Annotated in this window: 55 protein-coding genes and 1 tRNA gene (1 of these 56 running past the window's edge); 32 read left to right on the plus strand and 24 right to left on the minus strand. The window is 55.7% G+C overall.

What is annotated here, in order from left to right:
- Nucleotides 1-95: 95 nt before the first annotated feature.
- Nucleotides 96-536: an REP-associated tyrosine transposase gene (locus AC27HQ_RS14575; RefSeq protein ID WP_487156923.1), complete on the minus strand. Its 441-nt coding sequence runs from the start codon at nt 534-536 to the stop codon at nt 96-98.
- Nucleotides 537-1,079: 543 nt separating this feature from the next.
- Here AC27HQ_RS14575 and rfbB point away from each other — a divergent pair.
- The 27 genes from rfbB to AC27HQ_RS14710 all read left to right on the plus strand — a co-directional run bounded on the left by rfbB (nt 1,080) and on the right by AC27HQ_RS14710 (nt 28,749).
- Nucleotides 1,080-2,153 carry a dTDP-glucose 4,6-dehydratase gene (gene rfbB / locus AC27HQ_RS14580; protein ID WP_487156924.1) on the plus strand — a complete coding sequence of 358 codons (1,074 nt, stop codon included), beginning with the start codon at nt 1,080-1,082 and terminating at the stop codon, nt 2,151-2,153.
- A gap of 55 nt (nt 2,154-2,208) precedes the next feature.
- Nucleotides 2,209-2,877, plus strand: a complete 669-nt coding sequence (locus AC27HQ_RS14585; protein ID WP_487156925.1) for an acetyltransferase — start codon at nt 2,209-2,211, stop codon at nt 2,875-2,877.
- A gap of 9 nt (nt 2,878-2,886) precedes the next feature.
- Nucleotides 2,887-3,741 (plus strand): beta-keto acid cleavage family enzyme, encoded by an 855-nt coding sequence (locus tag AC27HQ_RS14590; RefSeq protein ID WP_487156926.1) that lies wholly within the window; start codon nt 2,887-2,889, stop codon nt 3,739-3,741.
- Entirely contained in the window at nt 3,738-4,610 is an 873-nt protein-coding gene (rfbA, locus tag AC27HQ_RS14595) for a glucose-1-phosphate thymidylyltransferase RfbA (protein ID WP_487156927.1), read from the plus strand. Before AC27HQ_RS14590 ends, rfbA begins: the two co-directional genes overlap by 4 nt.
- A 186-nt stretch (nt 4,611-4,796) precedes the next feature.
- Entirely contained in the window at nt 4,797-5,888 is a 1,092-nt protein-coding gene (locus AC27HQ_RS14600; RefSeq protein ID WP_487156928.1) for a DegT/DnrJ/EryC1/StrS family aminotransferase, read from the plus strand.
- The gene (locus AC27HQ_RS14605) at nt 5,885-6,925 is read left to right on the plus strand and encodes a sulfotransferase (protein WP_487156929.1); all 1,041 of its coding nucleotides are present in this window, start codon (nt 5,885-5,887) and stop codon (nt 6,923-6,925) included. Before AC27HQ_RS14600 ends, AC27HQ_RS14605 begins: the two co-directional genes overlap by 4 nt.
- Nucleotides 6,922-7,947, plus strand: coding sequence for an ATP-grasp domain-containing protein (locus tag AC27HQ_RS14610; RefSeq protein ID WP_487156930.1), 1,026 nt, complete (start codon nt 6,922-6,924; stop codon nt 7,945-7,947). The genes AC27HQ_RS14605 and AC27HQ_RS14610 overlap by 4 nt, the downstream gene beginning before the upstream one ends.
- Before the next feature lie 42 nt (nt 7,948-7,989).
- Nucleotides 7,990-8,670 (plus strand): sulfotransferase, encoded by a 681-nt coding sequence (locus AC27HQ_RS14615; protein WP_487156931.1) that lies wholly within the window; start codon nt 7,990-7,992, stop codon nt 8,668-8,670.
- A gap of 22 nt (nt 8,671-8,692) precedes the next feature.
- A complete protein-coding gene (locus AC27HQ_RS14620) occupies nt 8,693-9,736 on the plus strand; it encodes a glycosyltransferase family 2 protein (RefSeq protein ID WP_487156932.1) in 1,044 nt (347 codons plus the stop codon).
- A 300-nt stretch (nt 9,737-10,036) separates the two neighbouring features.
- Entirely contained in the window at nt 10,037-10,540 is a 504-nt protein-coding gene (rfaH, locus tag AC27HQ_RS14625; protein WP_487156933.1) for a transcription/translation regulatory transformer protein RfaH, read from the plus strand.
- Between the two features lie 111 nt (nt 10,541-10,651).
- Entirely contained in the window at nt 10,652-11,929 is a 1,278-nt protein-coding gene (tviB, locus tag AC27HQ_RS14630; RefSeq protein WP_487156934.1) for a Vi polysaccharide biosynthesis UDP-N-acetylglucosamine C-6 dehydrogenase TviB, read from the plus strand.
- A 277-nt stretch (nt 11,930-12,206) separates the two neighbouring features.
- Nucleotides 12,207-13,235: an NAD-dependent epimerase/dehydratase family protein gene (locus AC27HQ_RS14635; protein WP_487156935.1), complete on the plus strand. Its 1,029-nt coding sequence runs from the start codon at nt 12,207-12,209 to the stop codon at nt 13,233-13,235.
- Nucleotides 13,236-13,274: 39 nt separating this feature from the next.
- A complete protein-coding gene (locus tag AC27HQ_RS14640) occupies nt 13,275-14,561 on the plus strand; it encodes a lipopolysaccharide biosynthesis protein (protein WP_487156936.1) in 1,287 nt (428 codons plus the stop codon).
- 41 nt (nt 14,562-14,602) lie between these two features.
- Nucleotides 14,603-15,865 (plus strand): O-antigen polymerase, encoded by a 1,263-nt coding sequence (locus AC27HQ_RS14645; RefSeq protein ID WP_487157002.1) that lies wholly within the window; start codon nt 14,603-14,605, stop codon nt 15,863-15,865.
- Nucleotide 15,866: 1 nt separating this feature from the next.
- Complete coding sequence (locus tag AC27HQ_RS14650) at nt 15,867-17,021, plus strand: glycosyltransferase (RefSeq protein ID WP_487156937.1); 1,155 nt, start codon at nt 15,867-15,869, stop codon at nt 17,019-17,021.
- Complete coding sequence (locus AC27HQ_RS14655) at nt 17,003-17,845, plus strand: hypothetical protein (RefSeq protein ID WP_487156938.1); 843 nt, start codon at nt 17,003-17,005, stop codon at nt 17,843-17,845. The genes AC27HQ_RS14650 and AC27HQ_RS14655 overlap by 19 nt, the downstream gene beginning before the upstream one ends.
- Complete coding sequence (locus tag AC27HQ_RS14660; protein ID WP_487156939.1) at nt 17,832-18,440, plus strand: CatB-related O-acetyltransferase; 609 nt, start codon at nt 17,832-17,834, stop codon at nt 18,438-18,440. The genes AC27HQ_RS14655 and AC27HQ_RS14660 overlap by 14 nt, the downstream gene beginning before the upstream one ends.
- A 97-nt stretch (nt 18,441-18,537) precedes the next feature.
- Nucleotides 18,538-19,656 carry a glycosyltransferase family 4 protein gene (locus tag AC27HQ_RS14665; RefSeq protein WP_487157003.1) on the plus strand — a complete coding sequence of 373 codons (1,119 nt, stop codon included), beginning with the start codon at nt 18,538-18,540 and terminating at the stop codon, nt 19,654-19,656.
- Nucleotides 19,653-20,261: a sugar transferase gene (locus tag AC27HQ_RS14670; RefSeq protein ID WP_487156940.1), complete on the plus strand. Its 609-nt coding sequence runs from the start codon at nt 19,653-19,655 to the stop codon at nt 20,259-20,261. Before AC27HQ_RS14665 ends, AC27HQ_RS14670 begins: the two co-directional genes overlap by 4 nt.
- Entirely contained in the window at nt 20,254-20,907 is a 654-nt protein-coding gene (locus AC27HQ_RS14675; protein WP_487156941.1) for an acetyltransferase, read from the plus strand. The genes AC27HQ_RS14670 and AC27HQ_RS14675 overlap by 8 nt, the downstream gene beginning before the upstream one ends.
- A 53-nt stretch (nt 20,908-20,960) precedes the next feature.
- Nucleotides 20,961-22,175, plus strand: coding sequence for a DegT/DnrJ/EryC1/StrS family aminotransferase (locus AC27HQ_RS14680; protein ID WP_487156942.1), 1,215 nt, complete (start codon nt 20,961-20,963; stop codon nt 22,173-22,175).
- Nucleotides 22,176-22,571: 396 nt separating this feature from the next.
- A complete protein-coding gene (locus tag AC27HQ_RS14685) occupies nt 22,572-23,255 on the plus strand; it encodes a PglD-related sugar-binding protein (protein WP_487156943.1) in 684 nt (227 codons plus the stop codon).
- Between the two features lie 99 nt (nt 23,256-23,354).
- Nucleotides 23,355-24,035 carry an acetyltransferase gene (locus tag AC27HQ_RS14690; RefSeq protein ID WP_487156944.1) on the plus strand — a complete coding sequence of 227 codons (681 nt, stop codon included), beginning with the start codon at nt 23,355-23,357 and terminating at the stop codon, nt 24,033-24,035.
- Between the two features lie 154 nt (nt 24,036-24,189).
- Complete coding sequence (locus AC27HQ_RS14695) at nt 24,190-24,858, plus strand: NeuD/PglB/VioB family sugar acetyltransferase (RefSeq protein ID WP_487156946.1); 669 nt, start codon at nt 24,190-24,192, stop codon at nt 24,856-24,858.
- Nucleotides 24,859-24,980: 122 nt separating this feature from the next.
- Nucleotides 24,981-25,649: an acetyltransferase gene (locus AC27HQ_RS14700; RefSeq protein ID WP_487156947.1), complete on the plus strand. Its 669-nt coding sequence runs from the start codon at nt 24,981-24,983 to the stop codon at nt 25,647-25,649.
- A 397-nt stretch (nt 25,650-26,046) separates the two neighbouring features.
- On the plus strand, nt 26,047-26,700 hold the full coding sequence (locus AC27HQ_RS14705) for an acetyltransferase (RefSeq protein ID WP_487156948.1): 654 nt from the start codon (nt 26,047-26,049) through the stop codon (nt 26,698-26,700).
- Nucleotides 26,701-26,976: 276 nt separating this feature from the next.
- Nucleotides 26,977-28,749, plus strand: coding sequence for an SLC13 family permease (locus AC27HQ_RS14710; protein ID WP_487156949.1), 1,773 nt, complete (start codon nt 26,977-26,979; stop codon nt 28,747-28,749).
- A 474-nt stretch (nt 28,750-29,223) separates the two neighbouring features.
- Here AC27HQ_RS14710 and glpK read toward each other — a convergent pair whose 3' ends face one another.
- From glpK to AC27HQ_RS14735, 5 genes are all read right to left on the minus strand, one after another.
- The gene (gene glpK / locus AC27HQ_RS14715) at nt 29,224-30,708 is read right to left on the minus strand and encodes a glycerol kinase GlpK (protein ID WP_487156950.1); all 1,485 of its coding nucleotides are present in this window, start codon (nt 30,706-30,708) and stop codon (nt 29,224-29,226) included.
- 34 nt (nt 30,709-30,742) lie between these two features.
- The gene (ybaK, locus tag AC27HQ_RS14720; RefSeq protein ID WP_487156951.1) at nt 30,743-31,216 is read right to left on the minus strand and encodes a Cys-tRNA(Pro) deacylase; all 474 of its coding nucleotides are present in this window, start codon (nt 31,214-31,216) and stop codon (nt 30,743-30,745) included.
- A gap of 421 nt (nt 31,217-31,637) precedes the next feature.
- Nucleotides 31,638-33,470 (minus strand): bifunctional diguanylate cyclase/phosphodiesterase, encoded by a 1,833-nt coding sequence (locus AC27HQ_RS14725; RefSeq protein ID WP_487156952.1) that lies wholly within the window; start codon nt 33,468-33,470, stop codon nt 31,638-31,640.
- A 434-nt stretch (nt 33,471-33,904) separates the two neighbouring features.
- The gene (locus tag AC27HQ_RS14730; RefSeq protein WP_487156953.1) at nt 33,905-34,942 is read right to left on the minus strand and encodes an NADP-dependent oxidoreductase; all 1,038 of its coding nucleotides are present in this window, start codon (nt 34,940-34,942) and stop codon (nt 33,905-33,907) included.
- A gap of 100 nt (nt 34,943-35,042) precedes the next feature.
- Nucleotides 35,043-35,612 carry a hypothetical protein gene (locus AC27HQ_RS14735; protein ID WP_487156954.1) on the minus strand — a complete coding sequence of 190 codons (570 nt, stop codon included), beginning with the start codon at nt 35,610-35,612 and terminating at the stop codon, nt 35,043-35,045.
- A gap of 158 nt (nt 35,613-35,770) precedes the next feature.
- Between AC27HQ_RS14735 and AC27HQ_RS14740 the strand changes: the two genes are divergently transcribed.
- A complete protein-coding gene (locus AC27HQ_RS14740; protein WP_487156955.1) occupies nt 35,771-37,588 on the plus strand; it encodes a hybrid sensor histidine kinase/response regulator in 1,818 nt (605 codons plus the stop codon).
- On the opposite strand, the gene AC27HQ_RS14745 is transcribed toward AC27HQ_RS14740, so the two are convergent.
- The 14 genes from AC27HQ_RS14745 to ccoN form a co-directional block, all read right to left on the minus strand.
- The gene (locus tag AC27HQ_RS14745; protein WP_487156956.1) at nt 37,578-38,222 is read right to left on the minus strand and encodes a response regulator; all 645 of its coding nucleotides are present in this window, start codon (nt 38,220-38,222) and stop codon (nt 37,578-37,580) included. The two genes, AC27HQ_RS14740 and AC27HQ_RS14745, sit on opposite strands and share 11 nt — an antisense overlap.
- Before the next feature lie 220 nt (nt 38,223-38,442).
- Nucleotides 38,443-39,636 (minus strand): MFS transporter, encoded by a 1,194-nt coding sequence (locus tag AC27HQ_RS14750; RefSeq protein WP_487156957.1) that lies wholly within the window; start codon nt 39,634-39,636, stop codon nt 38,443-38,445.
- On the minus strand, nt 39,626-40,504 hold the full coding sequence (locus AC27HQ_RS14755) for an ion transporter (RefSeq protein WP_487156958.1): 879 nt from the start codon (nt 40,502-40,504) through the stop codon (nt 39,626-39,628). Before AC27HQ_RS14755 ends, AC27HQ_RS14750 begins: the two co-directional genes overlap by 11 nt.
- Nucleotides 40,505-40,575: 71 nt before the next feature.
- The gene (locus AC27HQ_RS14760) at nt 40,576-41,121 is read right to left on the minus strand and encodes an adenine phosphoribosyltransferase (protein ID WP_487156959.1); all 546 of its coding nucleotides are present in this window, start codon (nt 41,119-41,121) and stop codon (nt 40,576-40,578) included.
- Nucleotides 41,122-41,143: 22 nt separating this feature from the next.
- Nucleotides 41,144-41,875: a fumarate/nitrate reduction transcriptional regulator Fnr gene (gene fnr / locus AC27HQ_RS14765; protein WP_487156960.1), complete on the minus strand. Its 732-nt coding sequence runs from the start codon at nt 41,873-41,875 to the stop codon at nt 41,144-41,146.
- A gap of 113 nt (nt 41,876-41,988) precedes the next feature.
- Nucleotides 41,989-42,708, minus strand: coding sequence for a sulfite exporter TauE/SafE family protein (locus AC27HQ_RS14770; protein WP_487156961.1), 720 nt, complete (start codon nt 42,706-42,708; stop codon nt 41,989-41,991).
- On the minus strand, nt 42,705-42,956 hold the full coding sequence (ccoS, locus tag AC27HQ_RS14775; RefSeq protein WP_487156962.1) for a cbb3-type cytochrome oxidase assembly protein CcoS: 252 nt from the start codon (nt 42,954-42,956) through the stop codon (nt 42,705-42,707). Before ccoS ends, AC27HQ_RS14770 begins: the two co-directional genes overlap by 4 nt.
- Entirely contained in the window at nt 42,953-45,412 is a 2,460-nt protein-coding gene (locus AC27HQ_RS14780) for a heavy metal translocating P-type ATPase (RefSeq protein WP_487156963.1), read from the minus strand. Before AC27HQ_RS14780 ends, ccoS begins: the two co-directional genes overlap by 4 nt.
- 3 nt (nt 45,413-45,415) lie before the next feature.
- A complete protein-coding gene (locus AC27HQ_RS14785) occupies nt 45,416-45,928 on the minus strand; it encodes a FixH family protein (protein ID WP_487156964.1) in 513 nt (170 codons plus the stop codon).
- A 4-nt stretch (nt 45,929-45,932) separates the two neighbouring features.
- Nucleotides 45,933-47,330, minus strand: coding sequence for a cytochrome c oxidase accessory protein CcoG (ccoG, locus tag AC27HQ_RS14790; RefSeq protein WP_487156965.1), 1,398 nt, complete (start codon nt 47,328-47,330; stop codon nt 45,933-45,935).
- A 125-nt stretch (nt 47,331-47,455) separates the two neighbouring features.
- Nucleotides 47,456-48,352, minus strand: a complete 897-nt coding sequence (gene ccoP / locus AC27HQ_RS14795) for a cytochrome-c oxidase, cbb3-type subunit III (RefSeq protein WP_487156966.1) — start codon at nt 48,350-48,352, stop codon at nt 47,456-47,458.
- Nucleotides 48,349-48,540 (minus strand): cbb3-type cytochrome oxidase subunit 3, encoded by a 192-nt coding sequence (locus AC27HQ_RS14800; protein ID WP_487156967.1) that lies wholly within the window; start codon nt 48,538-48,540, stop codon nt 48,349-48,351. Before AC27HQ_RS14800 ends, ccoP begins: the two co-directional genes overlap by 4 nt.
- Before the next feature lie 6 nt (nt 48,541-48,546).
- Entirely contained in the window at nt 48,547-49,158 is a 612-nt protein-coding gene (ccoO, locus tag AC27HQ_RS14805; RefSeq protein ID WP_487156968.1) for a cytochrome-c oxidase, cbb3-type subunit II, read from the minus strand.
- Nucleotides 49,159-49,169: 11 nt separating this feature from the next.
- On the minus strand, nt 49,170-50,597 hold the full coding sequence (gene ccoN, locus AC27HQ_RS14810; protein WP_487156969.1) for a cytochrome-c oxidase, cbb3-type subunit I: 1,428 nt from the start codon (nt 50,595-50,597) through the stop codon (nt 49,170-49,172).
- 363 nt (nt 50,598-50,960) lie between these two features.
- On the opposite strand from ccoN, the gene AC27HQ_RS14815 reads away from it, so the two are divergent.
- Nucleotides 50,961-51,596: an alpha/beta fold hydrolase gene (locus AC27HQ_RS14815; RefSeq protein WP_487156970.1), complete on the plus strand. Its 636-nt coding sequence runs from the start codon at nt 50,961-50,963 to the stop codon at nt 51,594-51,596.
- Here the strand turns inward: AC27HQ_RS14815 and AC27HQ_RS14820 are convergent, their stop codons facing one another.
- Both AC27HQ_RS14820 and AC27HQ_RS14825 read right to left on the minus strand, forming a co-directional pair.
- Nucleotides 51,597-53,303 carry a methyl-accepting chemotaxis protein gene (locus AC27HQ_RS14820; RefSeq protein ID WP_487156971.1) on the minus strand — a complete coding sequence of 569 codons (1,707 nt, stop codon included), beginning with the start codon at nt 53,301-53,303 and terminating at the stop codon, nt 51,597-51,599.
- Nucleotides 53,304-53,505: 202 nt separating this feature from the next.
- Nucleotides 53,506-53,600: transfer RNA gene (locus AC27HQ_RS14825), tRNA-Sec, on the minus strand.
- A 176-nt stretch (nt 53,601-53,776) separates the two neighbouring features.
- On the opposite strand from AC27HQ_RS14825, the gene apbC reads away from it, so the two are divergent.
- The 3 genes from apbC (at nt 53,777) to AC27HQ_RS14840 (ending at nt 55,853) form a co-directional block, all read left to right on the plus strand.
- Nucleotides 53,777-54,871, plus strand: a complete 1,095-nt coding sequence (gene apbC, locus AC27HQ_RS14830) for an iron-sulfur cluster carrier protein ApbC (RefSeq protein ID WP_487156972.1) — start codon at nt 53,777-53,779, stop codon at nt 54,869-54,871.
- An 86-nt stretch (nt 54,872-54,957) separates the two neighbouring features.
- A complete protein-coding gene (gene dcd / locus AC27HQ_RS14835) occupies nt 54,958-55,524 on the plus strand; it encodes a dCTP deaminase (protein ID WP_487156973.1) in 567 nt (188 codons plus the stop codon).
- A 113-nt stretch (nt 55,525-55,637) separates the two neighbouring features.
- Nucleotides 55,638-55,853, plus strand: coding sequence for a hypothetical protein (locus tag AC27HQ_RS14840; protein ID WP_487156974.1), 216 nt, complete (start codon nt 55,638-55,640; stop codon nt 55,851-55,853).
- A 97-nt stretch (nt 55,854-55,950) separates the two neighbouring features.
- On the opposite strand, the gene AC27HQ_RS14845 is transcribed toward AC27HQ_RS14840, so the two are convergent.
- Both AC27HQ_RS14845 and AC27HQ_RS14850 read right to left on the minus strand, forming a co-directional pair.
- Entirely contained in the window at nt 55,951-56,661 is a 711-nt protein-coding gene (locus AC27HQ_RS14845; protein WP_487156975.1) for a TorF family putative porin, read from the minus strand.
- Nucleotides 56,662-56,895: 234 nt separating this feature from the next.
- Nucleotides 56,896-57,188, minus strand: the 3' portion of a protein-coding gene (locus tag AC27HQ_RS14850; protein WP_487156976.1) for a GNAT family N-acetyltransferase. Its footprint extends 154 nt past the window's final position; only the last 293 of its 447 coding nucleotides appear in the window; the start codon falls outside the window, past its right edge; its stop codon occupies nt 56,896-56,898.

Below are 57,188 nucleotides of genomic sequence, written 5' to 3' on the forward strand. Positions count from 1 at the left end.
AATAGCCTCTGTAGGAGCGCGCTTGAGCGCGAATAAGGCGGTTACAAGCGGCGTTAGATGTCATCCAAGGTGACCGCGCAGTCTTGTAAGTCTGCCTATAACCAGACTGCATCCCAATGCGGATAATCCCCGACCGATTCAACCAGCCCAGCCCGTAATGGATTGGCGATGATATAACGCGCAGCCTTGCGCAGATCATCGTCACGACGCATGGCGCGGTCGTGGAAACCGCGTTGCCAGTGCAGGGCTGGGATACGCGCTGCGGAAAGAGTTTTGATCCGAGCCACTACCCTGGAAAGGTGTTCATCCTTTAGCTGAACCAGCCAGTGCAAATGATCCGGCATGACCACATAGGCGATGCTCTCTACCCGCTTCAGCGTCACCTGCTCCTGCAACACTTGAATCAAGGTTCGGGCCGCTCTCAGGTCCCGAAAAACCGGTGCCCTGTCTCGCGTCACACTGGTGATCAGATAGGTCCTGCCGGGCTCCGAATGTCGCCCGTGCCTCAAACGGCTTCCTTTAGCCTTATTATTCATGGCATGCCTCCTTGCTGTCCTGAACCATTTTAGACTACTGGGTCAGACCCCCTTCGCGCTCAAGCGCGCTCCTACAGGGCTGTGGACGTCGGGTTTTGTGTAGGAGCGCGCTTGAGCGCGAACAGGGCGGGTTGCAGGCGGGTTGAGATTAAACCATTCGCGGTCAAGGCCTGGCCGGCCGCCCCGGTCCTACCAATTGGGGGTGGGGTTGTAGGAGCGCGCTTGAGCGCGAACAGGGCGGATTGCAGGCGGGTTGAGATTACACCATTCGCGGTCAAGGCCTGGCCGGCCGCCCCGGTCCTACCAATTGGGGGTGGGGTTGTACGAGCGCGCTTGAACGCGATCAGCAGCTGACAGCTGCATCACAAGAGCCAACAGACTGCTTTATCTCAACGGATTCGGACAGTACCCTATGTATCTAAGCAATTTCGACGCGCACAGGATTAAACCGAGTCCTCAGTATGCTTGTTTCAATCAGGCCAGGGAACGGCAAAAGACGGGTTTCTCCCCAAGACATCTCTTGAACAAGGTCATCTACTGGCAATGAAAATCCTCGTTACCGGCGGCGCAGGCTTTATTGGCTCCGCGCTGATTCGTTACCTGATCAACAACACCGATGACAGCGTGGTGAACCTCGATAAGCTCACCTACGCTGGCAACCTGGAGAGCCTCAGCGAGATCAGCGGGTCAGACCGTTACCAGTTTGAACAGGTGGACATTTGCGATGCTGCGGCCGTGCAGCAGGTGTTTATCCGGCATCAACCGGATTGGGTCATGCATCTTGCGGCTGAAAGCCATGTCGACCGCTCGATTGACGGCCCGGCCGTGTTTATTCAGACCAATATCCTCGGGACCTATACCCTGCTGGAAGCTGCCCGGCATTATTGGCAAGGGCTGGAGCCAGTACGCAAGGCGCAGTTTCGCTTTCATCATGTGTCTACCGACGAGGTTTTCGGTGATCTGCCGCATCCCGCGCAAAGTCCAACAGTGGCCAGCCAACGCTTCAACGAGACCAGTGCTTACGCCCCCAGCTCGCCCTACGCGGCCAGCAAGGCCAGTGCCGATCATCTGGCTCGGGCCTGGCTGCGTACCTATGGCTTACCGGTACTGATCAGCAACTGTTCAAACAACTATGGCCCCTATCATTTTCCGGAAAAGCTGATTCCGCTGGTTATTCTGAATGCGCTGGACGGCAAGTCATTGCCGGTCTACGGCACAGGCCAGCAGATCCGTGACTGGCTCTATGTGGAGGACCATGCGCGCGCGCTCTATGCAGTGGTAACACGGGGCCAGGTCGGAGAGACCTACACTGTCGGTGGCCACAATGAGAAGCAGAATATTGAGGTGGTACTGGCCATCTGTGACACCCTGCAGGCGTTGCGTCCGAGTGAAACCCTCTATCGTGACTTGATCACTCATGTTGAGGATCGCCCCGGGCACGACCAACGCTACGCCATAGATGCAAGCAAAATTCAGCGCGAACTGGGTTGGGCGCCGCAAGAGTCCTTCGAGACCGGCATGCGCAAAACCGTCGAGTGGTATCTTAATAACCTCGACTGGTGCCAGCGGGTGCAGGATGGCAGTTATCATCGCCAGCGACTGGGTACAGCTCTATAATACCGGCTGAAAAAACACCTTTTACCCCGAAATTTGAATGTGCAAAGAGGCAGGGATGACCGATTTTAATAACAAGAATGTTGTGGTTTTTGGTGCGCAGTCGTTTTCAGCGCTTGCCAGTTACCTGCTCAGCGAGCAACGACGCGTTGTCGCGCATGTGGTCGATGACAGCTACCTTAAGGGGGATAGTCTTAACGGTATCCCCGTGATTGGCCTCAGCCGTTTGCTGGCGAGCTTCCCCCCTGAGCAGCATGACATTATCGTACCCCTGGGATTCAACAGCATAAACGGCGTGCGTCAGCAGAGATGCGATCAGCTCGAAGCCATGGGTTATACCCTGGCCAGCTTTGTTCATGCATCGAGCCAGTGCTGGGCTGATCTGGAGGTCAAGGCTAATACCTTGATCTTCGAAGGCGTTACGGTGCAGCCGTTTGTCACGCTTGGGCGCAACGTCATTCTTCGAGCGGGCAGCAATCTAGGTCACCATAGCCGTGTTGGTGATCACTGCTTTATCGCCTCGGGTGTTACCACTGGCGGTAATGTCAGCATTGGTGATCGCTGCTTTATTGGTTTAGGTGCGGTATTGCGTGATGGTGTGCGGATTGCCGATCGCTGCTTTATCGGGGCAGGCGCCGTGGTCGTAAGCGATACCGAGGAAGATGGCGTATATGTAGGCAACCCGGCGAAAAAAATGGCCAAGACGTCGACTGAGGTGACCCGTTGAGGGCAAGCTATGACCAATAAATCCTATATCATCAGTCTGGCGCCTACCGGCATCATTCCCACGAAATCGCAGACCCCGCACGTGCCGGTATCCCATGATGAGATCATCGACACGGTTGCCGAATGTCTCGAGCTGGGTGTGCAGATGTTCCATCTGCATACCAGAACGCCAGAACAGACCCACAGTAATGATCCACTGCAATATGGCCGGCTGATTGAGGCTATCCGCAAGTTGCCCGGTGGCCAGCAGGCGATTCTCTGCGTGACGGCCAGCGGTCGACAGAGTCCGGACTTTGAAAGCCGAGCGCGGGTGCTGGAGCTGGACGGTGACATGAAACCGGACATGGCCAGCCTGACCCTGTCTTCCCTGAACTTTCAGCGCAGCGCCAGCATCAATGAACCGGATGTTATTCGTCAGTTAGCGGCGCGCATGCAGGCGCGTGGCATCAAGCCGGAGCTGGAAGTATTCGACTTCGGCATGCTCAACATGGTGCGTGTGCTCATGAATGAAGGTCTGGTGCAAGGGCATGCTTATGCCAATCTGTTGTTTGGCAACATCAGCAGCGCCCAGTGCACAGCATTGCAGATGTCCACATTACTTCAGGATGTGCCTGACAACCTGACCTGCTGCCTGGCTGGACTGGGGCGCTTTCAGTTGCAGGCCAACCTGTTCGGTCTGATGTTTGCCGATGGCGTACGCGTTGGCTTGGAAGACAATATCTGGTTCGACCAGCAGCGCAGCCAACTGGCTACCAACGTCAGTTTGGTCAAGCGCATCAAGCAACTGGCCGAACAGCTTGAACTCCCTCTGATGCCCGCCCAGGCCTTGCGCGAGCAGCTACTATCGAGCTCAAGCACACTATGAAAGGTATTATCCTTGCCGGCGGTTCCGGCACGCGCCTCTATCCCATTACCCTGGGCACCTCGAAACAACTGTTGCCGGTGTACGACAAGCCGATGATCTATTACCCGCTGTCAGTCCTGATGCTGGCGGGTATCCGCGATATTCTGATCATCACCACCCCCGAGGACGAATGCGCCTTCAAACGGGCGCTGGGTAATGGTGAACAGTTCGGTATCCATCTCAGCTTTGCAGCCCAGCCCAGCCCGGACGGCCTGGCCCAGGCCTTCATCATTGGCGAGGATTTTATCGGCAGCGATAGCGTCTGCCTGGTCCTGGGCGACAACGTCTTCTACGGTCAGGGCTTCACGCCCAAGCTCAAACAGGCCGCCGCCCGACCAGAGGGCGCAACTGTGTTCGGCTATCAGGTCAAGGATCCTGAGCGCTTTGGTGTGGTCGAGTTTGATGAGCAGCAACGCGCCATTTCGATTGAAGAAAAGCCCGCCAATCCCAAGTCCCACTTTGCCGTTACCGGACTGTATTTTTACGACAACAAGGTTATCGATATTGCCAAACAGGTCAGGCCCAGTCAGCGCGGTGAGCTGGAGATCACCAGTATCAACCAGGCCTATCTGGAGCGGGGCGAGCTCAACGTTGAGCTGCTGGGTCGCGGCTTTGCCTGGCTGGATACAGGTACCCATGAAAGCCTGCTGGAAGCCGCCCAGTTTGTTGAGACCATCGAGAAACGCCAGGGCTACAAGATTGCCTGCCTGGAAGAGATCGCCTTCAATCAGGGCTGGTTGAGCCCTGAGCAGCTGCTGGCGCAGGCCAAACAACTAAGCAAGAACGCTTATGGCGACTACTTGTTTGCCCTGGCCACGGGCAAAGCGTGATATCACTCAGGTACAACCGATGATTGGGGCCATAATGCAACCTCGCTGCCTGCCTTACCGAGGCTACTACGACCTGTTTCACCAGGGCGATCACGCAGTGCGGATTTCAGACCGGGACGACTTTGCCTGTGAAGGTAAGCCAACCCAGTCGTCATTGACGCCTGACCCTATCGAGCAGCTTCCAGCATGATCACCGTTGCCAAACCCTGGCTGCCCAATCGCGACGCCTTGAACCGTTATCTGGATGGCATCTATGAGCGCGGCTGGCTGACCAACAACGGTCCATTGGTTCAGGAGTTGACTCGCCGCCTGCAAGCCTGGCTGGGGGTTGAACACCTGTTGCTGGTGGGTAACGGCACGCTGGCGTTGCAGGTTGCTTACCGCGCCCTGGGCGTAGATTTACCGCTGCATGGCAAACCGGCTGAGGCTGTTACCAGCCCTTTCAGCTTCATTGCCACTGCCAGCTCGCTCAAGTGGCAGGGCATAGAGCCGGTGTTTGTCGATATCGACCCGCACAGCTGGTGTCTGGATGCCCGACACATTGAAGCGGCGATTACCCCGCAGACCCGCGCCATCGTGCCGGTGATGGTGTTCGGCAATGCCTGTGACGTCGAGCAGATTGACGCCGTGGCGCAACAGCACAATCTCAAGGTGATCTATGACGCGGCCCATGGCTTTGGCGTCAACTACAAGGGCCAAAGCCTGCTGAACTGGGGTGACGCAGCAACCCTGAGCTTTCATGCCACCAAGCTGTTCCATACTGTCGAGGGCGGCGCCATCGTATTCAAACGCGCTGAAGACCTGCAGCGTGCAGAGAAAATCATCAACTTCGGCCAGAGCAGCCCCGGTTGCATCGACGAGCTGGGCATCAACGCCAAGATGAATGAATTCCAGGCCGCCATGGGCCTGTGTGTGCTCGACGAGTTGCAGGCCAATCTGGCAGGCCGGCAACGGGTTTGGCAGGCCTATCATCAAGCGCTGCATCAATCCTTTACCTTGCAGCGTTGGCGGCCTGATGCCAGCCAGAATCATGCCTATTTTCCCCTGCTGCTGGACAGCCAGCAGCACCTGCTCAAGGTCATGCAGCGCTTGGCGGAGCAGGGTGTTCAGGCGCGTCGCTACTTTTATCCATCACTTGATAGCATCGCCAGTCTTGGCAGTCACCCCGCGCAGCCTGTCTCCAATGACATAGCCTCGCGCATCCTCTGCCTGCCGGTCTATGCCGATCTTGAATCAGAGGAGGTCCAGCGTATTGCTGCGCTGGTAAACACCCCATGAAGGGATCGACCGAATCCTTGGTGATCAAACACCAGCAGGAAAGAACCGAGGTCTTTCAGCCCAACCAGCGTCTCGATCAGTTGATTGAACGTCTGCAACACTTGCTGGTGCCCGTCCAGCAAAGTGTGAATGCGCAGGCAGCTAGCCCGCGTATGCCGGTGCTTGTGCTGGTGGGGTGTCCGCGTGCCGGGATCACCTTTGTCAGCCAATTGCTGGCCGCCACCCAGGCGGTTGCCTATCCAAGCAATCTGCTGTCGCGTTTTGCCTATGCCCCGCATATCGGAGCACTGATCCAGCAATTATTATTCAACCCTGACTATGATCTGGGTAACGAGTTCAGCGACCTGCGCGCCGAGTGCGGCTTTGACTCCACCCTGGGCAAAACCCGTGGCGCACTGGGGATCAGTGAGTTCTTCCATTTCTGGCGGCGTTTCATGCCCAACCACGAGCCGGAACACCTGAGCCCGGAGATGCTCGCCAAGGTAGATATCAAGGCACTGCGTGCCGAGTTGGCCAGCATCGAGTCGGTGTTTCAAAAGCCTTTTATGTCAAAGTCCAAGATGCTGCAGTTCAACCTTGGGTTCTTTGCCCGGGCCATGCCTGAGCTGCGTATCATTCATGTGCAGCGAGACCCGCTGTATGTGATGCAGTCGATTCTCCAGGCGCGGCGCACCTACTACAACACGGATCAGATCTGGTGGTCTGTCAAACCCAGTCAATATCCGCTGCTGAAAGATCTTGAACCCACGGCGCAAATCGCTGGTCAGGTCTATCACACCGATCAGGCGATTCATCGGCAACTGGCCGATTTGCCAGCTGCGCAGTGGCTGAGTGTTGGCTATGAATCTGTATGCAGTGATCCTCAGGCTTTTTTGCAACGGCTGGCCGGGCATTTTGACCTGCCTGAGCTGACTGCCGATCTGAGCCAAATTCAGACCACCTATCCCTGTGGCAACAGCCTCCGCCTTGATCAGGCAACGCTCGACAGACTGCGCGGCCATTACCAGGCACTGTGCGATCAGGACCCACTCCCATGAATATCCTGTTAACCAGCGTAGGGCGCCGGGCCTATCTGGTGGACTACTTCAAGCAGGCATTGCAAGGGCAAGGTCAGGTGATCGCCGCGAACATGTTTGCCGCTGCACCGGGTATGTATGCCGCCGATATAGCCGTGGTAACCCCGCCAGCCAACAGCCCGGAATACCTGCCAAGCATCCTTGAGCTGTGCCAGCGCTACCAGGTCAACCTGCTTTGTGCACTCCACGACCTGGATGTCTATGTGCTCAGCCAACACCAGCATCTGCTCGACGCCGCCGGTGTTACCACCACTTTGCCGAGCCAGGACTGGGGACGCATTTGCCTGGATAAATATGAGTGCGGCACGGTGCTTGAGCGCGCCGGTATTGCCGTGCCACGCTCGGTCCTGACCCTGGAGGCCGCACTTCAGGCTGTACAGCATGAGCGCATGCACTACCCCCTGGTGGTCAAAGCCAGACTGGGCTTTGGCTCGCTGGCCCTGGCCCATTGCAGCTCCGAAACAGCGCTGCGCGTGGCCTATCAGGCGGCGCAACAGCACATTCTCGATAGCGGATTGCAGGCTTACTGTGCGGTTGGCGATGACCAGTTGGTCCTGATCGAACAAGCGCTTGGCGGCCGAGAGCTGTGTCTGGCTGTGGTAAACGACCTCCAGGGGCAGTATTGCGCTCACTTTGTCTGTGAGGTGCAGAGCATGCGGGCAGGGGAGAGCGACACCGCCGTGAGTCTGGCACGCCAGCCCTATGAAGCGCTGGCGCGTCAACTCAGCGCGCTGACCGGGCACAATGGCATCTGGGGCTTTGATTGCATAGAAGAACAGGGAGAGGTGCGGGTTATCGACATCAATCCGCGTTTCTCCGGCGATTACCCCTTCCATCACCTGTGTGGCGCCAACATACCCGCTGCACTCATCGCCTGGCAGGCTGGCGAACAGCCTGATCCGCTTTGCTTTGGCAGTAACCCGGGGCAGGCCTGCTACAAGGAACTAGTGCCCCGGCGGGTTGAGCTGGGCAAACAGGCATAAGTGCGTTCACCCTCATCGTCGGCATGTCAAAAGGAGGTCAAGGTGTCATTGAAACGGTCGCTGCAAAAACGCTGGAAGGCCCTGAGAACCCGCTGGCGGGCGACGGGCAAGAGCAAATACTTTTGTATAGGCAAAAACAAGACCGGTACCACCTCGCTGGCCAAGGTATTCAAGGACCTCGGCTACCCGGTCGGTAATCAGACCCAGGCCGAGCTGCTGGCGGTTGATCACTATCTGGCAGGCCGCTTTCAGCCGATCATTGATTACTGTAAAAGCGCCCAGGTGTTTCAGGATGCGCCGTTCAGTTACCCAGAGACATACAAACATCTGGATCAGGCTTACCCAGGCAGCAAGTTCATCCTGACCGTGCGCGATGATGCCGAGCAGTGGTATAGCTCGTTGACACGCTTTCACAGCAAAAAGTTTGGCAAAAACGGCCAGTTACCCACCGCCAGCGACCTCAAGGCGGCGACCTATGTCAGGCCAGGGCGCATGTACCAGTTCCTTCAGATCAACGGTACCCCCGAAGATGACCCCTATAACAAGTCGATCCTGATCGCCAACTACCACAAGTACAACGCCGAGGTAATCGAGTACTTCAAGGACCGTCCCGGTGACCTGCTGGTGATCAACGTCAGCCAGTCAGCGGACTTTCAGCGCCTGATGCACTTTCTTGGTGAACGCAGTGATGCCACTGACTTCCCCTGGCAGAACCGCACATGACAGCAACGCAACAGGAGTCAATTTGAACAGCCCATCCAGCCTGCTCAAAGCCTTCAGAGAGGCGAGCGTGCCGAGCCAGGCCGAGGTTATGGCCCACTGGCAAACTGATCCTGACAAACCGCTTGTCAGCGTGTTCTGCGCTGCCTTCAATCATCAGCACTACATTGAAGACGCGTTAAAAGGCTTTTTATTACAGCAGACACCCTTTGCCTTTGAAGTGCTGGTGCAGGACGACGCATCCAGTGACGGAACCGCGGACATCATCAGCGCCTGGGCCGAGCGCTATCCGGCCATCATCAAACCCTTGCTGCAGCAAGAAAATCAGTATAGCCGGGGCAAAAGGCCCTCGGCCGCCCTGCATCCGCGTTCGACTGGCGCCTTCATTGCGCTGTGTGAAGGCGATGACTACTGGATAGATCCTCACAAGCTGGCCCGTCAGGCCGCACTTTTGCAGAGCGACCCCGGCATTGGCATGGTGGTGCACAACGCACTGGTGAGCAAAGGCGACCAGCTCAAGCCCTTTGCCGATTACCAGCAGCCCTGGGCATTTACCGAGCGTGACATTCTGAAAACGGATCGGCAGTTCGCCCCGACCGCCTCTTACCTCGTTCGCCGCGCACTCTATGAGATATTGCCGCCCTGGTTCGACACCGCGCCCGTGGGTGATTTGTATATTGAACTGTATAGCCAGAAGTTCGGGCGCGGCCATTACATGCCCGAGATGATGTCGGTGTACCGCCGTGGTACGCCCGGCTCCTGGAGCGGCAGTTTTGCTCAGGACCGACTGAAAAAAGCCCGTTTTCTGCGCGCCAACATGGTCTGTTTGAGCCAATTGAAAGCCGACTTCCCAGAGGCTACTCAGGCCATTGAGGCCAAGATCAGGCGCAGCCAGCATCGGTTGCTGAGCAACCTCATCGAGCTAGGGGATATCACAGGGCTGCGCGAAGCCATCGCGCAGCTGAACATGCCCCGCCAGCAACTGCACCTCTGGTTGCTCGATGTGATCGGCCTGCCGGCCTTGCGTCTGTGTCTGGCGGCTGAACGGCGCATCGCCAAACAGCGCTGAGGCGGGCCTGCAGCGCCTGCCCAGCGACCTGTCAGTTTGATGCCAAATAAATGTCAATTTGGCTACTGTTACCCTGCACTTGGCTCATTGTCTGACGCAGCCATCACCGTGACCTAGCGTGCCGTATGCGATTTGCGCATAAAGTTGTGTCAAGACTTGTTCTTTGTCATTTGCGTCGTAAGATGGCCAAGTAAGGTTGTCAGTGAGGTGGTACAAAAAGACATATTGCCCCACCAGAACAAGGATCGTAGCCGGCTCATCCCGGCAGGCAGTCATGCCATGTTCATGCGAGGTGACAGGATGTCGAACCCGGAACAAGCTCAGTGGTACCTGGTGCAATCCAAGCCCCGGCAGGACGCCAGAGCCGAGGCGCAACTGCGCAATCAGGGGTTTGAGTGTTACCGCCCGGTTATCAGAGTAGAGCGCCTGCGTGACGGCAAGCGGGTTGAACAACAGGAATCCTTGTTCCCCGGTTACCTGTTTATCCGTTTATGCAGCTATACCGATAACTGGTACAGCGTACGTTCGACCCGAGGTGTATCAAGACTGGTGAGTTTTGCCGATATGCCACTGCCGGTACCCGAGCAGATGATTGACTGCATTCGTCAACGCACCAGCCAGCTGATTGAGTTGCCGGCTTTTCAGCAGGGCAGTCGGGTCAGCTTGACGGATGGGCCGTTCAAGGATCTGCAAGCCGTGTTTGCCCGACTGGAAGGGCACGACCGCGCTGTGATCCTGTTAACAGTCCTGCAACGTGTACAGGCAATACGGGTACCGGTTGCGGCACTAAAGGCCTTGGCCTGAGTCACAACGGCAGGCAGTGACCTTTTTGACCAGCATCTACCGGCTGGTCACCCATAATGACTTCAGGTTGCCCCATGGCATACCTCACACAGCATCGGTAGACGGTAACGCATGCGGACATTGGAACACATCACACTGGCAATCATCGGGCTTGGCTATGTTGGTCTGCCCCTGGCGGTTGAGTTTGGCCGCAAACGCAACGTCATAGGTTTTGACATCAATCAGTCGCGCATTCTGGCCCTGCAGGCAGGCCATGACAGCACCCTTGAAGTCAGCAGCGCAGAACTGGCCGAATCCAGCGGCTTGAGCTACTCCGCAAACCCAGCAGACCTGGCGCAGGCGAATGTATTCATCGTTACCGTGCCTACGCCCATAGACGAGCATAAACGGCCTGACCTGACGCCCCTTATCAAAGCCAGCGAGACCATCGGCAAGGTGCTCAAGCCCGGCGATATCGTTATTTACGAATCCACCGTTTACCCCGGCGCCACAGAAGAAGACTGCGTACCGGTTCTCGAGCGGGTTTCTGGCTTGCGTTTCAACGTGGACTTCTTTGCAGGCTACAGTCCGGAACGCATCAACCCTGGCGACAAACTGCATCGCGTCACCACCATCAAGAAAGTCACCTCAGGCTCAACCCCTGAAGTCGCTGATCTGGTCGATGCGCTGTACAACCAGATCATCGTCGCCGGTACCCACAAAGCCAGCAGCATCCGTGTGGCAGAGGCGGCCAAGGTGATAGAGAACACCCAGCGTGACCTGAATATCGCGCTGATCAATGAGCTGGCCGTAATCTTCAATAAAATGGACATTGATACCGAAGCCGTGCTGCAGGCGGCAGGGACCAAATGGAATTTCCTGCCATTCCGGCCCGGACTGGTAGGCGGGCACTGCATTGGTGTCGATCCCTATTACCTGACCCACAAAGCCCAGGAGATTGGTTACCACCCCGAGATCATTCTGGCTGGCCGCCGCCTGAACGACAGTATGGGCGCCTATGTGGCCTCACAACTGGTCAAGGCCATGCTGAAAAAACGTCTGCAGGTGGATGGTGCGCGTGTTCTGGTCATGGGCCTGGCCTTCAAGGAAAACTGCCCGGACCTGCGCAATACCAAGGTCATAGACGTTATTCGCGAACTCAGCGAATACAACGTACAGGTCGATGTCTACGACCCCTGGGTCAATGGCGAGGAAGCCCAGCACGAATACGGCATTACTCCCGTCACTGAACCCGCCATAAACGCCTACGACGGGATCATTCTTGCGGTAGGCCATAGCCAGTTTGTCGAGCTGGGCGCCGATACTATTCGCCGTTTTGGCAAAGCCAACCACGTACTCTATGACCTGAAGTATCTGCTCAGCGCAGACCAGTCCGACCTGCGGCTATGACAGTTGCCGGACGCCTCTCCCCGGGAATGGCCGAGTTCCACCTCGGCCAAAGGGCCCTAAGTCACTCAGTTGTTCCAATTCGGAGTACGACTCCTGCAGCATCCGGTAGGAGCGGCGGCCTCGCCGCGAAGGGCTTAAACCACCCCCTGGGAATGGCCGAGTTCCACCTCGGCCAACAATCCCCCAGTCCCCACAGAACAAATGGCCAAACCCAGCTACCCTTAAATCCAGGCCATATCCTGACGACTAACCAGCATAAAAAAGAACCCGAGCACCCATGACCCGCTACGAAGAATTACTCCAAAGCCTGCCCCAACAGCCAAAAACATGGCTGATAACCGGCGCAGCAGGCTTCATAGGCTCCAATCTGCTTGAGACCCTGCTCAAACTCGATCAGCAGGTCGTTGGCCTGGATAACTTCGCAACAGGCCACCAGCACAACCTGGATGAAGTACAAAGCCTGGTCACCCCGGAGCAATGGGCACGTTTCACTTTTATAAAAGGTGACATACGTAACCTGGACGATTGCCGTAAAGCCTGTGAAGGCGTGAACTACGTACTGCACCAAGCCGCACTGGGTTCAGTACCGCGCAGCATCGACGATCCAATCAACACCAACGCCACCAACATAGATGGCTTTCTCAATATGCTGGTAGCCGCCCGCGATGCCAAGGTAGACAGCTTTACTTACGCAGCCAGCAGTTCAACCTATGGCGACCATCCAGGCTTGCCAAAGGTGGAGGACACCATAGGCAAACCACTGTCACCTTATGCCGTCACCAAGTACGTCAACGAGCTTTATGCAGATGTGTTTGCCCGCTCATACGGCTTCAACTGCATTGGGCTGCGTTACTTCAACGTCTTCGGCAAACGTCAGGATCCTGAGGGTGCCTACGCCGCCGTCATTCCCAAATGGACGGCGGCAATGATCAAAGGCGAGCCCGTGTATATCAACGGCGATGGCGAAACCAGTCGAGATTTCTGTTACGTGGATAATGCGGTTCAGGCAAATTTGTTGGCGGCAACTACAAGCGACCCTGCTGCAGTGAATCAGGTATATAACGTTGCAGTGGGAGAAAGAACAAGTTTAAAAGTTCTGTTTAATATTTTGCTGTCATACATTGGAGGTGCAGGATCAAAATCATCTATGAGGCCGATACACCTACCGTTCAGAGATGGAGACGTTCGGCACTCACAAGCAGATATAGAAAAAATAAAGAGTTATATCAAGTATGTGCCTGCGTATGAAATTGAAGATGCAATTAGCATTGTTGTTAAATGGTACAAAGAAAGATTGAATGGTTGAAACATTTATATCTTAAGTTGTGTGGAGGGTAGACAATTTGTGAGCTATTTTTCCAAATACAAGCTACATGATTTAATAAAATATGGTGCAGTATTTTTTTTTAGAGTGGTAGCTAGTCTTGGTAGTGTTGCGCTTATATATTGCGCGGCAAGGCTGGGCTCGGAAGGAGTGGTTGCAGAAGTTTCAATGCTAATGGCAGTTAGCATAGGGATTTCAGTCTTTTCAAGATTTGGCTTGGATTTGGCGGGGGTAAAGATATTTCCTGAAAAATTTGCGAATGAAAAATTGCAAGAGCTAAAAAGTTATCTTGTGTACTTTTTAAAAAGAACAATAGTAATCCAAGTCTGCTTAATAACGATTTTTGGTTTGGCGTATAGATCAAATGTTCATGTAGATTTAGCATCATTAACAATGTGTTCTTTTTCATATTCAGCTTTGGCATTGTTCTCAGTGGTCACAAAGTCATCTTTTAGGCCGGTTATGTCGGCATTATATGAGGTGGGGTATTGTTTTATTTTAGGTGCGATTGGGATATACGTATATTTATTTTTTTCTAATCTTGGTTCTATAGAAGTCCAAAGGCTTATAGCAGTATGTTCATTAAGTTATATGCTTTTACTTGGTTTGATTTTCTATGTGCATACGAGGGATATATGGGCAATTGAAAATTTCAAGAGCGATATAGACAAAAGAAGGTTGAATAGAGATTGTTTGGACTTCTCAATAATTAATGCTTCAGGATATTTTTATAGCTACGGATACGTATGGGTTGCAGGAACGGTATTGTTGTCAGCGGATGTAGCAGTGATAGGTGTGCTTTCGAGAGTAGTGTTTGCTATTGGGATTGCCTTGATGGTCGCTAATACGATATACAATCCAAAGTTCTCAGTAGATATAGCAGCAGGTGATATTGAGTCCTTAGAGAAAAATGCGGTTCAGTCGTTGAAGATGATGATGCTCATAGCGCTTCCCGCCTTTACATTTTTTATACTCAGCCCAAGCAAGGTTTTTGAGTTTTTCTCTATTGATCCTACAGCCATAGAAATTACTGCGCTGATTGTTATGTCTTGTGCACAGATTGTCAATGTGGCAACCGGCAATGCTGCAGCAATTTTGAACTTATCAGGTTATCAGCATTTGGTTAGAAAGAATGCTGTTGCCCACTTAGTTTTAGGGCTGGGTTTTTCTTTTGCATTAGGACTTTACTTTGGCCTAATAGGTCTCGCGTGTGCTATATCCGCTACACTAATGTCACAAAACATAATTTTAGTTTTGGTGTTAAAAAAAGTTGTGGGTGTAAACTTATATAAGAGTCTATTAACCTAATGCTATACATCATAAGTGGTTGTCTTTTGTGTCTATTCTTTATGGTTTTTTGGGGGATAGATAGTCGGCGAAAGCTTATTCTAACGCCTTTTATGCTGTTTTCTGCGTACTATATATTGAGAGTTGTTCCTGGATTTTATTACGGGATTCATTTTTATAAGATGGAATCCATTTACGTTGTAATCCTTCCTTGCCTTTATCTTTTCTTTTGTATTGGTTATTTCATTTTTTATCCGGATAAAAATGATTGCAATGATTGCGTTGAGGGTGAGAATGTTCTGAGAAGTTATCCAGGTGCTTATTACGAAAAATCAATATTCTTTTTTATGTGCATTACCTTGATTGCGGGAATGCTTTTATATAAGGGCATACCTCCTGCAATTGTATCGCTGATGGGGGTTACAAGTAATTACAGCGATGCGAACGAAGTTGCATCATTTGTGTCGGAGGCAAGGCGTGAGATATCAAAAGGCCATGTTTTTGGTGGCGACTACAAAGGGCATGGTATATATCGAGAGATATTATTTGTTTCATCTATAATGCTTATGTCTTTAAGTGCAGTTTATTTTTTTGGTAAAAAAAATCTGAGATCTCTTGTTGTGTTGTCACTTGCTTTTATAGTGTCATACGTTTTTGTTTCAGGTGACGGTACAAGAGGTAGATTTTTGGTCGCTGTAACAGTATTGTTTGTGGCTTACAGCATTATTAAGAAGGTCACTATAGCTAATATAATTGTTGTAATGACGATAATGATTTTTTTGTCAGTATTATTAGGTTTATATACTAATAAAATGGCTATTCTATTTGAGCAGGGCGATTGGCTTCAGATTTTCCTGCAAATCATTGAAAGAATCTTTGTTGGCAACTCAATTAATGACATCGTTGCAGTAAGAGCATTTGAGTCAGGCTTTTTGAGTTATGGTTGGGGTTACTGGTTGCTTAGAGATGTAATGGCTTTTGTTCCTGGGCTTAGCTTAGATAAGCCTTTAGCCTATTATATTTATTTATATGAAATTGGTGGGGATTCAACAACGTACCTTACTGGAACTTCGGTTTCACGGGGTTATGCCGATGGAGGTGTGATAGGTGCTTGCCTATATTTCTTTATTTTAGGTGCTGTGTCTAAGTTTCTGCTGCAAATAAAGTCATTTTTTAAGTCTAGCGCGCCATACTACGTTTCTGTTATTGCTTCATTTTGGGTGGTAGTGGGGCAGGCCTACGTATCTGGCATCGCCGGGGTTGTTTTTTTAAGCGTAATGCTGACTGTGTTGTTGGTTGCTCATAAGACTTTGATTAGGGTGTAGTATGCGTAAAATAATCTATTCATCAAATGTTGATATTACACTCGGGAAAGGCCCATCAGTTAATGAGCTGGAGTTTATTGATTCTTTACTACGATGCGATAACGTTGAACCAATTGTTCTCATACCTAAGCTTAAGTTTCCGCTTAGACCAAATTTAGAAGGTAGAGTAAGAGTCGTGACAAGATTCTATGTTAGCAGTAAGTCAAAAGTTAGTTTGATTGCATGGGAGGTGATTTCGTTTTTTAATATTTTAAAGTATGCGACTGATAAGGGCTCTAGGTTTATATTTAGGATTTCTGTTTTTCCGTTAAGTCTGTTTTTTGCTTGTAGATTAATTTCTGGTCGTTATCATATAAAAACTATCGGCGATGGTGCTTTTAGATATTTAAAAAAATTCCCACTTGGTGATTATCTGATTCGTATAAATCAGTTAATGTATAAAGTAATAGTTAACAATGCATGCTCTGTTGATATGGTTACCGAGATGCATAAGGTGGAGTTCTCAAGGTTGATTGGGTACAAAAGAAAATGCCATGTTATTGATAATAAAGTAAACAATGAGGTCTTTTATAGTTCGCAAGAAAGGTCTCATGTAAGATCGGCTATTGGTATGTGTCAATATGATTACCTTGTCGGTTATATAGGTAACGATCCCTTAAATCGTGGTGGGCTTGAGATTATTAAAGCGATTGAAATACTCCGTCAGAAATTTTTAATTAATGTGGGTGGGATTATTGTTGGTGAAATATCCAAATCGGATTTGATGGAAGTTAGATCTAATTTCAATATAAATAATATTAAATTTGTTGGGCATGTTCAGTACTCAGAAATCCCCTTTTGGATGTCAGCATTGGATGTTGGAGTTTCTTTTTTGCCCAAATGGCATAGAGGTGCTTCAGAGCAGAAGGTACGTCAGTATCTTGCTTGTGGTGTTCCTGCTGTAGTTACTCCTGGTGGGAGTGAATTTGTTGCTAAAGCTGGAGTAGGTTTTGTTGTTGAAAATGACGATTTGGATGATGTTTCTTATGTTATTTATCATGCAATTTTGAATTCAAAATCACTATCGGCAAAGTGTAGGTTGTATTCTGAAATGGAATTGTCTCATACGAGATTGGCTGAGGAGAGGTTGAGCCTATTATGCAAAGGCCTACATTGATCTATATCGCTGGCTATGGGCGTAGTGGCTCAACAATATTGGATACAATTTTGTCAAACTGTGCTGGTGTTTCAGGTATCGGTGAGGCTTCAAATTTATTTGAATCATTAGGTTCAAACGAGCTATGCAGTTGCGGTTCTCGTATTGATAAGTGTCCATTTTGGAGTAACCACGTTGAAGGTGTTGATGCTAAAGCCTTAAACAGCCAACAACGTGGCGCTGAATCAATATTTAGGCTTAAGAAATTAAATAAATTTCCCATGTATATATCATTTTGGGAAAAATTTTGTCTTTCAATGGAAAAAGAAAACCTTGTTTTGGTTGACTCATCTAAAATAAGCAGGGTGACGTTTTACCGAGTTTTTAATCTAGAAAGGCTTGGTTTTAAAGTGAGGTTCGTTTATCTGTTTCGTGACTCAGAAAGTCTGCTCTCGTCATTAGTTAATGGGTCTAATAAAGCGCTGGCTGAAGGTAAATATGGATCGAGTAATTTTTTTTTATTGCGTAGTTTCTTTGGAGCCTTTGTTTCTAACGCTTTATCCTTAATTGCTTCAAGATTTTTTAAGGACCGTTATTTTGTTCGATACTCAGATTTGATGTCAGATCCTGTTAAAGTTTTAAATTTAATTGGTATTATTCCAGGGGCATATTTTAATCCATATGAGCTTTCAGCGGGTCACGGAGTCTCTGGGAATAGACTTAGGGCGCCAGGTCAGAAAATAACATTTAGATTCAGCTCAAATAATTGTGTAAGGAGTGGTTTAAAGCTACCTTTTTTTTATAAAAGGCTTTATAGGATTTTGGATATTTATGATAAAAGATAAAGCTAAAAAAATGCTCAATTTCATGCGAAAAATATGGAGGTCTCCTTCGGGATTTAAATTAAGACCTGTTCGTTTCGGGCCAAAAGTAAGTCTATCAAAGTCGTCTACTATCGAGATTGGTGATTATACATTTATTGGTGCAAGGTCAATAATTGGCCCTGCTAATGTTTCGATTGGGAAGTTCTGTTCAATAGGACCTGAAGTCATGATTGGTGTTAATTCTCATCCTGTCGACTTCCCTTCTACGTCTGCTTTTTTTTACTCTCCTGAGTGGGGTAGAAAAGTGGATATGAGAACAAAATTTAATTTAGGGTGCGTTGAAATTGGTTGTGATGTGTGGATTGGAACGCGTTCAATAATTTTGCCTGGAGTCAAAGTCGGGCATGGTGCCATAATTGCTGCAGGCTCCGTTGTTACGAAAGATGTAGATCCTTATTCAATTGTAGCTGGCGTTCCTGCAAAATTTATTCGAAGTCGTTTTCCTCAAGGTTTGGTTGAAAAAATTCTTGATAAGCCTTGGTGGGATTGTAGAGTTGATGATATTTGCTATGAATCTTTTCTTAGCCCTTACACTGGTGGGAGCTTATTCAAGTGAAAATTTTTACCTGTAACGCTTTCTTCACTATTCCGCTGTTAATGCTTTTGGGTGTTTAGGGATCCCTAATATGCGGTCAGTTTTGTTAATTGCCAGCATGCCAGGCTCGATTCTAAATTTTAGAGGTAGGCTGTTGGACTGTTTTCTTCTTCATGGATATGAGGTCCATGTTGCTGCGCCAGGTATATCGCTAGATATTGCTACTTCAAGAGCGCTGAGAGAGATGAAAGTCGTATATCATGATTTGCAATTAACTCGCACCGGACTTAATCCGTTTGGCGATATTAAATCATTTTTTCATATGCGTAAGTTGGTAAGGCTTATCAATCCAGATATTGTGATGGCATACACTATTAAGCCAGTTGTTTACGGAATGCTGGCTTGCCACTTTACTTTGGTTCGTCAACGAGTGGCATTAATAACAGGGTTAGGTTATGCATTCACAGGTAAAACAAGTGGAAAGCGTGCTTTTGTGCAGTGCCTTGCTCGCAAGCTTTATCAACAAGCATTGAAGTCAGCCACGCTGGTCTTTTTTCAAAACCCCGATGATCAGCAGGTTTTCAAAACGCTGGGCTTGTTATCAAAAGATAGTGCTTCGATGGTCGTCAATGGATCGGGAATTGACCTGGATGCTTTTTCTCTTGTGCCTCCAGTAACGGATAAGCCTGTTTTCCTGCTTATCGCGAGATTACTCGGTGACAAGGGTGTGCGCGAGTATGTGCAAGCGGCAAAACGCCTTCGTGCATTGAATCCAGAAAGTCGTTTTCTGTTGGTTGGCGGCTTGGACACAAATCCCGATGGGATTTCGCAGACAGAGCTGGACGAATGGGTCAGTGGCAACCTGATTGAGTATTTGGGACATATGAATGATGTTAAGCCAGCGATTGCTCAAGCATCTGTCTACGTGCTGCCCAGCTATCGTGAAGGTACCCCTCGCAGTGTTTTGGAGGCTATGGCCATGGGTAGACCCATCATCACCACTGACGCACCGGGGTGTAGAGAAACGGTTATTGATGGTGAAAACGGCTTTCTGGTACCGGTTAAATCTGTGGATGCATTGGTGACTGCAATGCAACGTTTTATTGATCAGCCTGATCTGATTGAACCCATGGGTAAACGGTCACGGCAAATAGCCGAGGACAAATACGACGTGCATAAGGTTAACGCAGTGATGCTCAAGGCGATGGGAATTACTGGTGATGGAGCAGCAGCTTGAAACGGCTCTTCGACATTGTCTTGTCTTTTATTGCGCTGCTTTTACTGTCTCCGCTAATAGCCCTGTTGGCTTGGCAGATCAGTCGCAAGATGGGCTCACCGGTATTGTTCCGTCAAGAACGCCCGGGTCTCAACGGTAAACCCTTTGAAATGATCAAGTTTCGCACCATGCGTGATGCACTGGATGCGCAAGGTAATCCCTTGCCCGATGCCGAGCGCATGACGCCCTTTGGGCAGTTCTTGCGGGCCTCCAGTCTGGATGAGTTGCCTGAGCTGTGGAATGTACTCAAGGGTGATATGAGTCTGGTGGGTCCTCGTCCGTTGTTGATGGAGTATCTGCCTTTGTACTCGCCGGAACAGGCCCGACGCCATGCGGTGCGGCCGGGTGTGACCGGTTGGGCGCAGATCAATGGTCGCAATGCGCTGAGCTGGGAAGACAAGTTCAGGCTGGATGTGTGGTATGTCGATAATCAGTCGCTATGGTTGGATATCAAGATTCTGTTTTTGACTGTGAAAAAGGTTTTGGTTCGAGACGGTATAAGTGCGGAGGGTGAGGTAACGATGTCCCGCTTCCTTGGTAACGAAAAAGGGGCAAGAGATGACTGAAGTGCTAATTGGTGTTTATGGTGCCAGTGGTTTTGGGCGTGAGGTAATGCCGCTCGTCAGGGCTCAAGCCCAAGCGAAAATGCCTGCTGCGTTGTTTGTGTTTATAGACGATGATCCGAGCCTGAAACTATTAAATGGCCATCAGGTATTAAGCTATAGCGATTTTATCGCCTGTAGTGCCGCTACAAAGCACGTTGTCATCGCCATTGCTGACAGCCATATACGGCAAAGATTGTCTGAGCGTTGCTCTGCTGATGGCTTATCTCAGATCAGTGTTGCAGCAGAAAATGTGGTTCAACTCGATAACGTCAATATTGGTGAAGGCTCAATCCTGTGTCATTTTGTTCAGATCACATCGAATGTGCGTATCGGTAAGCAGTTTCACGCCAATATCTATAGTTACGTTGCGCATGACGCTGTTATCGGGGATTACGTGACGTTGGCACCTAAGGTCTGTGTTAACGGTAATGTCCATATTCACGATCATGCTTACATTGGCACAGGTGCCATTCTCAAACAGGGCAGACCTGACAAGCCTCTGGTGATTGGCGCTGGTGCTGTGGTGGGTATGGGCGCGGTTGTCACCAAGGATGTGCCGCCCGGTGTGACGGTGGTGGGTAACCCGGCCAAGCCTTTGCAGCGATAACCCTCTGTTGTGATCGATTTTTGCTTTCAGAGCTCTTAGCCAGGAACGTATTAATGCTGAATACCCCCTTTTCACCTTGGCCAAGTTTTACCGAAGAAGAGGCCCGTGCCGTCTCTGCTGTGCTGCTGTCGAACAAGGTCAATTACTGGACCGGGCAAGCCTGCCGTGAGTTTGAGCGTGAATTTGCCGCCTGGGCTGGCTGTAACCATGCGGTAGCGCTGGCCAACGGCACGTTGGCCCTGGATGTGGCGCTCAAGGCCCTGGGGATTGGGCCGGGGGATGAGGTGGTGGTTACCCCGCGTACCTTTTTGGCCTCGGTGTCCAGTATTGTCAATGCCGGCGCTGTGCCGGTGTTTGCCGACGTAGACCGTGACTCGCAAAATATCACCGCCGGGACTATTGAGGCGGTATTGTCTTCGCGCACCCGCGCCATTATCTGCGTGCATCTGGCGGGCTGGCCCTGTGATATGGACCCGATCATGCAATTGGCACGCGCCCATGATCTGCACGTGATTGAAGACTGTGCCCAGGCCCACGGAGCTCATTACAAGGGGCGTCCGGTGGGCAGTATGGGTGATGTGGGTGCCTGGTCGTTCTGTCAGGACAAGATCATGAGTACCGGCGGTGAGGGCGGTATGGTGACGACCAGCGATCCCGATCTGTGGCGCCGTATGTGGGCTTACAAGGATCACGGCAAGAGCTGGGAATCAGTGTATGAGCGTGAGCATCCACCGGGCTTTCGCTGGTTGCATGACAGTTTTGGTACCAACTGGCGTATGACCGAGATGCAGGCTGTGATCGGGCGTATTCAGCTCAAACGTATGGCTGACTGGCATGCTGCGCGCGCTGCGAATGCGGAGCGCATCTGGGCGACCTGTCGCGGCATCTCTGCGTTGAGAGTCCCCGGCTTTGCCTGCAATACCAGCTGTGTCGCGGATTGTGCCTGTACCAGTGAGTGCGTGCATGCGCAGTATAAGTGTTATGTGCAGGTGCGGCCTGAGCGATTGGCGGCGGGTTGGAACCGTGACCGTATTGTCGAGAGCATTGTTGCGCGTGGGGTGCCGTGTTTTCAGGGGTCCTGTTCCGAGGTGTATCTGGAAAAGGCCTTTGATAATACCGGCTGGCGTCCCGCTGAGCGGCTGCCTGTGGCCCGCGAGCTAGGCGAAACCAGCCTGATGTTTTTGGTGCATCCAACGCTGACGGCGGCTGAGATAGACAAGACCTGTCATGTGATTGCCGAGGTGATGGGGTTGGCCAGTGCTGAGTAAGGGTTCTTGATGTTGTGGGGTGAGGGGGTTTGATCCTTTTTTTTTGGGGGGGGTAAACCCTTCGCGCTCAAGGCCTCGCCGGCCGCCCCGGTCCTACCAAACCTTCTCCACTGGTAGGAGCGCGCTTGAGCGCGAACAGGTTATGTGCAGGCTGGCCCAGACAAAACCCCTTCGCGGTCAAGCCCGCTCCTACCCAGGATGTGCAGTAAGGTTTGTTTTTTGTAGGGCTGGGGCGGCCGGACTGGCCTTGAGCGCGAACAGGTTATGTGCAGGCTGGCCCAGATAAAACCCCTTCGCGGTCAAGACTTGCCCGGCTGCGCTGGGCTTACCCGTTTTTACCTGGTTATGCGGGTAGCGAATGACTCCGTACTTTGAACTTACACAGGGCTGACGGACATGCACACTTCTTTGCCTCCAGACCATGCCGTACCGCTGATTCTCTTTGGTGCGGGCAGTCATGCCAGGTCAGTTATCAGTACCCTGGTAGATATCCCTGGCTGGCAGCTAGTCGGTTTGATCAATACCAGTCCCGAGGTGCCCTTGACCCAGGTCCTCGGATTTCCAGTACTGGGCGACGAGTCAGTGCTGCCGGGGTTGTTGGCCAGTGGTGTGCGGCATATCCATGTGTGTTTAGACGATAACCGCCAGCGCGCTGAGGCCTCGCAGCGCCTTCAAGAGCAAGGCTTTACGCTGGCAACTCTTTATCACCCCCGTGCCATGCGCTCACCGGGTAGTGCGGTAGGTCAGGGTTCTCTGGTACAGGCAGGTGTGTTGTTGAGTTCTGAGTTCCAGGCGGGAGCGGGGTGTATCTTTGATGCTTTTATCAGTCTCGGCCACGGCACCCGTATGGGCGATTATGTGCAGTTGGAGGGCGGTGTGATTACTGGCGGTGATTGTGTGATTGGCTCCTATACTCACATTGGTATGGGCGCTACCCTTTTGCCGCGCTTGCGCATTGGTCAGCATGTTGTGATTGGAGCAAAGGCGGTGGTGCGCGAAGACGTGCCGGATTATGCCGTGGTTGAGGGTAACCCGGGGCGGGTAGTTGCCCTGCGCGAGGTCAATCAAGGGCTTGTCTGAGTGCTTGCTGCAACAGACAATGCCGGCGTCTGTGACTATTACTGCTCTGGTTAGATCGGGGCTGCCTAAGTTGAGCCTTTTCAGGATGTCAGCGCCACCATGCACACCCCGTTAACATCAGATAGCCCCACGCCCTTGATTCTTTATGGTGCGGGCGGCCATGCCAAGTCGGTCATCAGTGTTTTGGTTGAAACCCCTGGTTGGCAGATTGAAGGCGTCATCAATATTCATCCTGAAGCACGACCAACCACGATATTGGGCTTTCCGGTGCTGGGCGACGACACGGCGTTGCCTGCGCTGCTGGCTGGCGGTGTACGGCATATCCATCTGTGCATGGGTGATAACCGGGCCCGTGCCGAGGCTGCGCTTAAGCTGCAGGCAATGGGTTTTGAGCTGGCTACAGTGCAACATCCGAGCGTCAAGTTATGTCCCTTTGTGCAGGTCGGGACGGGTAATTTTTTACATATGAATGTGCTGTTGGGTGCCGAGATCACAACGGGTCAGGGCTGCATTATTCAACCCTTCAGCGATATTGGTCATGGTTCCCGTATCGGTGATTTCGTGCAGTTGACCCCCGGGGTTAAAACAGGCGGCGATTGTGAGTTTGGTGATTATGCCTTTGTCGGGTTGGGTGCGGCGATTTTACCGCGCATACGCATTGGTCGACATGCGATCATTGGTGCCAACGCGGTAGTGCGTGAAGATGTGCCGGATAACGCTGTAGTGGTTGGGAACCCTGGTCGAATAATACGGATCAATGCGGACGCAGCCATTGCATAAGGGCAAGCCCGCTATCTAAACAGGGGTGTTTGGGTCTCAAGCGCGTTTGACACATTGGGTCAAAAGACAATGCAGGGCAATGGTCAGTGGCCGTGTTATTTCATGTTGGTGGGTAGCAACGTTTTTATCCAACAACCCTGCAGGAGTAATGGCTATGCCTCTTTCCGAGTTGTCAGACAACGCAATACCATTGATTCTCTTCGGTGCGGGAAGCCATGCCAAACTGGTGATCAGCACCCTGGTAGATAGCCCTGGCTGGCATCTTGCTGGTCTGATCAGTACCGATGCGAGGGTGCCGTTGCAGCAGGTACTGGGTTATCCGGTATTGGGTGACGAGTCGGTGCTGCCAGGGTTGCTGGCCAGCGGCCTACGGCATATCCATGTATGCCTTGACGATAATCAGGCTCGGGCCAGGGCCAGTCAGCGGCTCGCGGCCATGGGTTTTGAACTGACCAGTATTCGGCACCCCGAGTCGCGTATTCTTCTGGCCGGCCGTCTCGGTGCTGGCAGCCTGATGTGCATCTATTCAGTGCTGGATGCCGATACCGAGGTGGGTCAGGGGTGCATTATTCAGTCCTATACCAATGTTGGTCATAACACACGCCTTGGCGACTTTGTGCAGTTGGCAAACAGCGTACACACCGGGGGCGCCTGCGTGTTGGGTGATGGGGTCTACGTTGGTTTCGGCGCCGCTATTCTGCCGCAAGTACATGTTGGCCGCGGCGCCGTTATTGGTGCCAATGCGGTGGTGCGTGAAGACGTGCCCGAGTATGCCGTGGTCGAAGGCAATCCTGGGCGCGTCGTTGCGATCCGAACGCCCTGATTGCACCTTGGCTGGACCTGTATTACAAGACAACCGACAATGCCGAGGGCTGCGGGCATGTGTATGTCATGGCAGGGATAGCATTGTGTGCGGCGTTAAGGCCGGTTTTCAGGGAGAACAGCATGTCGTTTCAAGTGATACCCAACCCGTCAACACCCCTTGTTCTCTATGCCGCCGGTGGTCACGCCAAGTCAGTGATCAGTACCCTGGTAGAGACGCCGGGCTGGGAGATAGCGGGCTTGATCAATGTGCATCCGGTCGCGCGACCTGAGTCGCTGCTGGGTTTTCCGGTATTGGGTGATGATGCCGTGTTACCTGATCTGCTGGCCAGGGGCATTCGCCATGTGCACCTTTGTATGGGCGATAACCACGAGCGGGCAGAGGCCGGTCAGAGTTTGCGTGCGATGGGGTTCGAGCTGGCTACGATTCAACACCCCACCGCCAAGATCTGCCCCTTCAGCTCAATAGGAGCGGGCACCTTCATGCACATGTATTCGGTGTTGGGCGCTGACTCTGTGGCGGGAGAGGGCTGTATCATTCAGCCCTTCGTCGTAGTTGGTCATGGTTCACGCGTGGGGGACTACGTACAGATGACCCCTGGCGTTAATACCGGGGGTAATTGCGTAATTGAGGACCGCGTCTTTATCGGTCTGGGAGCGGCCATCATGCCCGGTATTCGTATTGGCCGTAACGCCGTTATTGGTGCCAATGCGGTGGTGCGCGAGGATGTGCCAGATAATGCTGTTGTGGTAGGTAATCCGGGGCGGGTGATCAAGATGCGATCGGTCTGATTCGGCAGCCCCAACGGTCCGGGGGGCTTGTTTTCTGTAGGAGCGCGCTTGAGCGCGAATAAGGCAGCGTGCAGGCTGGTTCAGATAAAACCCTTCGCGGTCAAGCCCGCTCCTACCCGGTCCTAAGGGTCCTAATGGGGTTGGGTTTTTTGTAGGAGCGCGCTTGAGCGCGAACAAGGCAGCGTGCAGGCTGGTTCAGATAAAACCCTTCGCGGTGAAGCCCGCTCCTACCCGGCCCTAAGGGTCCAAATGGGTTTGGGTTTTGTGTAGGAGCGCGCTTGAGCGCGAACAGGGCGATGTGCCGTGTAATCCGGGTAGGTTAATAAATAACAGGTCTGTCTGAACGCTGCGGCCAACGCCGCAGGCGTCAAGGAAGACGTTAGCGGAGGTGTTTGGGATGGAATCAGAAAGATCGGCTTTGCTGGTGTATGGCGCGGGTGGCCACGGTGTGACAGTTGTTAATGTACTACTGGATGATCAACCGGCGTTATTGGCAGGCGTTCTTGACGATAATGCGTCACAGTTGCCCAGTCATGTGCTGGGTGTGCCTTTGCTGGGTGGTTATGAAGTGCTACCGGAGCTGATGCAGCAGGGTGTTCAACGCGTGCATGTGGCCATTGGCGATAATCGGGAGCGCGAGGAACGGGCAGCGCAACTGACGGCGATGGGGCTGGACCTGGCCAGTGTGATCAGCAGTCGCAGTTACATTGGTCATTCTACCTCTGTGGGTGAGGGCAGCTTTGTGCATGCCTTTGCTCAGATTGGCGCTGAGTGCCGGATTGGCCGAGGCTGCATTATCCAGGGGCATATCACGGTAGCGCACGGCAGTGTGTTGGGGGATTTTGTGCAGGTAGCGTCCGGTGCCCGGGTGGCAGGCAATTGCCACATTGACGATGGCGTGTTTATTGGCCTTGGTGCGGTGGTATTGCCACGTGTGCGTATTGGCCGCAATGCCGTGATTGGAGCCAATGCGGTAGTACGCAAGGACGTACCTGAGAATGCCGTTGTAGTGGGTAATCCGGGGCGGGTGATAAAGATTCGATCGCAGTGAATCGGCAGCGCCAACCGGTATGGAATGGTTTTGTAGGACCGTGGCGGCCGGCGAGGCCTTGAGCGCGAACAAGGGCGGCGTGCAGGCTGGCCAAGATAAGACCCCTTCGCGGTCAAGCCCGCTCCTACCGCGGTCAAGGCCTGGCCGGCCGCCCCGGTCCTACCGTAAGGTTTGGATTTTTTGTAGGACCGTGGCGGCCGTACGAATGAGGTTATCCTGGGATTGGCCGAGTTCCACCTCGGCCGAGTTTCTATTATTTGGGTTTAAGGCGGTTGAATGGGTGTCGATGCGGTTCTGACGTTGGCCACATTGGGGGTGGTGCTGGCCTTGCTGGCTTCTTCGCGTATTGCCGCGGATCTGGTGCTCATGGGTGCGCTGGTATTTCTGCTGATTTGCGGGGTGCTGACGCCCGTTTCGGCGTTGTCCGGCTTCGCCAATCCGGGGGTGATTACCATTGCCACACTGTATGTGGTGGCCGCAGGGCTGAAGGAGACGGGGGCGGTGCAGTGGATAGCACGGCTGCTGCTCGGCCATCCAAAAACGGTACGCGGGGCCCAGGGGCGTCTGTTGTTGCCCACCGGTGTGATGAGCGCCCTGATGAACAATACGGCCGTGGTCGCGATGTTTATTCCGGCGGTGCAGGAATGGGCCAGGCGCTTGCAGATTCCCGCATCCAAGCTGCTGCTGCCGTTGAGCTATATGGCCATTCTCGGCGGTACCTGCACGCTGATCGGTACCAGTACCAACCTGGTGATAGACGGCATGCTGCAGACCCGCGAGGGCATCCATCTGGGCTTGTTCGAGGTGGCCTGGGTCGGGGTGCCGCTGTTGCTGGTGGGGGGCGGTTTCTTATGGCTGTTTGCCAATCGCCTGTTGCCGGATCGTGGCAGCATGGAGGACGAGCTCGATCAGGTGCGCGAGTACGGCGTAGAGGTCGAGATCGAGGCCAATGGCCCGCTGGTGGGCATGACCGTGGCGCAGGCCGGCTTGCGCAACTTGACCTATGGCTATCTGGCGGAAATCGACCGGCAGGGTCGGCTTATTACTGCAGTAGAGCCGGACCGCATGTTGCAGCCCGGCGACAAGCTGTATTTTATCGGCGCGCCTGAGTGTGCCAGCGAGCTAAGACGGATTCAGGGCCTGATGCCCGCGAGCGGCAATGTGCACAAACTGGAAATTGCCAATCATCAGCGTTGTCTGGTTGAGGTGGTACTGGGGCCGGAGTTTCCCGCGCTGGGTGCGAGCATTCGCGATTCGCGTTTTCGTACCCGTTTCAATGCGGTGATTCTGTCGGTATCCCGTGAGGGTCGGCGGGTGCCGGGCAAGCTGGGTGATATTCGTTTTCGCTTGGGCGATACCCTGTTACTGGAGGCCAGTCACCAGTTCGTTGAGCAATACCGCTTTCGCCGCGACTTTCTGCTGGTCAGTGCCCTGAACGATTCCACGCCGCCGGACTTCAGCAAGGCGCCGTTGGCCCTGGGGGTGTTGGCCTTGATGGTGCTGATCAGCGCCACGGGCTTGCTGAAGATCATGGAGGCAGCCTTTCTGGCGGCGGGTGTGATGATCGCTACCGGCTGTGTCACCGCCAGCCGCGCCCGGCGCAGTGTTGACCTGCCGGTGCTGGTGGTCATTGCCTCTTCCTTTGCGTTGGGCAACGCCATGTATGAGAGTGGCGCGGCACAATGGATTGCCAGCAGTGTGCTGGAAGCCGGTGTGGCATCGCCCTGGCTGGCGCTGGTGTTGGTGTATCTGCTGACCGTGGCCTTTACCGAGGTGATTACCAACAACGCGGCGGCTGTGCTGATGTTCCCGATAGCCGTGTCACTGGCCGAAAGCCTGGGGGTGAGTCTGCTGCCCTTTGTGCTGGCGGTAATGTTTGCGGCGTCGGCCAGCTTTATGACGCCGCTGGGCTACCAGACCAACCTGATGGTCTACGGTCCGGGGCGCTACCGGTTTACCGATTACCTGCGCATTGGTATGCCCCTGAGTCTGGTGGTAGGCACCACCGCCGTGCTGCTGATCCCGCTGATCTGGCCTTTTGCTGGCTGATAGACCCTTCGCGATCAAAGCCTACCCAGTCTGTGCAGTAAGGTTTGGATTTTGTGTAGGACCTTGGCGGCCGGCGAGGCCTTGAGCGCGAACAGGCGGCGGGCTAGGCAGGCACAGATCAACCCCTTCGCGGTCAAGCCCGCTCCTACCCGGTCCTGGCCAGTCTGGGCAGTAAGGTTTGGATTTTGTGTAGGACCGTGGCGGCCGGCGAGGCCTTGAGCGCGAACAGGCGGCGCACAGGCCGCTCCAGATCCAACCCCTTCGCGGTCAAGCCCGCTCCTACCCGGCCCTACCTAGTCTGTGCAGTAAGGTTTGGATTTTTCTGTAGGAGCGCGCTTGAGCGCGAACAAGGCGGCGGGCTAGGCAGGCACAGATCAACCCCCTTCGCGGTCAAGCCCGCTCCTACTCGGTCCTACCTAGTCTGTGCAGTAAGGTTTGGATTTTGTGTAGGAGCGCGCTTGAGCGCGAACAGGGTTAAATGTCCCTTACCCGCCGTATGGCATCCAGCCAGCCCTTGTAGAGCTCGTCGCGTTTGGCGCTGGGCATGGCGGGTATGAAGGCGCGTTCGCATTGCCAGTGTTCGGCGATGGCCTCCAGGCTATCAAACAGGCCAGTTTGCAGGCCGGCCAGATAGGCTACGCCCAGGGCGGTGGTTTCGGTGACCTTGGGCCGGTCTACCGGTACGCCGAGGATGTTCGACAGCGCCTGCACCACCCAGTTATTCACCACCATGCCGCCGTCTACGCGCAGGGCAGCGGTGCTGCTGGCGCCGTCAGCGGTCATGGCATCGAGCAGATCGCGGGTTTGAAAACACACCGACTGCAGCCCGGCGGTGACAATCTCGGCAATACCGGTATCACGGGTCAGACCAAAGATTGCGCCGCGGGCCTTGGGGTCCCAGTAGGGGGCACCCAGGCCGGTAAAGGCCGGAACCAGATAGACACCGCATTGATCGCCGGTTTGCTCGGCCATGGCTTCGGTTTCACCGGCACTGTGGATCAGCTTGAGACCGTCGCGCAGCCATTGGATGGTCGCCCCGGCAATAAAGATGCTGCCCTCAATGGCGTAGGTGGTTTCGCCCTTCAGGCGGTAAGCCACGGTGGTCAGCAGACGATTGCTGGAACTGACCGGTGTGGTCCCGGTATTCATGACCATAAAGCAGCCGGTGCCGTAGGTGCTCTTGACCATGCCAGGCTGAAAGCAGGCCTGGCCAATCAGGGCTGCCTGCTGGTCGCCAGCCATGCCGGCAACCGGGATGCTGGCGCCAAACAGACCCGGGTCGGTGTTGCCAAAATCAGCAGCGCTGTCCATCACCTCGGGTAACAGGCTGGCGGGGATGTCCAGCAACTCAAGCAGGGTCTGATCCCATTGTTGGCTATGGATATTGAACAGCAGGGTGCGCGAGGCGTTGGTGGCGTCGGTACGGTGCACCTGGCCGCCGGTCAGGCGCCAGAGCAGAAAGCTGTCGACGGTGCCAAAGCGCAGTTTGCCCTGTTCGGCCTGTTGCCGTGCACCGGGCACGTTATCCAGCAGCCAGCGCAATTTGGTTCCGGAGAAATAGGGGTCGATCAGCAGACCAGTGCGTTCAGTCACCTGAACTTCGTGTCCGGCGTCCTTGAGTTGCTGGCAGAAGTCGGCGGTGCGGCGGTCCTGCCAGACAATCGCCGGGTGCAGCAGTTTGCCGCTGTCAGCGTCCCAGAGCAGGGTGGTTTCACGTTGGTTGGTGATGCCAATGGCGCGGATATCCGTGGCGTTCAGGCCGGACTTGGCCAGCACCTGTTGGCAGACTGCGAGGGTGCTGGACCAGATTTCTTCGCCGTCGTGTTCAACCCAGCCGTCCTGCGGGAAGTACTGTTTGAATTCTGCTTGCGCGCTGTGCAGTGGCTGACCGTGGGCGTCAAACAGGATGGCGCGTGAGCTGGTGGTGCCTTGATCAATGGCAAGAATGTGCTGGGCCATGGTCTGTCCTGTTGTTTTTCTGATGGGGTGCAGACTATTCGATCCGGCCGATATCGGCAAACTGCGCGCGGGTCTGAGTGGCCAGATCATCAGCGGCCAGCTCGATTTCCAGTCCGCGTCGGCCACCGCTGACAAAGACCGTTTCCCAGCGGCGGGCGCGGTTGTCGATAAAGGTGCGCAGGGCTTTCTTCTGGCCCAGTGGGCTGATGCCGCCGAGCAGGTAGCCGGTGCTGCGCTGGGCAGCTTGCGGGTCGGCCATGGCCAGTTTTTTGACCCCGGCGGCGGTGGCCAGGGCCTTGAGGTCAAGCAGGCCGCTGACCGGCACCACTGCGACCAACAGTTCGCCCGTGTCGGTGCTGGTGAGCAGGGTCTTGAATACCCGCGCCGGATCCAGGTCGAGCTTGTCAGCGGCCTCGTTGCCATAGGATTCGGCTTTGGGGTCGTGCTGATAACGGTGCAGCTGGTAAGCCACACGGGCCTTGTCCAGCAGTTTGGTTGCGGGGGTCATGCTGTGCTCCTGGTTCGCCAGGGCACAGGGTAATCAGGCTGGGGGCTGCCGCCAAGGTTTTTTGCGCGGCCGCGCCGGTCCTACAGAGGTGTTTTTAAAGGGGTAGGAGCGGGCTTGACCGCGAAGAAAGGCGGATGCAGATGGGTTCAGGTCAGCCCCTTTCGCGCTCAAGCGCGCTCCTACAGGGTGAGGGTGCAGAGGGGTAGGGCCTGGCCGGCCGCCCCGGTCCCACAGGTCGAGTTTTTGGGGCGCTTTGTAGGAGCGGGCTTGACCGCGAACAGGGGTGTGCGGTCTGGTTCGGTTCAAACCCTTTCGCGCTCAAGCGCGCTCCTACAGGGGTGAGGGTAAAGCATGTAGGACCGGGGCGGCCGGCCAGGCCTTGACCGCGAAAAAGAGCTTCTCCACACCTGACCCTCCAGGGTTACAACGGCAGGCTGTTGGCTGCGGGGATGCTGACGCTTGTTGTGGCGCCAACGCCCGCTATTGTTTTGGCTTCCTGCATGCCAGTAAGCAGCCTGCAGACCACACTGAACCCTTGCACTTTCTTGGCTTCATGTTTGGCATGCGAGGCCATTTCCGCCAGTTGGCCGGGGTCGACAATGTTGTGGCCCTGGGCGGGCAATTGCACCACACCAACGGACAGTTGCAGCAGACTGTGGTGTCGCCACTGGCCGTGACGGTCCGGTGCCGATACGCCGCCGGCGGCAATATGCTCGGGCCGGTAGAAGCCCATGCACATCTGCTGGAAACGTTGATCCAGCAGCTGCAGCCTTTCGTACCAGTCCGGGCTGCGCAGCACCAGCATGAAGTCATCACCACCGATGTGCCCGACAAAATCGCAGCGCGGATCGCACAGGCTGCGCAGCAGTTGCGCCAGTCCGAGCAGCACCTCATCGCCCTTGCCATAGCCATAGATGTCGTTGAAGGGCTTGAAGGAGTCCAGGTCGATATAGCACAGCTGGGCGGATTGACCGTTGGCCAGCAGGCGGGCCAGACACTCCTGAATCGGGATGTTGCCGGGTAGCAGGGTCAGTGGGTTAGCATGCCTTGCCTGGCGAATCTTCATTTCGGTAATGTGCCGCAGAACGTCGATTACCCGCCCGAGGCCGGCATATTTACCGTCGCGCAGGATGATGAAGTCCTCTTCCATGCGCTGCCGGGCGCGGCTGGTCAGCAGTCGGCTGACCCGCTCCAGGCTCTGTTGAATGTCCACCACCAGATAATCACGATCCATCAGTTTGGAAATCGGTTTGCGGCCATGCAGCTCGCTGGCGAAGGGTTTGAGCATGGTCTGACTGAGGCTGTGGCAATGCACGGTGCCGACCGGTTCCATGTCGTCATTGAGTACCGCCAGGCTGTTCAGGCTGGCCTGCTGGTGAAAGCGCGCCAGTACCTGGTTGACGCTTTCATTCTGGTTGACCCCCGGTACCGGCATCAGCAGGGAATCCAGTGCCTGCTCTTTCTCCAGGGTCTGCTCTGGATTGCGAGTTGCAAGGTGAGCCTGCATGCTGGCCTGGCAGCTTTGCGGATCACTCTCCGGGCGGGCCAGCCAGTAACCCTGGACCCAATCCACGCCCATGTCTTCAAGCACCTTGAGTTCTTCGACCTGCTCGATGCCTTCGGCAATGATGTGTGATTGTGAGGCCTTGGCCATGCTCAGAATCGAGCCAACAAACTCGCGCTTGACCGGATCCAGGTGGATGCCGTCGATAAAATGCCGGTCTATCTTGACGAAGTCCGGGCGCAGCTCAGACCACAGGCGCAGGCTGGCATAGCCTGCGCCGAGATCGTCCAGTGCGATGCGAAAGCCCATGTCGCGGTAGTGGAACAGGGCGCTGTGCAAGAGACCAAAGTTGTCGATCGGAGCTTGTTCGGTCAGTTCAATCACCACCTGTTCGGGGCTGACACCAGTAGCCTTGAGCATGGCCAGGGTACGGCCTGGAAAATGCTGTTTTTCCAGCAGGCTCTCCGGCGACACGTTGAGGAACAGCTGGCCGGGCAGTTGCAGACGGCTGAAGCCTTCCAGTGCCTTGCGCCGGCAGAGCATTTCCAGATCGGTCAGTAACCCGGCCTGGCGGGCAGCGGCAAAGAGCGTCAGCGGCGAGTGCAGAACGCTGTTGGAGGGGCCGCGGCTGAGGGCTTCATAACCGACGATGCGTTGCTGCACCATGGAAACAATCGGCTGGAACAGGACGCTTACCGATTCCTGATTCAGAATCGCGCGTAGTGTCTGATGTTGTTCATTCAGTGTCATGGAGAAACCATCGGATAAAGGCCTAGGTGTCAGGCATCAGACCAGCCTGCCGAGGCTGGAAGACAGTAATGTCTGGATATGGTGGGGCTGGATTGTTGCAATGGGATGACAGCGTAGACCTTGCCCTGGGATTAGGCTGTGGGGGGCCTAACTGCCCTTTGGGTTGGGTAGGAGCGCGTGTTTGGGGGGCTTGTAGGAGCGGGCTTGACCGCGAACAGGAGTGTGCAGGCTGGTTCAGGTCAACCCTTTCGCGCTCAAGCGCTCTCCTACAGTGGTGAAGGTGCAGAGGGTGTAGGACCGGGGCGGCCAGGCCTTGACCGCGAACAAGGCGGATGCAGGTGGTTCAGGTTAGACCCTTTCGCGCTCAAGCGCGCTCCTAAAGAGGCGTGTTTGCGGGGCTTGTAGGAGCGGCCTTGACCGCGAACAGGGGCGGCTTACTGGTCTGCGATCCGAACCACCAGCTTGCCGAAGTTCTTGCCCTCCAGCAGCCCCATGAAGGCCTGGGGTGCGTTCTCCAGTCCGTCTACCACATCTTCCTTGACCTTGACCTTGCCCTCGGCGACCCAGGGCGTCATGGTTTGCAGGAAATCGGGGTAATGCGGGCCGTAGTTGTCGAAGATGATAAAGCCCTGCATGCGAATCCGCTGGCTCAGCAGCAGGCGCATGAGTTGCGGCATGCGATCCGGGCCGGGCGGTACGGAGGTGGCGTTGTACTGGGCGATCAGACCGCACACCGGGATTCGTGCATGGGCGTTGAGCAAGGGCATGACGGCGTCGAAGACCTTGCCGCCAACATTCTCGAAGTACACATCAATGCCCTTGGGGCAGGCCTTGGCCAGTTGTTCGGCAAGGTCAGCCTGTTTGTGATCAAGGCAGACATCAAAGCCCAGCTCCTTGACCGCATAGGCGCATTTTTCAGCACCACCGGCGATGCCGACCACATGACAGCCCTTGAGCTTGGCCACTTGCCCAACTACCGCACCAACCGGGCCCGTGGCCGCAGCGACGACCACGGTTTCACCCGGCTTGGGCTGGCCGATATCGAGCAGCCCCATGTAGCCGGTAAAGCCGGGCATGCCGAGCACACCCAGGGCCTGGGACGGGTTGGGCATGGTGGGGTCCAGTTTGAATACCATGGTGCCGTCTGACACCGAGTAGTCCTGCCAGCCAGCGGTATAGGACATGACCAGATCGCCCTCGGCATAATCGGGGTGCTGCGAATGCATGACCCGGCATACGGCACCACAGGTCATCACGCCGCCTACCGGAACCGGGTCGGAGTAGGATTTGGCATCACTCATGCGGCCGCGCATGTAAGGGTCCAGCGACATCCACAGGGCGCGCAGCAGCATCTGACCTTTACCCGGAACCGGGATGGTGCTTTCCACCAGTGTGAAGTTGTCCGGGCCTGGCGCGCCAACCGGGCGTGAGGCAAGCAGGATCTGACGGTTGATGGTGCTGGACTGGGGCATGCGATTCTCCATGGCTGACGGGACAGGGTCTTGTCCACAGCATGGGAGCGGCTTGCAGGCGGGTCAATCAGATTAGGCGTCGTTGATAATGCTGTATTGATCAGGCAGAGATGATGCTTTGGGAGGCATGATTCATATCCCAGCTACCGAGAAAGTCCTCGGCCAGGCCACCCTGATGCGGATACAGCTGTTGCCATAGATTGGCCAGCCCGCTCAGGTCCTGCTGTTCGAGCAGTCCCGGCCGGCTGCTCTGGTAGATCATCCAGGCAATGGCTGTGGCGTAGGCGAGGTTGAAGGCCAATTCGGCGTGAGGGTCCTGCAGAAAGCTTCGCTGGCTTGCCAGACCGCGCACCAGGCTGGCCAGATCGGGCTGATGGGCCAGATACTGGTCCCAGAGCTGCGTATGCATGGCCGGGGTGATGCCATAGGGGCCAATGGCCTCGGGGTGCAGTTTGCCGGTAGGCAGCCAGGCCATGGCCAGCAGGGTGCCCAGCATCAGATTGATAGCACATTCGGATTGTACGCCCAGATAACACAGCGTTGGTTCGATGATGCTGCAGCGCAGTGTGCGGGCCGGCATAAGGCAGGCAATACTGGGAGAAAAATGGGGGGCCTCGGCCGGTTCCTGGCCTGGGTAAAGCGGTTTTTTCAGGGTGTTGCTTTGGGTCACAAATCACCTAACTGCTAATTTATAGGGCTTATGTGAAGCATAGCGCTAAAAAGACAAAGTAAAACACTGTTTTTAAACTGATTTAATTTTTTATATTGTTCCTATATTGCTGGATGGTATAAAAAGATCCATATAACAACAAATTATCAGGAATTATCATGACCGCGTCGCCGTCAGTCGCGCCCCAGACTATAGATGAGCCGGCACTCCTGGCTCAACAGCGCAGCTTTGCCCGTTTGCGCTTCAGTCATCTGTTCGAGCCGGCCTTTCAGTTATACATGCATGAAAAGATGTGTAACCGGGTTGCTGTGGTGGCCTTCTCCTGCATCAGTTTTATGCTCTTGTTTGTCTGGGTGGACCATGTCTTTCTGCCTGATTATCTGACCCAATACAGCATACCGCTGCGGCTCTCGGTGCTGGTTATCGTGTGCTTCACGCTCTGGTACTCCAATCGTCCCGGCCGAGTGTCACCCAGGCGGGCCTTTGCCATAGCTACCCTGAGTTATGTGCTGACGGGGATGATGGTGGCGATGATTATCATCATCAGTCGGCTGGTCAATCTGCAGGTGCCGGTGACGCACGATGGTTTGTATCTGGTCCTGCTCTCGGGGTTTTTTCTGCTCGGGTTACCGATGCGCCATGCCGTGGCAGGCTCATGGATCATTGTGGTGGGCTACCTGTGGGCTGAGTATCAGATTGGCAGCAGTCGCGCTTTGATCATTGGCAACAGCCTGTTTTTCGGTTGTTTTGCCCTGATCGGTACGCTGGGCGCTTATATCTATGAATACATGATGCGCAGTGCCTATCTGAACGAGCGCCTGCTTGTAGCGGCGCGGGCCCGCGCTGAACGTGAAAGCCAGAGTAAAACCCGCTTTCTGGCCACCGCCAGTCACGACTTGCGCCAACCGCTGCATGCCATGTCGCTGTTTATCCAGCATCTGGATGAACGTATTACCGAGCCGCAGACCCGGCTGACGGTCAAGCGTCTGGCCGACTCGACCCAATTGCTGCAGGCCATGCTCAACTCGCTGCTGGATATTTCCCGTCTGAGTGTTGGTATGGTGCGACCGCAATTGCGCGCCTTCAATCTGTATCCCTGGCTGGTCAGGGTCATGGGTAGTCTGGAATCCAGTGCCGAGCAACGCGCCATTACCATGCGTCTGGTTTGTCCGAGGCACAGTGCGGTCTTCAGCGATCCGCTGCTGCTGGAACGGCTGATCCGCAACTTTCTTAACAACGCGCTGTTGCACGCCCAGGCCACCGAGGTCAGGGTGGAGGTAACCCGGGTGGAAAACCGTGTGCGTATTGCCGTGGTAGACAACGGTGTGGGCATGGATGAGAAAGAGCAGGAAACCATCTTTGAGGAGTTCACCCAGCTACACAATCCGGCACGTACCCTGGAGAAGGGTGTAGGGCTGGGCCTGTCGATTTGTCGCCAGTTGATGCACCTGCTGGAATACCCCTCGGGTCTGCAGTCCATGCCCGGGCACGGTTCGCGCTTCTGGATTGAAGTACCGGAGGCCGACTGGATAGAAGATGCCAAGGTAAGTGCGCCGGTGGATCAGGCAACCCTGCGCGGCCGGGTGGTTCTGGTCGAGAACGACCTGATCAATCAGGAAGCGATGGAAACCCTGCTACGTCAATGGGGTTGCGAGGTCACGAGTTTTAAATCGTCGGAGCAGGCACTGGAGTTGATTGAGCCGGGCACTGTCGATCTGATTCTCAGCGATTACCGGCTTGAGGGCGAGATGGATGGTATTCAGTTGATCAGAACCCTGCGCAGCCGTCAGCAGTATACCGGCCCTGCGCTGCTGATTACCGCCGACACCAGCGAGGATGTGATTGAGGCGGCGCGTCTGACTGATATCGAGATTATCTACAAGCCGGTATTACCGGCGCGCCTGCGCCGCGCCATTCAACAGTTGATACCGATGGAGGCGGCGGCCAAGACGCAAACAGACACACCTAAATACTAACCAGGCCCAGTTTACGCGCCGTGCTCACACACTCGGTACGGTTATGGCAGCCCAGGGTAGTAAACAGGGCTTTCAGGTGGGTTTTGACCGTATCTTCGGACAGGTTGAGACGCTGGCAGATCACCTTGTTGGGCAAGCCTTCAGCCAGCAGATCGAGAATTTCCAGTTGCCGGGGGGTGACGCCCAGGTCCCTCGCTGAGCTTTGACGGTCCATTGGGCTGGTACCGTTGCCGATGACAACCTGCTCACCAAACAGCAGTTTGGTGACGGCGCTGAGCAGGGTGGTGCCATCGGCCGTCTTGCTGATGAACCCGGCAGCACCCAGGTGCATGGCGGCATCCAGATCACTAGGACTGTTGCTGGCGGTGAGAATGGCAATAGGTACCAGGCTGTCGATCTTGCGCAACTTCTGCAACAGGGCCAGGCCACTGCTGTCGGGTAACTGCAGATCCAGCAGGATCAGGTCATAGGTATTGGCGGCAACTTGCTGTTCAGCTTCGCTGGCATTGTGGGCATGGTCAAGGATCACGCCCTGGCACAGGTTCTGTAATGTCAGACTCAGACCATCCAGATAGATCTGATGGTCGTCAATCAGTAACAAGCGCGTATCAGGTGGCAACACGGGACTGGGCATGCCGGATTTTCCTTGAGCACTCGCACCGTATATGACAATCCTGCCGACATTACGATGCTTCTTATTCTTGAGCGCGATGATAAGCAACCTTGACCCCAAGGTCTAGGGAACATGCGAAAAACTACCTCCTTTGCCGTAGTTGCGCCTGTCTCGGCTCTGGCTACTGCTTCGCCCTACCTCCTGTATCCATACAGTCGTCGTCCACGTTTTCAAGTGCGCCTTAACGCTGTAGTCGCCTGTGCATAAAGCCAATCAACAGCAGATTGACCAGCAGAATCAGCAAGGCACCCATTACCACCATAGGCCAGGCGCCCAGGCGCCAGAAAGGGTCCAGGTAGTAAACGCCGAGTGCCGAGCCGAGATAATAGGTCACCGAGTACAGCGATGAGGCACTGGCCTTGCTGTGCTGCGCCTGCTGATTAACCCAGGCGTTGGCCAGCGAGTGGGTCAGAAAAAAGCCGAAGGCGTTGGCCAGTAGCCCGGCCACAATCAGCCATAGCGGGTTGGCCAGCGTCAGCAGAGTGCCGCCAATCAATAGCAATACGCCCAGTGCCATCCCAGGCAGGGCGTTGCTTCGCCCTTGCAGCCGGCCGGCAATGGCGGCGGACAGGGTGCCGGCCAGATAGGTCAGAAACAACAGACCGAGACTGCTGGCGCCGAGCAGCCAGGGTGCGGCGCTGAGACGAAAGGTCAGGTAGGTGTACAGGTTGATGAAGACCATGAAGTTCAGCCCGCCGAGCACAAAAGCGGGCAGCAGTCGGGGATTGCCAAGGTGGTTGGCAAAGGCGCGAAAGCTCCCGCGCAGCGACAGGGGTTGAGGGATAAAACCGGCGGGTTTGGGCAGCATCAGGGCGATGATCAGAAGACCCACAAGACTGAACCCTGCCAGGGCCAGAAACACGGCTTGCAAACCAAGATGTTCAGCGATGAATCCGCCTGCCAGACGGCCACCGGCACCGCCCAGGGTGTTGCCTGCTATGTACAGACCCACTGCGGCAGTCAGAGCGGTCCGGCTGATGCTGTCACCCAGGTAGGCAATGGCGACGGCTGGCAGTACGCCCAGACACAGTCCCAACAAGGCGCGTAACCAGAGCAGGGTAGTAAAGTCCTGGGCAAAGGCCATGCACAGGGTCAACAGGGTGGTCAGCCCGATGCCGATGATCAAGGGCCCACGGCGACCCAGGGTGTCGGACAGTGGGCCGTGCACCAACAGCGACAGGGCCAGCATCAGATTGGTCAGGGTAAAGGCGTTACTGGCTTGCAGGGTGGAGATGTTGTAACGCTCGGCGATCAGCGGCAGCAAGGGATGTATGGCGTACAGATTGGCAAACACCACCAGTGAGGCGATGACCAAGGCCAGGCAGACCCGGCGAAAGGCGGGTGTGCCTGGCTGAATCAGTTCGTCAGCGGTCACGCAGCAGGTCGCGCAGGTCGCTGATCTCGGCGCGCAAATCCTGCACTTCTTGCAACAAGAGCTGTTGATTGGTACCGGACAGTGAGCTGTGGTGCGGGTCTTCCTTGTGATCGCTATCCAGCTCCTTGCCTTCCTTGGCCAGTTTGCTGGCGGCAATCATCTCGCGCTGGGTCTGTATGGCATCGACAATCACGGCGATGAACAGGTTGAGCATCATGAAGGTGGCAATCAGGATAAAGGGTACAAAATACAGCCAGGCGAAGGGGTAAACCTCCATCACCGGACGCACAATACCCATGGACCAGCTTTCCAGTGTCATGATTTGGAACAGGCTATAAAGGCTCTCACCCAGCGTACCAAACCATTGAGGGAAAGCCTCGCCAAACAGCTGGGTGGCAATCACCGCGGCAACATAGAAAATCAGGCTGAGCAATGCAACGATGCTGCCCAGGCCCGGCAGTGAAGACAGCAGTGATTGCACCACTATCTTCATACTTGGCACGATGGAAATGAGGCGCAACACGCGCAATACCCGCAGCGCGCGCAGCACGGCCAGTGGTCCGCTAGCCGGAACCAGGGCAATCAGGATCACAATCGTATCGAACAGGCCCCAGGGGTCCCGCAACAGGCGCCAGCCATGGGCGACAAAACGCAGTGCGATTTCGATTACGAACAGGCTGAGAATGAACTTGTCCAAGGGCATGAGTAACCAGCCCCATTGCTGCATGATGCCAGCTGAGGTCTCCATACCAAGGATCACAGCATTAATCAGGATCAGCACCATGATGCTGTTCTGCACGCGCCGCTGTTCGATCATGGCTGCCAGACGCTGGCGCCAGGCAGGTTGCATTTCAAGGGTATTGTTCATGCTGTTCTCGCACACAACGGCCGACAGTGTCGCACCGTCACAAGGTCAGTTGGGTTATTCGGGACACGCTGTTATTCGTTACCGGCGAAGGCGCACAGGCTGTAGGTCGGAATGCCGGTATCGACCATCAATTGCGAGCCGCCCAGATCAGGCAGGTCGATAATGGCGGCGGCTTCATAGACTTTGGCGCCGAGCTGCCTGATCAGACTGGCAGCGGCGAGAAAAGTGCCGCCGGTGGCAATCAGGTCATCCAGCAGCAGGACCTGCTCACCGCCTTTCAGTGCGTCACGGTGGATTTCCAGCTGCGCGTCGCCGTACTCGGTACGGTAGCTGGCAGACAGTGTGTCAGCCGGTAGCTTGCCCGCCTTGCGCAGCAGGATCAGTGGCTTGTTGAGCTCATAGGCCAGAACCGAGCCAAGCAGAAAACCGCGCGCATCAATGGCGGCGATATGGCTGACGGGCGATTCGACATAGCGCTGGATCAGGCTGTCAGCCACCATGCGCATGGCACGAGGTGACTGGTACAGCGGTGTAATATCGCGAAAGGTCACGCCTTCACGGGGAAAGTCCGGTACGGCGCGAACCAGTGACTTGATACTGTACTCATCAAAAATCATGCGCGGTGCTTCCGAATGATGATCAGTCGCTCTGGCCGCCAGCCAGCGCGCAGAGTTCGGTGTGATCAAGAATGTCGACTTGCTTGCCCTCGGCAGCAATCAGTCCCTGTTGCTGGAAACGGGTGAATACCCGTGACACGGTTTCTACCGCCAGTCCCAGGTAGTTGCCGATTTCGTTACGGGACATGGCCAGGCGGAACGACTTGGCCGAGTAGCCGCGGGCGCGAAAGCGTGCCGACAGGTTAATCAGCAGGGTGGCGATGCGCTCGTCTGCGGTTTTCTTTGACAGCAGCAGCATCATTTGCTGGTCGTCACGGATTTCACGGCTCATCAGGCGCATGACCTGCTTGCGCAGTTGCGGCATGCTGGCGGTCAGATCATCCAGACGTTCAAAGGGAATCTCGCAAATCGAGGTGGTTTCCAGCGCCACGGCAGACACGGGGTAGCGTTCGCTGTCCATGCCGGACAGGCCGATCAGCTCGCTGGCCAAGTGAAAGCCGGTAATCTGCTCTTCGCCGTTGTCGGACAGGCTGAAAGTTTTGACCGCACCGGAGCGCAGGGCATAGATGGAGCTGAAGGGATCACCCTGGCGAAACAACAGTTCGCCTTTCTTGAAGGGCCGTCCGCGCTTGACGATGTTATCCAGTACGTCCAGCTCTTCGTCATGCAAGGCGAGGGGCAGGCACATGCCGGACAGGCTGCAGTCTTTGCAGTGAGCTTCCGGTAGGGCTTTGAGGTGGATGGCATTGCTCATGGGGCGACTTCCTGATCGGTAATGCAGTGATCAGAGCCTACATCATGGCGTGCAGTTGTTCCAGAATATTGCCGCGTGCCGGGTGCTTAATACGACTTGGGTAGCGTCCTGTATCAATGCTGTGCATGGGCGGCGCTGCTGCCATGACCCATCAACCAGGTCTTGTGCGGACCGGGCAGGGTCCAGAGTCCAAAGAGGATCACCAGAATGGCGGCACTCACGCGCACGCTACGTTTGCGCAACAGGCTCATCAAACGTTGTGCGGCCAGTCCGGTTGCCAGCAGGGTGGGCAGGGTGCCGATGCCGAAGGTCAGCATCAAGGCAGCGGACAGCGCGGCGCTGCCGTGGCTACTTGTCCAGATCAGCGTGCTGTAGACCAGACCGCAGGGTAGCCAGCCCCACAAGGTACCGAGTGCCAGAGCCTGGGGCGCACTGGTGACGGGGAGCAGTTTGCGGGCATGGGGTTCTATATGCCGCCAGAGCCCGCGCCCCAGGGCTTCAATGCGAGTCAGACCAGACCACCAGTTGGCCAGATACAGACCCATGGCGATCATCAGCAGGCCAGCCAGTATGCGCATGGCCATGCCCAGCCCGAGATCCTGCAATAGCCAGCCGAAACTGCCCAGCAGGCCGCCAGCGAGGGTATAACTTAGAATGCGACCGGCGTTATAGCCCAGCAGAATGCGCCACAATGGCCAGCCCTTGCGCTGCTCGGCGGGAATCGCCAGCGTCAGTGCGCCCATCAGCCCGCCGCACATGCCGATGCAGTGGCCACCCCCCAATAAGCCGAGGGCCAGTGCGGTGAGAAAAAGGGGGAGTAATTCAATTGTCATGGCGGATTGTCGCCATTGTTTGGTTTAGACGATTCAATACCGGTCTTGTCTGCCGCATCCGCTTGCTCGTTTTCCTCGCGGGGCTGCTGTGCTGCCAGGTGCGCCGGGTCTTCGTCATCGAACAGAATACTGTGGGCGGGGCCATCAAGGTCATCATACTGCCCGCTGTTGACCGCCCAGTTGAAGACCAGGATGGCAATGATCACCAGTGCTACGGCGATCGGCACGAGAATATACAGAACGGTCATACGGCTTGCTCCAGGGGCTGCACGGTCGGTCGCCGGTCGGGCGTCGAAGGCGTGCCCAGATGAGTCAGGCGCAGGGCGTTGAGCACGACCAGCAGCGAGCTGGCCGACATGCCGATGGCCGCCCAGGCCGGCGTGACCATGCCCAGCGCTGCCAACGGCAGTATGCCGGCATTATAGGCGCTGGCCCAGAACAGGTTTTGCAGCATGATGCGGCGGGTACGGCGTGCGCCAGAAAGGGCATGCAGGAGTACCTGCAGCTGGCTGCTGAGCAGGACGGCATCGGCGCTGGTCTTGGCCAGGTCCGAGGCGTCACCCATGGCAATCGAGATATTGGCGGCGGCCAGCACCGGGACATCGTTGACCCCGTCACCAAGCATCAGAACCTCTGCACCTTCAGCCTGGCGTTGTTGGACAAAGTGCAGTTTGTCCGCCGGGCTGGCGTTGCCCAAGGCCTCGGTTATGCCCAGACGCGTTGCCATGCGTTCGACCACCTGCGGGTAATCCCCGGACAGCAGGATGACATGCAGACCGCGGGCCTGCAGACCTTTGATTAATTCGGGTGCATCACTGCGCAGTCGATCATTCAGGACGAACCAGGCTATCGGCCCTGAGCTGTCACCGAGCAGTAACCACTGGCCGGGTTCATCAGGCAGTGCCGGTGCTGATTGACTACTGATCTGGCTGACAAAGTCGGGCTTGCCGATACGCAGCAAGCGGCCTTCGCACTGGCCTTCCAGACCCAGTCCCGGGTGACTGATGACCGTGTCGGGTTCAGCCGTGCTGCGGCCGAAGGCGCGGGCTATCGGATGTTCTGAGCGGCCTTCAAGCATGCGTGCCCAGTGCAGTGCCTGATCGGCATCATGGCCGCCGAGCGGCACAATGCGCTCAAGGGTCATGCGCCCCTCGGTCAGTGTACCGGTCTTGTCCAGTATCACGGTGTCAATTCGCGTCAAGCTTTCCAGTACATGGCCGCGGGTAATCAGCAGCCCGAGTTTCTGTAGGCTGCCGGTGGCGGTCGTCAGGGCTGTGGGCGTAGCCAGCGAGAGGGCGCAGGGGCAGGTGGCAACCAGCATGGCCAGCACAATCCAGAAGGCCGTCTCGCCATTGACCTGCCACCACCAGAGACCGCCGACTATGACGGCGGCGCTGAGCACAATCAGCAGGAAGTACTGTGCGACACTGTCGGCGATTTGCGCCAAGCGCGGTTTATCTGACTGTGCGCGTTCAAGCAGACGAACAATAGCTGATAAACGGGTTTCTTCTCCCACGGCGTTGACCCGCACGCGCAGCGGGCCTTCGACATTCAGGGTGCCGGCGGTCACGGTGGCACCCGCGGTTTTGGCGATGGGCAGGTATTCGCCGGACAGGGCGGACTCATCCACGCTGCTGATACCGCTGACAATGACGCCATCTGCCGGAATGCTTTCGCCGGGCTTGATATCCAGCAGGTCACCGGGTTGCACTTCATCCAGCATGATGCGGGTGCTGTGGCCTTGTGCATCGATACGAACGGCACTGGGTGGCAGCAGGTTTACCAGTCGGGCTGTGCTTTCCACGGTGCGCTGGCGTGCTCGACGTTCGAGGTAGCGACCGGCCAACAGGAAAAAGGCAAACATGGTCACCGAGTCGAAATACACCTCGCCGGTATTGGTTACCGTGGCCCAGATACCGGCCAGATAGGCGCCACCAATCGCCAGCGAAACCGAGACATCCATGGTCAGCCGATGGTTGCGCAGATCGCGCAGGGCGCCCTGGAAAAAGGGTACACAGCTATATAGCACCACGGGTGTGGTCATCAGCAGGCTGACCCAGCGCAGGATCAGCGCCATGTCGTCGGTCAGGTCCTGGTTGAACTCTTCATACAGCGCCATGGTGGCCATCATGACCTGCATGAACATCAGACCGGCCAGCCCCAGGCGTCGCAGATAGCGACGGTTTTCTGCGGCGATCTGCTCGCTGGCTTTGTCTGCTTCGTAAGGATGGGCGGCATAACCAATGCGTTTGAGCTCGCCGAGCAGGGCAGACAAGCGTGTCTGTTGCGGGTCCCAATGCAGGTTCAGACGGTGATTGCCAAGATTCAGACTGGCCAGGCTGACCCCCTTGACCTGGCCCAGTCGCTTTTCGATCAGCCAGCCACAGGCCGCGCAGCTGATGCCTTCGATCAACAGTTGAATCTGCTGCTGGTCGCCATCACTTTGTACATAGCGTTGCTGGACATCGGGCCGATCCAGCAGCTCCAGCTCGTCCTGCAGGACCTTGGGCAGGGCTTCCGGGTTGCTGGCATTGTCGGTGCGGTGGCGGTAGTAGGATTCCAGGCCACCATCGACTATCGCCTGCGCCACGGCCTGGCAGCCGGGGCAGCACATGGCCCGGGCTTCGCCGAGCAGGGTGCAGGACCAGTCAGAGCCCTTGGGGACGGGCTCGCCGCAGTGGAAGCAGGGAGTGGGGCTGGACATGGCTCAGCGGGCAGTGAGTTGGTATGCCTGCTCAGGGCCCAGGACCACTTCATCGGTCAGCCGCCAGCCCTGCTCACCGGGGCTGGCCGGGTCGCTCAGGTCGACGTAGTGACGGCCCTGCATGCGGTCTTCAAGTTGGCCCACGTAGGTGTTGCCGCTGAGCCAACGCAGGATCACGGTGCGATCACGTTCAGCATGGGACGGTGACATGATTTCAAGCTGCAGAACCTGGGGCTGCTGGTCCAGCTTGCCATCCAGCTGCAGGCTCACTTCGCCTGTTACCTCATCAATGTTGAAGCGGGCTGAGAGCTCAAGTTCGGTGGCCTTGTTATCGCGGCCCAGATGCATGTTGATGGCCCGACCTTCCTTGTAGTAATTGTCCTTGACCATGCTGTCCTGATTGAGGATCGAGATGATCAGCAGGCCCACGCCGATGACTACGGCAAATACCAGAATGCCGATGATGAACCAGGGCCAGAACTGCTTGTACCAAGGCGGTATTACGTCGTTGTGCATGTCATTACCTGATTGTCGGGCCCATGAAGCGACTTTCTGCTGTGGCAGTGATTTCGCCATCGTCAACGGCCGTCACGCGGAAGCTGATAGGCATGTTGCTGCCCTGCATGTAGCTCGGATCAAGTTGCAGGTTGACCGGCAGTTGCAGCAGGCTGCTGGGTTCAATGGTCATTTCAGTGTTATTCATCTGCAGTATCAGTTCCGGGTGTCCTTCAACACTCAGGCTGAAAGTCCGTTCCTGCTGTCCCTTGTTGAACACTTTGACAATATACACATTCTCTATATTGCCGCCGCGTGCTTCACGAAACAGAACATTTCGGTCGCGCTCCACATCCAGAGAGACCTGGGCCAGGGTGCTGACGGTAAAGATAAACACCCCGATCATGATCGACAGTGCGGCTCCGTAGCCGAGCAGACGGGGACGCAGCATATTGGTCTGTTCCCCGGACAGGTTGTGCTCGGTGGTGTAGCTGATCAGGCCGCGCGGGTAGTTCATCTTGTCCATGACTTCGTCACAGGCGTCCACGCAGGCGGCGCAACCGATACACTCGTATTGGAGGCCGTCGCGGATATCGATACCTGTGGGGCAGACCTGTACACAGATGTTGCAGTCAACACAGTCGCCAAGGCCTGCTTCCTTGGGATCGACACCCTTTTTACGCGCACCACGAGTTTCGCCGCGGCGTGGATCGTAGGAGACGATCAGCGTGTCCTTGTCGAACATCACGCTCTGGAAGCGGGCATAGGGGCACATATGAAAGCACACTTGTTCGCGCAGCCAGCCAGCGTTGATATAGGTGGCAGCGGTAAAAAAGAATACCCAGAACAGGGCCCAGCCACCCACCTGCAGGGTCAGCACATCAGGCAGCAATTGACGAATCGGGGTGAAGTAGCCGACAAAGGTGATCGCCGTGGCCAGTGCCACCGCCAGCCAGATACTGTGCTTGGCAGTCCTGCGCATCAGTTTGTTCGCGCTCATTGGCTCTTTGTCGAGCTTGATGCGGGCATTGCGCTCACCTTCGGTGACGCGTTCGGCCCACATGTAGATCCAGGTCCAGACGGTCTGCGGGCAGGTATAGCCGCACCATACGCGACCGGCAAACACGGTAATGAAAAACAGCCCAAAGGCGCAGATGATCAGCAGAAAGGACAGCAGGAAAAAATCCTGTGGCTGAAAGGTTGCGCCAAAGATATGAAATTGTCGCGCGGGTAAATCAAAGAGGACCGCTTGACGTCCGCCCCAATTGATCCAGCCCGTGCCGAAGTACAGCATGAACAGAAAGCCTACACCCATCAGCCGTACATTTCTGAACAGACCCGTATAGGAACGCGTATGGATTTTCCTGCGCTTGGCATAGAGATCCACGGTTTCGACGTTTTTGACGGGGATGTTTTCGCTCATGATGGCTGGCCGTAAAGGTTGGGGGAAGGGACCCCGGCGGGACGCGCCTGCCGGGGTAGTGCTACCTACCCTCAAAGGATACTGCTGAGGGTATACCTTGTGCCATGCGACCTGGGGTCGCGGCGTTATTGCTCGACGTTTTGCTGTGACAGGCTCCAGACATACGCGGTCAGCATGTGGATCTTGTCGTCACCCAGATGCGCCTGGGCTGGCATGTTGCCAAAACGGCCGTAGCGCAGTGTTTGCTGGATCTGCAGGGAGCTGCCGCCATACAGCCAGACGTCATCGGTCAGGTTGGCAGCTCCGAGCAGGGTATTGCCCTTGCCGTCGGCACCGTGGCACGCCGCGCAGTTGGTCAGATAGATCTTTTCACCGGCAGCCACGTCAGCGTTTTCTGGCTCCAGGCCTGACAGCGTGCGCACATACCCTGCTGCATTGCGGATACCTTCTTCACCGATGACGGCCTGCCAGGCCGGCATGGCGGCCTGACGGCCCTGAATCAGCGTAGTCTTGATGGCGTCCGGCGAGCCACCCCAGAGCCAGTCGTGGTCGGTCAGGTTTGGGAAGCCGTACAGGCGACCACCACCATCGGAGCCGTGACAAACCGAGCAATTGACCGCAAACAGACGCTGGCCAATGCTCAGGGCCGCTGGATCCTGGGCCACTTCTTCCACGGGCATGCCAGCATACCTGGAGAAGATCGGTGCGAACTGGTCTTCAGCACGGGCTACTTCCGTTTCGTACTGGTTGACCTGGGTCCAGCCCAGTACGCCGGGGAACTTGCCCATGCCAGGGTAAAGCACCAGATAGATGGCGCCGAATATCACCGTGGCAATGAACAGTATGAACCACCAGCGGGGCAGGGGGTTGTCGAACTCTTCAATGCCGTCAAAGCTGTGGCCCACGGTTTCTTCTGTCTGGTCCTTGCGCTGCCCCTTGCGGGTAGCGAACAACAACCAGAGGATCAGACCTATGGTGATCAGGGTCAGGACAATGATGTACCCGCTCCAGAAATTACTCATTGTTTGTTACTCCTAGCGTCATTCTGCTCACTGGGCGCTGTTTCATCGTCAGGTTCATCGGCGAAGGGCAGTTGAGCCGCTTCGTCAAAGTCCTTTTTCTTGTATGAGCTGTAGGCCCATATCGTGATGCCGATGAAGGCCACCATCGCAAGGAGAGTGGCAATGCCGCGTAGCGTGTTGATATCCATGGTCAGTTACCGGCGGTCCGACAGAACGGTGCCGAGGTGTTGCAGGTAGGCAATCAGGGCATCTATCTCTGCTACGCCTTTGACGGCTTCTTCAGCACCGGCAATGTCTTCATCGGTATAGGGTACGCCCAGAGAACGCATCACTTGCAGTTTGCGTGCAGTGTGCTCACCGGTCAGGACGTTTTCCTGCAACCAGGGATACGCAGGCATCTTAGACTCGGGCACGACGTGGCGCGGGTTGATCAAGTGCGCACGGTGCCAGTCATCGGAGTAACGCTGACCGACGCGGGCCAGATCCGGACCGGTGCGCTTGGAGCCCCACAGGAAGGGGAACTCGTAAACGCTTTCACCGGCTACCGAGTAATGACCATAACGCTCGGTTTCCGAGCGGAACGGACGGATCATCTGCGAGTGGCAGCCAACGCAGCCTTCGCGGATATAGATATCACGGCCTTCCAGTTCCAGCGCTGTGTAAGGGCGCAAGCCCTCGATCGGCTGGGTGGTTTCGGCCTGGAAAAACAGCGGGACGATCTGGGTCAGGCCGCCGAAGCTGATGGCAATGACCACGAAGACAATCAACAGGCCGAGATTTTTTTCTACTAGTTCATGACTTTTCATCTATCAGCTCCTCAGGCCATTTGCGCAGCGGCTTGTGCTTCTGCCGGCTTGGACTGGGCGATGGTCCGCCACACGTTGTAAGCCATCAGGAACATGCCGATCAGGAAGAACAGACCACCGATCATGCGCACGACATAGCCGGGATGGCTGGCTTCGAGAGCTTCAACGAAGGAGTAAGTCAGGGTGCCGTCGACGTTCACTGCACGCCACATCAGACCCTGGGTGATGCCGTTGACCCACATGGACACGATGTACAGCACGGTGCCGATGGTAGCCAGCCAGAAGTGCGCGTTGATCAGCGCCGTGCTGAACATAGCTTCACGGCCGAAGACCTTCGGAACCAGGTGATACAGCGAGCCGATGGAGATCATGGCTACCCAGCCGAGGGCACCGGCGTGAACGTGACCAATGGTCCAGTCAGTGTAATGTGACAGCGCGTTCACAGTCTTGATGGCCATCATCGGGCCTTCAAAGGTGGACATGCCGTAGAAGGCCAGGGATACCACCAGGAAACGCAGGATCGGGTCGGTGCGCAGTTTGTGCCAGGCCCCCGACAGGGTCATCATGCCGTTGATCATGCCGCCCCAGGAGGGCGCCAGCAGAATCAGCGACATCACCATGCCCAGGGACTGGGCCCAATCAGGCAGGGCGGTGTAGTGCAGGTGGTGTGGACCCGCCCAGATGTAGATGGCGATCAGCGCCCAGAAATGCACGATCGACAGGCGGTAGGAATAGATCGGGCGGCCAGCCTGCTTGGGTACGAAGTAGTACATCATCCCCAGGAAGCCTGCGGTCAGGAAGAATCCCACCGCATTGTGCCCGTACCACCACTGGATCATCGCATCGGTTGCGCCAGAGTACATGGAGTAGGACTTGGTCAACGTAACCGGCATGGCCATGCTGTTGACAATGTGCAACACCGCTACGGTGATGATAAAGGCACCAAAGAACCAGTTACCCACATAGATGTGTTTCATCTGGCGCTTCATGATGGTGCCAAAGAACACAATCGCATAGGACACCCAGACAACCGCGATCAGGATATCGATCGGCCATTCCAGCTCCGCATACTCCTTGGAACCGGTGAATCCCAGCGGCAGCGTAATGGCAGCGAGCACGATTACGGTTTGCCAGCCCCAGAACACGAAGGCCGCCAAGCCGTCTGACACCAGTCGTGCCTGCGAGGTACGCTGTACCACGTAAAAAGACGTGGCCATCAGGGCGCTGCCGCCGAAGGCAAAGATGACCGCATTGGTGTGCAGCGGGCGCAGGCGCCCGAAGCTGGTCCAAGGTAGGTCAAAGTTCAGTGCGGGCCAGACCAGTTGGGAGGCCAGCAGTACACCTAAAGCCATGCCTACGATACCCCAGACCACCGTCATGACGGCGAACTGGCGTACCACTTTGTAGTTATAGGCTGTCTGAGTGGTAGCTGTGCTCATGCGAGATTCCACGGATAGCAATGGGTTAATGGGGGTTAAGCGGCGGCAAGTATGAGGAAAGCAGCCCCTGTTTGCAATGACACAAGTCAAGGTATCGGCAGGTTGCAAGGCCTCTGGATGGCCCTGTGCAGATGCTCAGACGGTGTCTGTTGAAACGGGTCTGCCGAACTCGGCATAACCACCGGCATGGCGCAAGACGGGTTACTGGAACAGATGTATTATTGTGCGTTCCTCGGACAGGTCTACGGCTATCACGGTCATAGTCCTGGCAGGGACAAGCTTAGTACCCGATTGCACCGATGTGAAGCAAATACCCCGATACTAGCCGTGGCATCTTGTCGCAAGGGGTGCCGGAGCCAGCCGATGAACACTGACATTCTGATTGACACACCCGCTGATGAAACCCCGGCAACACTGTTGTTGGCCCATGGTGCCGGGGCGCCGATGGACAGCGAGTTCATGCAGATGCTGGCGCAGGCTTTGTGCCGTCATGGTATCCGCGTGCTGCGGTTCGAATTCCCCTATATGGCTGCCCGTCGTGTTGACGGCCGCAAACGGCCACCCAATCCGATGCCTGCGCTGCTGACCCATTTTCGCGAGTTGTTGGCGCAACAGCCGGGGCCGGTTTTTATTGGCGGTAAATCCATGGGTGGCCGGGTGGCCAGCCTGTTGGCAGAGGAGCCGGGTGTGAGTGGAACACTCTGCTTTGGCTATCCCTTTCATCCGCCGGGTAAGCCGGAAAAGCTGCGTACTGCCCATTTGCTTGAATTAACGCGGCCCGTTCTCATTATCCAGGGCAGTCGTGATCCCTTTGGCAAGGCGGCAGACGTGGCTGGCTACAGGTTGTCCAAGCAGGTGCAGTTGCACTGGCTGGAGAGCGGCGAACATGACTTTCGCCCGCTGAAGGCAAGCGGGCGGACCCAGTCACAATTGATTGAGCAGGCGGCCCAGGCCGCCGCGGAGTTTTGCCGACGTCATGCCGGCGTCGCTCCGGTCTGATCAGACGCCGAGTGCCTTGGGCAGAATACCGGCGCTCAGGTGTCCCCAATGCTTGCCTTGAACGATAACCGGCACAAACATCACAAAGACAATGGTGCTGGTGCCCGGCAGGACGTAGGTGCCCATGCCGACATGGGTACATTTGTTGAGGTTTTCCAGATCAATGCCCTTGGCGACAAAGCGCATGTGCACGCTTTTCGCGGCGTCCACCGCCGGGTCGCCGGTCAGCGGCTGTGAGGTTGCAGTGCGGCTGGCGGCCAGATAGCCATGGCTGTCTACCGGCAGCATATACAGCACGCCATCCTTGCCCTGGGTATCCCATTCGTCCAGCAACGGCTGCATCAGTTTCTGGTAGGCGACGGCCCAGCTGACATTGTGCTTGGGCGGATTGGTGTTGGGGATCAGTGAATAGTTGCGGTCAAAGATATTCACGCCCTGTTCCTGCAACTGCTGCAGTTTGCCGGAGATAATCTTGCTGCGTGACATCAGCAGGTCGGTTGCCCTTTCCAGGTTACCCTGGCCGAGCCGGAAACGGCTCAATTCTTCAAGTACCTTGTTGGTATTGTCTCGCTGGGCATCGGCCTGGGTAAAGCTGTCCTTCATGCGCTGGCTGATGGTCAGACTCAACTCACGGATGGCGCTGCCGTGCTCATGGGTTTCGCTGTTGGTGACTGTCAGCTGCTCGAGGGCGCTGCTGACCATCAGCAGGTCATCATTGCTGCGCTGAAAGTCCTCGACCATTTGCACAAACTGTTCGGCGGCGGTACTGACGGCCGTGCCGGCGCTGTCGGATTGCGCCTGCATGCTCTGGGTCTGCTTGTCGGCTCCGTCCATGGCCTTGAGCATTTGCTCCATCAGCTCGCCAATCTGGCTGGCGGCGGTGCCAACCTTGATCGACAGGTTGCGTACCTCATCAGCGACCACGGCAAAGCCGCGGCCTTGCTCGCCCGCGCGGGCGGCTTCAATCGCCGCATTCAGGGCCAGCATGTTGGTCTGGGCAGAGAAATCCTGGACTGTGGCGAGAATATTGCGGATTTGTCCTGAGGTATTGCCCAGCGCGTTGATGTTCTCCTTGAAACCGGCCATGGCTTCACTGATGTGCTGCATCTGTACGCGGGCTTCCGTGAGTTGTTCACGTGAGATCTTGGCAACATCGAGGTTGCGCGTGGTCATGCCGGCTATGCCGCTGGTCCGTGCAGTAATGTCATGCAGAGCGCTGGTGGTCTGATCGCTGGCCTGGAAGATCAGCTCAGAGAGACTTTGTTGTTTGCTTGCGTCGCGCGCGGCCTGCTCGGCCAGGAGCCGGTTATGGGCGGAGGAGTGGGCGACGCGCAGGCTGAGTTGCTGGAAGCCGCTCATTAGCTCACGCAGGCGGCCGGCAAAGGCGTCAAATTGCGTGAGGCTGGGATTCAGTTGTTGAGCCGAGGACTCGTCGGTGGTCAGGTCGATCTGTTCGGCATTGGCCCGCTTGAGACGGTTCAACAAGGTGCCACCCTCGCCAGGGGCGCTGCGCATCAGCCAGGGCAGGGCCAGAATCACTGGTGCGGCAATCAGCGACAATACAAAGAGCGTCCCTTCAGCCAGCCACAGCAGTGCGCCAATAAAGAACAGTTGGCAAAGCATGAGTACCAGGATCAACGCATTGCCGCCCGGCGCGGGCAAGGGTGATGCCTTTTCCAGGGTCTTGGGGTGCAGCTGCATATTCATACTTACCTCGGCGCAGGGATAACACAGATTTATTGTTGTAGGGTGCTGGGCGATCCTTGCCTCACTTCTTATGCCGCTCTTGCAGGTTATCGGCACTGATGGCGAATTGCTAAAGGCTTATCGAGCCAATGTATACGCCATACTGGCTTTTGACGTCAAAAAAAAGCCGATTGAACCGGTTTCAGGGCAAGTGTAGTTGATGTGGCGGAAGGGAATAGGAGTCGAACCTACCAGACACGCCCTGCGCATCTCACCGGGTTTGAAATCCGGGCGCCCCACCGGGAACGATGCCCTTCCGTGTTGCTACGCTACCACAGGGGCAGGCCGGTGCAGCCATTATCAGTGGGCTGATTGCCGCTGAATAATAGTTCGATGGGTGCCGCCCATTGCAAGATCAGGCTTTGCACTGGCAGCCCAAGCCATTAGCATGGACGGCGGTTTCAACCTCAGCCGTTTCTTATGGAATCTTCAGCATGTCTCTGATCGACCGCATTGCCCTTGAAAGCGCCCTCAGCCAGTACCGCGATCCGTACCTGCAGACCGACCTGATCAGTGCCGGTTGCCTGCGCGACTTGCAAATAGATGAAGGCAAGGTCACCGCCCGTTTTGTCCTCGGTTATGCCGCCGCCGGACTGGTGTCCGGGATAGGGCAGATGCTGACCGTTGCGGCAGAGGGTGTTGAGGGCGTTGTGTCAGCGGACATCAAGGTCAGCTGCGAGGTGGTCAAGGCGCCCGCACAGGGCAGCATCGAGGCACTGGCCAGGGTCAAGAATATTATTGCAGTGGCATCGGGCAAGGGCGGCGTCGGCAAATCCACTACGGCGGTCAATCTGGCCCTGGCGCTGGCCCGCGAAGGTGCCCGGGTGGGTGTGCTGGATGCGGATATCTATGGCCCGAGCATGGGGCTGATGCTGGGTCTACCCGAGGGCACCCGGCCCGAAGTCAAGGATCAGAAGCTCTTTATACCGCCGCGGGCCCATGGTGTGCAGGTCATGTCCATGGCCTTTCTGGTAGATGACAATACCCCGGTGGTCTGGCGTGGCCCGATGGTGTCAGGCGCGTTGATGCAGTTGCTGACCCAGACGCTCTGGGACGATCTTGATTATCTGGTGGTGGATATGCCGCCCGGCACTGGCGATATCCAGCTGACGCTGGCGCAAAAGGTGCCGGTCAGCGGTGCGGTGATTGTGACCACGCCCCAGGATCTGGCGCTGCTGGATGCGATCAAAGGCATCGAGATGTTCAACAAGGTGCATATTCCGGTGCTGGGTGTGGTCGAGAACATGGCCATTCATATCTGCTCCAACTGTGGCCATGCAGAGCACCTGTTTGGTGAAGGCGGCGGTGAACGTCTGGCCGAACAGTATGGGGTCGATCTGCTGGCATCCATGCCGCTGTCGATGATGATCCGCGAACAGGCGGATGGGGGCACACCCACTGTGGTGGCCGAGCCGGAATGTCAGATCAGCATGCTCTATCAGGATATGGCCCGGCATGTCGGTGCGCGGATTGCCGAGCGCGCCATGGCGGGTCCGCAGACGCCGACTATTCAGATCAGTGACGACTGAGGGCGGGTGCCTGTCAGGCCGGGCTTTTTTCGTTGTCGAGAACCCGTTAACATGCAACCTCTTTTTTGCACAGTTCAGGACAAACCATGAGCATCAAGTCAGACCGCTGGATACGTCGCATGTCACAGGAACACGGCATGATCGAGCCCTTTGTAGAGCGTCAGGTGCGCGGCGAAGAGGCCAGCCGGGTGATTTCCTACGGGGTCTCCAGCTACGGTTACGACGTGCGTTGTTCCAACGAGTTCAAGGTGTTCACCAATATCCATTCGGCCACCGTCGACCCCAAGCATTTTGACGAAAAGAGCTTTGTCGATGTGGTCAGCGATGTCTGTATCATTCCGCCCAACTCCTTTGCCCTGGCCCGTACCGTTGAATACTTCCGTATTCCCCGCAATGTACTGACCATCTGTCTGGGCAAGAGCACCTATGCGCGCTGCGGCATTATCGTCAACGTCACGCCGCTGGAGCCTGAATGGGAAGGGCATGTGACCCTGGAGTTTTCCAATACCACGACGCTGCCAGCGAAGATCTATGCCAACGAAGGTGTGGCACAGATGTTGTTCTTTGAGTCCGATGAGGACTGTGAAGTGTCCTACCGCGATCGTGGTGGCAAGTATCAGGGTCAGCGCGGCGTCACGCTGCCCAAGGCCTGATCAATCAGTCATAGCGGCAGGGCACTCGCCCTGCTGTTCCACCAAAGTCTAGTAGTCCCCCATGCCCCCAGGCGTCATGCTGACTGGTATTAAAGCCTGTTGGAGTAGCGCGCATGACGATCTTCAGAACACTCGGTTACTGCTTCCTGTTTATCATGGTGCCGTTGGGAGGCCTGTTGGCTGCTTTCCCTGAGGAAATAACTGCAGGGTTGTCAGCTGTACTGCCGATGGATGTGAGTCGGGGTGCGTTGGGTATCGCCTTTCTGGCTTTGGCCGCGGTGTGTATGCGTGTTGATCTGGGCATACGCCGCCGCGCTGCAGAAGCCTGACAAGCGCCCACAAAAAACCCGACTCGGCGCCGTGGAACACCTTGTCGGGTTTTTTACCGCAAGCGACTGTCAGGCGCCCAGAGGGCGCCTGATGTGATCAGAAGCTCTTGGATACAGACAGTGTGACGTTGGAGTCACAGGTGTCATCGTTTTGGTAACCAATGTCTACAGTACACTCGGTGCTGCTGATGTTGGTATCGCTGTACATCAGTGCCCAACCCAGGCCCAGAGCGTCCTTGCTGACAGTCACTGCCCAGTCGTTGTAGTCAACACCTCCGTTCTTGCTGTTGCTGTCGGCGTAGTGCAGGCTCAGACCGATGTCGTAGGGCAGGGACAGATCATAGCCGACGTAGTAGTAGTGGTTGTCGGCGTTGTTGTAGGTGTCCTTGTAACCCAGGGTGAAGCCATAGGCGCTGACGCTAGCCAGCCACTCGTACACGTCGATTGAGCTGTTACCTGGGAAGGTGTAGTTGGCCCAGCCCAGGTCGTAGCCGATGTCATCAGTGATGCTGCCGGCATAGCCAACATAGTAATCCAGCTCGATGCTGGCGCCACCGAAGTCGGTGGAATCTACGTTGGAGCCCCATGCACCAACATAGACGCCGCTTTCATGGGCGAAGTCGAGGCTGGCCTGAACGGCACCCTTGCCATCAGTCTGGGACTGGCCGCGCCAGATGTAGTCGGTTGCCAGGGTGGCGGTCATGCTGGCGTCAATAGTGCCGATCATGGTGTCAAACTCTTCAGCTTGAGTCATGTTGGCAAAACCCAGGGTGGTAGCTGCTGCGATGGCGGCTGTCAGTTTCTTCATCATTCTCTAGTACCCCATGTGTGTGATTCAAACGTAGAAAAAAATGCGTTGGCATCACTCACATAGCATTTAGCTTGCCAGTTTTTAATACTTGTTTAATTACAACGAGTTATATGTTTTTTATATGTAACGCGGGGAAAACTGCAAGGTTATAGGGCTTTTTGCTGCACCGCTGTGGTGCGTGTCGGTGTGGTCATGGTGCAACGTAACTGTCATATTCTGTGCAGCGCTCAATTAGCCCGGATTCACCAGCGCAATCAGGGTCTTGGTACGCTGGTAACGTTGCAGTCGGTCGTCCAGCGCGCGCGGCAGGTGAGTGCAGGAAATAAAGCCCTGGCGGGCATACAGGTCAGCCAGTTGTGGTTTGCAAAACAGCCAGATTGGCCCCGCATAATAACCTCGAACGGCTTGCAGCAAACGGCCTGCATGGCCCTGCTGGCGCTGATCGGGCGCGACAAACAGGCCGGTCAGCCAGTGACCCTCTGCAACAGGTTGCAGGCACAGGCAAGCGCTGATGGCGGTTCGCC

The sequence above is a fragment of the Halopseudomonas sp. 4NH20-0008 genome (assembly GCF_057548395.1).

Bases quoted from the DNA above. Each gene is read 5' to 3' on its own strand.
- AC27HQ_RS14695 (WP_487156946.1), top strand. From the start codon at position 24,190: ATGCCTCTTTCCGAGTTGTCAGACAACGCAATACCATTGATTCTCTTC.
- AC27HQ_RS14770 (WP_487156961.1), bottom strand. From the start codon at position 42,708: ATGACAATTGAATTACTCCCCCTTTTTCTCACCGCACTGGCCCTCGGC.
- AC27HQ_RS14675 (WP_487156941.1), top strand. From the start codon at position 20,254: ATGACTGAAGTGCTAATTGGTGTTTATGGTGCCAGTGGTTTTGGGCGT.
- glpK (WP_487156950.1), bottom strand. From the start codon at position 30,708: ATGGCCCAGCACATTCTTGCCATTGATCAAGGCACCACCAGCTCACGC.
- AC27HQ_RS14655 (WP_487156938.1), top strand. From the start codon at position 17,003: ATGCAAAGGCCTACATTGATCTATATCGCTGGCTATGGGCGTAGTGGC.
- AC27HQ_RS14635 (WP_487156935.1), top strand. From the start codon at position 12,207: ATGACCCGCTACGAAGAATTACTCCAAAGCCTGCCCCAACAGCCAAAA.
- AC27HQ_RS14745 (WP_487156956.1), bottom strand. From the start codon at position 38,222: ATGCCCAGTCCCGTGTTGCCACCTGATACGCGCTTGTTACTGATTGAC.
- AC27HQ_RS14645 (WP_487157002.1), top strand. From the start codon at position 14,603: ATGGTTTTTTGGGGGATAGATAGTCGGCGAAAGCTTATTCTAACGCCT.
- AC27HQ_RS14780 (WP_487156963.1), bottom strand. From the start codon at position 45,412: ATGTCCAGCCCCACTCCCTGCTTCCACTGCGGCGAGCCCGTCCCCAAG.
- AC27HQ_RS14730 (WP_487156953.1), bottom strand. From the start codon at position 34,942: ATGCCCCAGTCCAGCACCATCAACCGTCAGATCCTGCTTGCCTCACGC.
- AC27HQ_RS14800 (WP_487156967.1), bottom strand. From the start codon at position 48,540: ATGGATATCAACACGCTACGCGGCATTGCCACTCTCCTTGCGATGGTG.
- tviB (WP_487156934.1), top strand. From the start codon at position 10,652: ATGCGGACATTGGAACACATCACACTGGCAATCATCGGGCTTGGCTAT.
- ccoS (WP_487156962.1), bottom strand. From the start codon at position 42,956: ATGACCGTTCTGTATATTCTCGTGCCGATCGCCGTAGCACTGGTGATC.
- AC27HQ_RS14660 (WP_487156939.1), top strand. From the start codon at position 17,832: ATGATAAAAGATAAAGCTAAAAAAATGCTCAATTTCATGCGAAAAATA.
- AC27HQ_RS14690 (WP_487156944.1), top strand. From the start codon at position 23,355: ATGCACACCCCGTTAACATCAGATAGCCCCACGCCCTTGATTCTTTAT.
- AC27HQ_RS14590 (WP_487156926.1), top strand. From the start codon at position 2,887: ATGACCAATAAATCCTATATCATCAGTCTGGCGCCTACCGGCATCATT.
- ccoN (WP_487156969.1), bottom strand. From the start codon at position 50,597: ATGAGCACAGCTACCACTCAGACAGCCTATAACTACAAAGTGGTACGC.
- AC27HQ_RS14575 (WP_487156923.1), bottom strand. From the start codon at position 536: ATGAATAATAAGGCTAAAGGAAGCCGTTTGAGGCACGGGCGACATTCG.
- rfbB (WP_487156924.1), top strand. From the start codon at position 1,080: ATGAAAATCCTCGTTACCGGCGGCGCAGGCTTTATTGGCTCCGCGCTG.
- ccoO (WP_487156968.1), bottom strand. From the start codon at position 49,158: ATGAAAAGTCATGAACTAGTAGAAAAAAATCTCGGCCTGTTGATTGTC.
- AC27HQ_RS14845 (WP_487156975.1), bottom strand. From the start codon at position 56,661: ATGAAGAAACTGACAGCCGCCATCGCAGCAGCTACCACCCTGGGTTTT.
- AC27HQ_RS14610 (WP_487156930.1), top strand. From the start codon at position 6,922: ATGAATATCCTGTTAACCAGCGTAGGGCGCCGGGCCTATCTGGTGGAC.
- AC27HQ_RS14815 (WP_487156970.1), top strand. From the start codon at position 50,961: ATGAACACTGACATTCTGATTGACACACCCGCTGATGAAACCCCGGCA.
- AC27HQ_RS14585 (WP_487156925.1), top strand. From the start codon at position 2,209: ATGACCGATTTTAATAACAAGAATGTTGTGGTTTTTGGTGCGCAGTCG.
- AC27HQ_RS14840 (WP_487156974.1), top strand. From the start codon at position 55,638: ATGACGATCTTCAGAACACTCGGTTACTGCTTCCTGTTTATCATGGTG.
- AC27HQ_RS14760 (WP_487156959.1), bottom strand. From the start codon at position 41,121: ATGATTTTTGATGAGTACAGTATCAAGTCACTGGTTCGCGCCGTACCG.
- rfbA (WP_487156927.1), top strand. From the start codon at position 3,738: ATGAAAGGTATTATCCTTGCCGGCGGTTCCGGCACGCGCCTCTATCCC.
- fnr (WP_487156960.1), bottom strand. From the start codon at position 41,875: ATGAGCAATGCCATCCACCTCAAAGCCCTACCGGAAGCTCACTGCAAA.
- AC27HQ_RS14600 (WP_487156928.1), top strand. From the start codon at position 4,797: ATGATCACCGTTGCCAAACCCTGGCTGCCCAATCGCGACGCCTTGAAC.
- ccoP (WP_487156966.1), bottom strand. From the start codon at position 48,352: ATGAGTAATTTCTGGAGCGGGTACATCATTGTCCTGACCCTGATCACC.
- AC27HQ_RS14650 (WP_487156937.1), top strand. From the start codon at position 15,867: ATGCGTAAAATAATCTATTCATCAAATGTTGATATTACACTCGGGAAA.
- AC27HQ_RS14740 (WP_487156955.1), top strand. From the start codon at position 35,771: ATGACCGCGTCGCCGTCAGTCGCGCCCCAGACTATAGATGAGCCGGCA.
- AC27HQ_RS14605 (WP_487156929.1), top strand. From the start codon at position 5,885: ATGAAGGGATCGACCGAATCCTTGGTGATCAAACACCAGCAGGAAAGA.
- apbC (WP_487156972.1), top strand. From the start codon at position 53,777: ATGTCTCTGATCGACCGCATTGCCCTTGAAAGCGCCCTCAGCCAGTAC.
- AC27HQ_RS14705 (WP_487156948.1), top strand. From the start codon at position 26,047: ATGGAATCAGAAAGATCGGCTTTGCTGGTGTATGGCGCGGGTGGCCAC.
- AC27HQ_RS14680 (WP_487156942.1), top strand. From the start codon at position 20,961: ATGCTGAATACCCCCTTTTCACCTTGGCCAAGTTTTACCGAAGAAGAG.
- AC27HQ_RS14725 (WP_487156952.1), bottom strand. From the start codon at position 33,470: ATGACACTGAATGAACAACATCAGACACTACGCGCGATTCTGAATCAG.
- AC27HQ_RS14785 (WP_487156964.1), bottom strand. From the start codon at position 45,928: ATGCACAACGACGTAATACCGCCTTGGTACAAGCAGTTCTGGCCCTGG.
- dcd (WP_487156973.1), top strand. From the start codon at position 54,958: ATGAGCATCAAGTCAGACCGCTGGATACGTCGCATGTCACAGGAACAC.
- ccoG (WP_487156965.1), bottom strand. From the start codon at position 47,330: ATGAGCGAAAACATCCCCGTCAAAAACGTCGAAACCGTGGATCTCTAT.
- AC27HQ_RS14755 (WP_487156958.1), bottom strand. From the start codon at position 40,504: ATGAACAATACCCTTGAAATGCAACCTGCCTGGCGCCAGCGTCTGGCA.
- rfaH (WP_487156933.1), top strand. From the start codon at position 10,037: ATGTCGAACCCGGAACAAGCTCAGTGGTACCTGGTGCAATCCAAGCCC.
- AC27HQ_RS14710 (WP_487156949.1), top strand. From the start codon at position 26,977: ATGGGTGTCGATGCGGTTCTGACGTTGGCCACATTGGGGGTGGTGCTG.
- AC27HQ_RS14685 (WP_487156943.1), top strand. From the start codon at position 22,572: ATGCACACTTCTTTGCCTCCAGACCATGCCGTACCGCTGATTCTCTTT.
- AC27HQ_RS14665 (WP_487157003.1), top strand. From the start codon at position 18,538: ATGCCAGGCTCGATTCTAAATTTTAGAGGTAGGCTGTTGGACTGTTTT.
- AC27HQ_RS14820 (WP_487156971.1), bottom strand. From the start codon at position 53,303: ATGAATATGCAGCTGCACCCCAAGACCCTGGAAAAGGCATCACCCTTG.
- ybaK (WP_487156951.1), bottom strand. From the start codon at position 31,216: ATGACCCCCGCAACCAAACTGCTGGACAAGGCCCGTGTGGCTTACCAG.
- AC27HQ_RS14700 (WP_487156947.1), top strand. From the start codon at position 24,981: ATGTCGTTTCAAGTGATACCCAACCCGTCAACACCCCTTGTTCTCTAT.